The 57,671-nt window shown below is 69.5% G+C and carries 46 protein-coding genes (2 of these 46 running past the window's edge); 19 read left to right on the top strand and 27 right to left on the bottom strand.

What is annotated here, in order from left to right; all coding sequences use genetic code 11:
- The 3 genes in view from AP234_RS10580 to AP234_RS10570 are tightly spaced (at most 15 nt apart) and all read right to left on the bottom strand, a layout consistent with a single transcriptional unit that may run on beyond the window.
- Positions 1–217 carry the 5' portion of a M55 family metallopeptidase gene (locus AP234_RS10580; RefSeq protein WP_055479432.1) on the bottom strand. Its footprint begins 626 nt before the window's first position, so only the first 217 of its 843 coding nucleotides appear in the window; its start codon is at positions 215–217; the stop codon falls past the left edge of the window.
- 4 nt (positions 218–221) lie between these two features.
- Positions 222–1,451, bottom strand: coding sequence for a DUF6395 domain-containing protein (locus AP234_RS10575; RefSeq protein WP_055479431.1), 1,230 nt, complete (start codon positions 1,449–1,451; stop codon positions 222–224).
- Positions 1,452–1,466: 15 nt separating this feature from the next.
- Entirely contained in the window at positions 1,467–1,862 is a 396-nt protein-coding gene (locus tag AP234_RS10570) for a hypothetical protein (protein ID WP_235558095.1), read from the bottom strand.
- A 229-nt stretch (positions 1,863–2,091) separates the two neighbouring features.
- Here AP234_RS10570 and AP234_RS10565 point away from each other — a divergent pair, with 229 nt between their 5' ends.
- Entirely contained in the window at positions 2,092–3,531 is a 1,440-nt protein-coding gene (locus tag AP234_RS10565; protein WP_200926389.1) for an ATP-binding protein, read from the top strand.
- A gap of 41 nt (positions 3,532–3,572) precedes the next feature.
- Positions 3,573–3,710 (top strand): hypothetical protein, encoded by a 138-nt coding sequence (locus tag AP234_RS37145; protein WP_160330410.1) that lies wholly within the window; start codon positions 3,573–3,575, stop codon positions 3,708–3,710.
- Between the two features lie 190 nt (positions 3,711–3,900).
- Here AP234_RS37145 and AP234_RS10560 read toward each other — a convergent pair whose 3' ends face one another.
- Together AP234_RS10560 and glgP are read right to left on the bottom strand one after the other, a co-directional pair.
- Entirely contained in the window at positions 3,901–4,674 is a 774-nt protein-coding gene (locus AP234_RS10560; protein ID WP_055479430.1) for an enoyl-CoA hydratase-related protein, read from the bottom strand.
- An 81-nt stretch (positions 4,675–4,755) separates the two neighbouring features.
- Entirely contained in the window at positions 4,756–7,347 is a 2,592-nt protein-coding gene (gene glgP / locus AP234_RS10555) for an alpha-glucan family phosphorylase (RefSeq protein ID WP_055479429.1), read from the bottom strand.
- 734 nt (positions 7,348–8,081) lie between these two features.
- On the opposite strand from glgP, the gene AP234_RS10550 reads away from it, so the two are divergent.
- From AP234_RS10550 to sppA, 6 genes are all read left to right on the top strand, one after another.
- Positions 8,082–10,163: an alpha-1,4-glucan--maltose-1-phosphate maltosyltransferase gene (locus tag AP234_RS10550; protein ID WP_055479428.1), complete on the top strand. Its 2,082-nt coding sequence runs from the start codon at positions 8,082–8,084 to the stop codon at positions 10,161–10,163.
- A gap of 32 nt (positions 10,164–10,195) precedes the next feature.
- Positions 10,196–11,929 carry a maltose alpha-D-glucosyltransferase gene (treS, locus tag AP234_RS10545; protein ID WP_055479427.1) on the top strand — a complete coding sequence of 578 codons (1,734 nt, stop codon included), beginning with the start codon at positions 10,196–10,198 and terminating at the stop codon, positions 11,927–11,929.
- Positions 11,926–13,293 carry a maltokinase N-terminal cap-like domain-containing protein gene (locus tag AP234_RS10540; protein WP_055479426.1) on the top strand — a complete coding sequence of 456 codons (1,368 nt, stop codon included), beginning with the start codon at positions 11,926–11,928 and terminating at the stop codon, positions 13,291–13,293. Before treS ends, AP234_RS10540 begins: the two co-directional genes overlap by 4 nt.
- An 85-nt stretch (positions 13,294–13,378) precedes the next feature.
- On the top strand, positions 13,379–15,550 hold the full coding sequence (glgB, locus tag AP234_RS10535) for a 1,4-alpha-glucan branching protein GlgB (RefSeq protein WP_055479425.1): 2,172 nt from the start codon (positions 13,379–13,381) through the stop codon (positions 15,548–15,550).
- Positions 15,551–15,866: 316 nt separating this feature from the next.
- Positions 15,867–17,384 carry a glycosyl hydrolase family 18 protein gene (locus tag AP234_RS10530; protein WP_055479424.1) on the top strand — a complete coding sequence of 506 codons (1,518 nt, stop codon included), beginning with the start codon at positions 15,867–15,869 and terminating at the stop codon, positions 17,382–17,384.
- 195 nt (positions 17,385–17,579) lie between these two features.
- The gene (gene sppA, locus AP234_RS10525) at positions 17,580–19,271 is read left to right on the top strand and encodes a signal peptide peptidase SppA (protein WP_055479423.1); all 1,692 of its coding nucleotides are present in this window, start codon (positions 17,580–17,582) and stop codon (positions 19,269–19,271) included.
- Between the two features lie 63 nt (positions 19,272–19,334).
- Here sppA and AP234_RS10520 read toward each other — a convergent pair whose 3' ends face one another.
- Genes AP234_RS10520 through AP234_RS10495 form a run of 6 tightly spaced genes read right to left on the bottom strand, consistent with a single transcriptional unit; the run spans position 19,335 to position 25,112 of the window.
- Positions 19,335–21,233, bottom strand: a complete 1,899-nt coding sequence (locus AP234_RS10520) for an asparagine synthase-related protein (protein ID WP_055479422.1) — start codon at positions 21,231–21,233, stop codon at positions 19,335–19,337.
- A 31-nt stretch (positions 21,234–21,264) separates the two neighbouring features.
- Positions 21,265–21,756: a flavin reductase family protein gene (locus AP234_RS10515; RefSeq protein ID WP_055479421.1), complete on the bottom strand. Its 492-nt coding sequence runs from the start codon at positions 21,754–21,756 to the stop codon at positions 21,265–21,267.
- Between the two features lie 29 nt (positions 21,757–21,785).
- A complete protein-coding gene (locus tag AP234_RS10510) occupies positions 21,786–22,700 on the bottom strand; it encodes an ABC transporter substrate-binding protein (RefSeq protein WP_235558093.1) in 915 nt (304 codons plus the stop codon).
- A gap of 44 nt (positions 22,701–22,744) precedes the next feature.
- On the bottom strand, positions 22,745–23,407 hold the full coding sequence (locus tag AP234_RS10505) for an ABC transporter permease subunit (RefSeq protein WP_055479684.1): 663 nt from the start codon (positions 23,405–23,407) through the stop codon (positions 22,745–22,747).
- The gene (locus tag AP234_RS10500; RefSeq protein WP_055479420.1) at positions 23,404–24,081 is read right to left on the bottom strand and encodes an ABC transporter permease subunit; all 678 of its coding nucleotides are present in this window, start codon (positions 24,079–24,081) and stop codon (positions 23,404–23,406) included. The genes AP234_RS10505 and AP234_RS10500 overlap by 4 nt, the downstream gene beginning before the upstream one ends.
- Positions 24,078–25,112 (bottom strand): ABC transporter ATP-binding protein, encoded by a 1,035-nt coding sequence (locus AP234_RS10495; protein WP_055479419.1) that lies wholly within the window; start codon positions 25,110–25,112, stop codon positions 24,078–24,080. The genes AP234_RS10500 and AP234_RS10495 overlap by 4 nt, the downstream gene beginning before the upstream one ends.
- Positions 25,113–25,478: 366 nt before the next feature.
- Between AP234_RS10495 and AP234_RS10490 the strand changes: the two genes are divergently transcribed.
- Both AP234_RS10490 and AP234_RS10485 read left to right on the top strand, forming a co-directional pair.
- Entirely contained in the window at positions 25,479–26,897 is a 1,419-nt protein-coding gene (locus tag AP234_RS10490) for a hypothetical protein (protein WP_055479418.1), read from the top strand.
- 386 nt (positions 26,898–27,283) lie between these two features.
- Positions 27,284–27,979, top strand: a complete 696-nt coding sequence (locus AP234_RS10485) for a TetR family transcriptional regulator (protein ID WP_083501975.1) — start codon at positions 27,284–27,286, stop codon at positions 27,977–27,979.
- Between the two features lie 279 nt (positions 27,980–28,258).
- On the opposite strand, the gene AP234_RS10480 is transcribed toward AP234_RS10485, so the two are convergent.
- Genes AP234_RS10480 through AP234_RS37140 form a run of 3 tightly spaced genes read right to left on the bottom strand, consistent with a single transcriptional unit; the run spans position 28,259 to position 29,789 of the window.
- The gene (locus AP234_RS10480; protein ID WP_055479417.1) at positions 28,259–29,344 is read right to left on the bottom strand and encodes an alcohol dehydrogenase catalytic domain-containing protein; all 1,086 of its coding nucleotides are present in this window, start codon (positions 29,342–29,344) and stop codon (positions 28,259–28,261) included.
- A gap of 38 nt (positions 29,345–29,382) precedes the next feature.
- Complete coding sequence (locus AP234_RS10475; RefSeq protein WP_055479416.1) at positions 29,383–29,577, bottom strand: ferredoxin; 195 nt, start codon at positions 29,575–29,577, stop codon at positions 29,383–29,385.
- Between the two features lie 59 nt (positions 29,578–29,636).
- The gene (locus AP234_RS37140) at positions 29,637–29,789 is read right to left on the bottom strand and encodes a hypothetical protein (protein WP_160330409.1); all 153 of its coding nucleotides are present in this window, start codon (positions 29,787–29,789) and stop codon (positions 29,637–29,639) included.
- Positions 29,790–29,884: 95 nt separating this feature from the next.
- On the opposite strand from AP234_RS37140, the gene AP234_RS10470 reads away from it, so the two are divergent.
- Positions 29,885–30,523 (top strand): class I SAM-dependent methyltransferase, encoded by a 639-nt coding sequence (locus AP234_RS10470; RefSeq protein WP_055479415.1) that lies wholly within the window; start codon positions 29,885–29,887, stop codon positions 30,521–30,523.
- Positions 30,524–30,531: 8 nt separating this feature from the next.
- Here the strand turns inward: AP234_RS10470 and AP234_RS10465 are convergent, their stop codons facing one another.
- Genes AP234_RS10465 through AP234_RS10455 form a run of 3 tightly spaced genes read right to left on the bottom strand, consistent with a single transcriptional unit; the run spans position 30,532 to position 33,653 of the window.
- Positions 30,532–31,641: a prenyltransferase gene (locus tag AP234_RS10465; RefSeq protein ID WP_235558091.1), complete on the bottom strand. Its 1,110-nt coding sequence runs from the start codon at positions 31,639–31,641 to the stop codon at positions 30,532–30,534.
- On the bottom strand, positions 31,638–32,351 hold the full coding sequence (locus AP234_RS10460) for a class I SAM-dependent methyltransferase (protein ID WP_055479414.1): 714 nt from the start codon (positions 32,349–32,351) through the stop codon (positions 31,638–31,640). The genes AP234_RS10465 and AP234_RS10460 overlap by 4 nt, the downstream gene beginning before the upstream one ends.
- A gap of 45 nt (positions 32,352–32,396) precedes the next feature.
- The gene (locus AP234_RS10455) at positions 32,397–33,653 is read right to left on the bottom strand and encodes a glycosyltransferase family 4 protein (protein ID WP_055479413.1); all 1,257 of its coding nucleotides are present in this window, start codon (positions 33,651–33,653) and stop codon (positions 32,397–32,399) included.
- A gap of 269 nt (positions 33,654–33,922) precedes the next feature.
- Between AP234_RS10455 and AP234_RS10450 the strand changes: the two genes are divergently transcribed.
- Positions 33,923–34,948, top strand: coding sequence for a GDP-mannose 4,6-dehydratase (locus tag AP234_RS10450; protein WP_055479412.1), 1,026 nt, complete (start codon positions 33,923–33,925; stop codon positions 34,946–34,948).
- A 270-nt stretch (positions 34,949–35,218) separates the two neighbouring features.
- On the opposite strand, the gene AP234_RS10445 is transcribed toward AP234_RS10450, so the two are convergent.
- The 7 genes from AP234_RS10445 to AP234_RS10415 form a co-directional block, all read right to left on the bottom strand.
- Positions 35,219–35,401 carry a hypothetical protein gene (locus AP234_RS10445; RefSeq protein WP_055479411.1) on the bottom strand — a complete coding sequence of 61 codons (183 nt, stop codon included), beginning with the start codon at positions 35,399–35,401 and terminating at the stop codon, positions 35,219–35,221.
- 201 nt (positions 35,402–35,602) lie between these two features.
- A complete protein-coding gene (locus AP234_RS10440; protein ID WP_055479410.1) occupies positions 35,603–36,811 on the bottom strand; it encodes a cytochrome P450 in 1,209 nt (402 codons plus the stop codon).
- 179 nt (positions 36,812–36,990) lie between these two features.
- Positions 36,991–37,998, bottom strand: a complete 1,008-nt coding sequence (locus AP234_RS10435) for a sugar phosphate isomerase/epimerase family protein (RefSeq protein WP_055479409.1) — start codon at positions 37,996–37,998, stop codon at positions 36,991–36,993.
- Positions 37,999–38,019: 21 nt separating this feature from the next.
- Positions 38,020–39,195 (bottom strand): Gfo/Idh/MocA family protein, encoded by a 1,176-nt coding sequence (locus AP234_RS10430; protein WP_268778040.1) that lies wholly within the window; start codon positions 39,193–39,195, stop codon positions 38,020–38,022.
- A 16-nt stretch (positions 39,196–39,211) separates the two neighbouring features.
- The gene (locus tag AP234_RS10425) at positions 39,212–40,270 is read right to left on the bottom strand and encodes an ABC transporter substrate-binding protein (RefSeq protein WP_055479408.1); all 1,059 of its coding nucleotides are present in this window, start codon (positions 40,268–40,270) and stop codon (positions 39,212–39,214) included.
- 25 nt (positions 40,271–40,295) lie between these two features.
- Positions 40,296–41,249: an ABC transporter permease gene (locus tag AP234_RS10420; protein ID WP_200926387.1), complete on the bottom strand. Its 954-nt coding sequence runs from the start codon at positions 41,247–41,249 to the stop codon at positions 40,296–40,298.
- On the bottom strand, positions 41,246–42,772 hold the full coding sequence (locus tag AP234_RS10415; protein WP_055479407.1) for a sugar ABC transporter ATP-binding protein: 1,527 nt from the start codon (positions 42,770–42,772) through the stop codon (positions 41,246–41,248). The genes AP234_RS10420 and AP234_RS10415 overlap by 4 nt, the downstream gene beginning before the upstream one ends.
- A gap of 202 nt (positions 42,773–42,974) precedes the next feature.
- On the opposite strand from AP234_RS10415, the gene AP234_RS10410 reads away from it, so the two are divergent.
- Positions 42,975–43,715, top strand: coding sequence for an HAD family hydrolase (locus tag AP234_RS10410; protein ID WP_055479406.1), 741 nt, complete (start codon positions 42,975–42,977; stop codon positions 43,713–43,715).
- 16 nt (positions 43,716–43,731) lie between these two features.
- Positions 43,732–46,092 carry a glycosyl hydrolase family 65 protein gene (locus AP234_RS10405; RefSeq protein WP_055479405.1) on the top strand — a complete coding sequence of 787 codons (2,361 nt, stop codon included), beginning with the start codon at positions 43,732–43,734 and terminating at the stop codon, positions 46,090–46,092.
- Positions 46,093–46,355: 263 nt separating this feature from the next.
- On the opposite strand, the gene AP234_RS10400 is transcribed toward AP234_RS10405, so the two are convergent.
- The 3 genes from AP234_RS10400 to AP234_RS10390 are packed head-to-tail and all read right to left on the bottom strand — an operon-like array spanning position 46,356 to position 49,404.
- Entirely contained in the window at positions 46,356–47,447 is a 1,092-nt protein-coding gene (locus AP234_RS10400; protein ID WP_055479404.1) for an MBL fold metallo-hydrolase, read from the bottom strand.
- Positions 47,448–47,476: 29 nt separating this feature from the next.
- Positions 47,477–48,790, bottom strand: coding sequence for an MFS transporter (locus tag AP234_RS10395; protein WP_083501973.1), 1,314 nt, complete (start codon positions 48,788–48,790; stop codon positions 47,477–47,479).
- On the bottom strand, positions 48,787–49,404 hold the full coding sequence (locus tag AP234_RS10390) for a helix-turn-helix domain-containing protein (RefSeq protein WP_055479402.1): 618 nt from the start codon (positions 49,402–49,404) through the stop codon (positions 48,787–48,789). The genes AP234_RS10395 and AP234_RS10390 overlap by 4 nt, the downstream gene beginning before the upstream one ends.
- 206 nt (positions 49,405–49,610) lie before the next feature.
- On the opposite strand from AP234_RS10390, the gene AP234_RS10385 reads away from it, so the two are divergent.
- The 5 genes from AP234_RS10385 to AP234_RS10370 form a co-directional block, all read left to right on the top strand.
- Positions 49,611–52,151 carry a glycoside hydrolase family 9 protein gene (locus AP234_RS10385; RefSeq protein ID WP_055479401.1) on the top strand — a complete coding sequence of 847 codons (2,541 nt, stop codon included), beginning with the start codon at positions 49,611–49,613 and terminating at the stop codon, positions 52,149–52,151.
- Positions 52,152–52,412: 261 nt separating this feature from the next.
- The gene (locus tag AP234_RS10380) at positions 52,413–53,087 is read left to right on the top strand and encodes a phenylalanine--tRNA ligase beta subunit-related protein (protein ID WP_055479400.1); all 675 of its coding nucleotides are present in this window, start codon (positions 52,413–52,415) and stop codon (positions 53,085–53,087) included.
- Positions 53,088–53,386: 299 nt separating this feature from the next.
- Positions 53,387–57,097, top strand: coding sequence for a multifunctional oxoglutarate decarboxylase/oxoglutarate dehydrogenase thiamine pyrophosphate-binding subunit/dihydrolipoyllysine-residue succinyltransferase subunit (locus AP234_RS10375; protein ID WP_055479399.1), 3,711 nt, complete (start codon positions 53,387–53,389; stop codon positions 57,095–57,097).
- A gap of 133 nt (positions 57,098–57,230) precedes the next feature.
- A complete protein-coding gene (locus AP234_RS37645) occupies positions 57,231–57,404 on the top strand; it encodes a DUF6104 family protein (RefSeq protein ID WP_162842194.1) in 174 nt (57 codons plus the stop codon).
- 111 nt (positions 57,405–57,515) lie between these two features.
- Positions 57,516–57,671 carry the beginning of a DUF4097 family beta strand repeat-containing protein gene (locus AP234_RS10370; protein WP_055479398.1) on the top strand. It continues 663 nt past the right edge of the window, so 156 of the gene's 819 nt are visible here — the first part of the coding sequence; its start codon is at positions 57,516–57,518; the stop codon falls past the right edge of the window.

Genomic DNA, 57,671 nt, shown 5'->3' with positions numbered 1-57,671 from the left:
CGTCGAGCAGGTCGATCCTGAGGTTCTTGGTGGAGCCGTGCGCGTCGTTCACGAGCACCGACCGCGCCCCCGCGTCGAACGCCCCCTGGATCACCGCGTTGGCGTCCCCGGTCATCAGCTCGCAGCCGCGTTCGTAGCCCCGGCCGCCCGCGTGCATCTCCTCCGGATCGGTGAGCCCGGTGACGCCCTCCATATCCACTGATAGATAAATCTTCATCCTGTTATGTCCCCCATGTCTCGACCCGGTGGGCCTCATCCCCGTCCATCAGCCCCACCGAGTCCACCATGTACGTGTCGACCTGCTTGCGCCAGCGCTCGGGGATCTCCTCGATCGCCGGCGGGTAGCAGTGCTCCAGCCAGCGGGTCGACTCGACGGTCGCCTGAAGATACTCGGCCGCCCGGGCGAACGGCGTCGTCTCGATGCCGGGCACGTGCGCGCAGCCGTACTCGATCATCTCCTGTCCACCGTACGGCGGTGGCTGCTGCCACTTGCGTGCGATGCCCCGGCCGGCAGTGATCGCCGTACGCAGCGGACGCCGCTCGACGGCGGCCTGGATCAGCTCCTTGTACAGGCACTTGTCGCATTCGCCGCACGGGCCGTCCCCCGATCCGCGCAGGCACCAGCGGACCTGCTCGCGCAGGTCGGAGGCGAGCGCGATCCGCATGGTGACGGCCTCGCTGACCCCGCCGACCGGCAGCACGACCGGCAGCCCGGCCGCGGCGAACAGCCGCCCCCACGACCCGTCCGCAGCCCACATCGGGTTCTCCGGACTGTAGCGGTGAACGTAACGGTCACCGCCGAGCCAGCGTGAGCCCAGTTCGTACCCCAGGGCGATACCCCCCAGGTCCAGTTCGTCGGCGAGCAGCAGCGCGCCCACCGCCACCGCGTGATGCTCGGGGTAACCGGGCCGGGGGAAGCTCAGCACGAACTCCAGATCGGACTGGACGATCGTGAGCTCCCGGCCGGTCCGCCGCGCCAGGCGGGCGAGCACGTCGGAACGGTAGTGGGTCCACCGGTTGGGCACCCGGGGGTGGCTCACCCGCTGGAAGTGCACGAACGGCGCGTCCGGGAAGATGTCCGCCACCGCCACCGAGTCTGCGCCGCCACTGTAGGAGATCGCCAGCCGCGCCCCGTCCCGCCGGTCCTCGCCCAGCGGCCCGGCGTCCACGCCCCAGCCGGTACGCAGCGCCTCCGCCAGGCCGGCCGAGATCGGCCGGTCGAAGCTCACCCTCCGCCTGGTCCACGGCGCCACGACCGTCCAGGCCGCCACCGCGAGCAGATCGGGGTGGACGTACGGCTTTCCCGCTTCCTTGGGCAGCCTGACGTGGCACGAGTTAGTGCGCAGCTCGAGACGCTGGCCGTCGGCGCACATCCCGATGGTCTCGTCCTCCGGATGGAGCAGGAAGGCAAGCCGCCAGACGCCGTCGTCGAAGGTCCACTCCACCCGCATGAGCCGTGCCCCTCGCTATCCGACATGTTCCGCGTGCTCGATGTGGCGGACCTGCTCGGCCACCGGAACGCGCGCGGACAGGTCGTCGATGGCCTGCCAGACCCGCACCTCGTTCTGAAGCACCTTGTCCAGCGCGTCGGCGGTCTCGGTCGCCAGCCGATGCGCCTCGGCGACCCGGGGATCGCGGGCGGGGGCCGGCGCCGCCGACGCCTTGGCGGTCTTCCGCAACCGGTCGACCTCGTTACGCAGGGACACCACCTCGCGGCGGAGCATCTGGACCTCCCAGAGCGCGTCCTTGATGTCCCGCCGGTGATCGGCCTTGGTGACGTATCTCGCGTCGATCCGGGACCGCACGCGTCTGGAGATCGGGGCAGTGAGGGGGGCCAGCACTCGCCTGACGAACCGCATCATGAATCGCCACGATAGCCGCAATCCAGCCCGAGCAAGGTCAACAACCGTCAACAGACCAAATCACCCAGATGAGCCCTGCGCCGTGGATGAACCACCTAGGTGACTATATGATCAAGTATGTCCCCATCCGACCGGAACCGGTACAGCCTGTAGCCAAATGTAACCAGCAGCACGACAAATGTAACCAGGACCGCCGCAAATGTAACTCGCCTGTGGTTACATTTGGTGTGTGCAGCAAGATCTGAGTGAACTCGTCGATCGACTCCGTCACACCGGAGGCGACCACACCGAGGTCGAGGTGAAGTCCGCGGCAGGAGGGCTGCCACAGTCGCTCACGCCCACCCTGAGCGCCCTGGCGAACCATCCGGGAGGTGGGACCGTCATCCTCGGTCTCGATGAGGCGACGAGATTCCGGCCTGTGCCGCTGGCGGATCCGCAGGCACTCAAACAGGGTCTGGCGCAGAAGGCGAGATCGTTCACACCGCCTGTCCAGCTCACGATCAGCGACGGGGAGGTCGACGGAGCACCAGTGATCGTTGCTCGGGTTCACGAGTGCGACCCTTCGGCGAAACCATGCCGGATCACCGCGTCGGGCGCTGCGTACATCCGGGGCTACGATGGCGACTTCCGGTTGTCCGCTCTTGAGGAGCAGGCATTCCTGGCTGCCAGGCAGCCGCCGATGTTCGACCGCAAACCGGTAGAGGGGGCCACCCGGGCTGATCTCGACGGTGATCTCGTCGCGGCCTTCCTGCGCTCGACGCGTGACCGCGATCCGCAGGGCCTGGGTCGTTTCCGTGACGATTCCGAGTTGCTCCGGCGTGCGGGCGTGACCCTTGCCGACGGCACACCGACTGTCGCCGGCCTGCTGGCCTTGGGAGTCCATCCTCAGGAGTGGTTCCCGCGCTTCGTCATCCAGGCTTCGGCAGCACCGCTCTCTACGGATCCACCGGGCTCGCGAGCACGGAACCAGACGACGATCACTGGACCGATTCCCCGGATGCTGGATGAAGCACTCGCCTGGGCTCGGCGAAGTTTCGACATGGTGATCGTGTCGACGCCAGACGGTAGCGTGCACGATCGACCCGCATACCCATATCTCGCATTCCGCGAGATCATCGCCAACGCCCTTCTTCATCGTGATCTCGATCACTGGTCGGCCGGCATGGCGGTGGAGGTCCGCCTCCTCCATGATCGGCTGATCATCTCCAATCCGGGTGGGCTGTACGGGATCACGGTGGAGCGACTTGGTCACGATGCCGTTACCTCTGCTCGCAACGCGCGACTTGTCGCGATCTGCCAGCATGTCCGTACCCCTGAAACGGAAGCCAGGGTGGTCGAGGCTCTCGCCACCGGCATCCCGATCGTCACCAATGCTCTGGCGGACGCCGGGCTCCCGCCCGCCCATTACGTCGACGCGGCCATTCGGTTCACAGTCGTGCTGCGGCAGGGGGGCCGAGAGGCCCGGCCGGGTCATGACCTGAACGAGACCGAGCTGCGGGTTTATGACGCTCTGGCGGCCGCTGAACGCAATGTCACGGAGTTGGCGCAGGAGCTGGGCCTGTCCGCACCCAATGTTCGAAAGGTCCTGCGACACCTCAAAGCAAGGGGCCTTGTCGAGCAATCGGGGGGACGCGGTCGGCCGACAAGCTACCGGAGGATTCCGGAGTAAGCCGTTTTCGGGGATTCCTCACAGGAACCAAGGAGCCACCCGTGCCCCGCCGAGTGCCCAGCGGGACACGGCTGGCAGGCCACGCCCTGGAGCGCCTGCTGGGCGACGATCCCGCGCTGGGCTCCTCGGCCTATCGCCGGGAGCTGCGCGAGGTCCTGCAGACCAGACCCTTGCCGTGAGAGAAAACGCACATAGCTGTGCTGGATGTGTGTACGGCTTCTACCGACGGGACGCCCCACTCGCAACCGCGTTGCCGGGCGGGCCTACCTAGGCCTGCAGAATCTGGCACGCCAGCAGGGACGCCCGACTGATGAACTGACTGACTACGGCTCATCCCGCCGACTGCCGAGTCCGGCTTGGCCGGTGAACTCAGCGGCCGGTGAATTTGGGACGGCGCTTCTCGGTGAAGGCGGTCATGCCCTCACGGGCGTCCTCGGTCGCGAACAGGCCGGAGAACTGGAGCCGCTCGATCTCCAGACCGGTGTCGAGGTCGGTCTCCAGCCCCTGGTCGATCGCCTGCTTGGCGGCACGCACGGCCGCCACCGGCCCCTGCGCGAAGGTGGCGGCCAGTTCAAGGGCGGCCGTGTAGACCTCGACATCGGGCACCACCCGGTCGACCAGGCCGATGGCGAGCGCCTCGGCCGCGTCCACGTGCCGCCCCGTGAAGATCAGGTCCTTCGCCCTGGCCGGGCCCACGAGCCGGGGCAGACGCTGGGTCCCCCCGGCACCCGGGATGATCCCCAGCGTGATCTCGGGCTGCCCCAGCTTGGCGCTCTCGCCCGCGACCCGGAAGTCGGCGCAGAGGGCCAGCTCGCAGCCGCCGCCCAGGGCGTACCCGGTGATCGCCGCGATGACCGGCTTGCCGATGCGGGCGACCGCGGTGAAGCAGTCCTGCAACGAGCGCGACTGGACCGCCATCTCCGCGTACGGCATGGCGGACATCTCCTTGATGTCCGCCCCGGCCGCGAACGACCGCTCGCCTCCGTAAAGGATCACGGCGTGCACCTCGGGATCGGCGTCGACCATCCGTGCGGCCTCGGCGATCTCCTCCTGCATCTGCCGGTTCAGCGCGTTCAGCTTCGGCCGGTCCAGCCGGATGGTGGCGATATGGTCGGCGATCTCCACGCTCACGAACTCACCCATGCGCCATCACCCTTCCACCGGTTCGACCGGCCGCTTCGACTTCTTCGTCAGGCACCACCCTAGGGTGGTGATCAGGTGCGCTCAGCGCAGGGTGCCGTTGGTCATGCCGACGGGCTCCTCGGGCACGACGACGAGCCCGAGCTCGGCCGAGGACGCCATCAGCGGGTGGAACGGGACGACTCGGACGGTGTACCCGAACGCGCCGGTCCGGTCCAGCGGCACCACACCGGTGTAGTGCGCCCGTCCGTCGTCGCCGACCCCGTCGAGCTTCAGCGTCACGTGGTCGGGGTCGATCAGCTCGTCGTGCGTGCCGACCCGGCCGTAGGCCGCCTGGATCCGCAGGTCCTCCGGTGACAGCTCACCCAGCGCGATCGTCGCCCGCACCTCCAGTCGCGCCCCCAGCTCCGGGGTGTTCCCGATGCCGGTGGCCTCGACGTGCTCGACCCGCACCCCCGGCCAGGCCCGGGTGACCCGGAGCTTCCACGCGGCGAACAGCTTCGCGTTCTCGTACGCGTTGCCCGCGAGCGTCCGCGCCGAGTGCGCGGCGGGCGCGTAGAGGTCCATGACGTACCCGCGCAGCATGCGTCCGGCGAGGACCTTCGGCCCGAGCGAGCCGAGCGTGTGCTTGACCATCTCCAGCCACCGGCGCGGCAGCCCGTCGGCGGCCCGGTCGTAGAAGCGGTCGGCCACCTCGCGCTCGATCAGGTCGTACAGCCCCGCGGCCTCGAGCTCGTCCCGCCGGTCGGGGTCGTCGACGCCGTCCGCGCTGGGAATGGCCCAGCCGTTGTTGCCGTCGAACCACTCGTCCCACCAGCCGTCCCGGACGGACAGGTTGAGGCCGCCGTTGAGCGCGGCCTTCATGCCGGAGGTGCCGCACGCCTCGAGCGGGCGCAGCGGGTTGTTCATCCACACGTCGGAGCCGGTCACCAGGAACTGCGCGAGGGCCATGTCGTAGTCGGGCAGGAAGACGATGCGGTGCCGCACGTCCTCCTCGTCGGCGAACCGCACGATCTGCTGGATGAGCTTCTTGCCGCCCTCGTCGGCCGGGTGGGCCTTCCCCGCGATGACGATCTGCACCGGCTTGTCCGGGTCGAGCAGCAGCCGCCTGAGCCGCTCGGGATCGCTGAGCATGAGCGTGAGCCGCTTGTACGACGGCACCCGCCGGGCGAAGCCGATGGTCAGCACGCCGGGGTCGAGCGCCTCGTCGACCCAGCCCAGCTCCGCCTCCGCCGCACCCCGCTGCCGCCAGGAACGCCGGAGCCGCCGGCGGGCCTCGGTCACCAGGCGGGCACGCAGATCGCCGCGGATCCGCCAGATGTCGGCGTCGGAGAGCTCGCGTACCCGGTCCCAGCCCTCCATGCCCTCCCGGCCGGCCTCGGCGCCCACCAGCTCGATGATCTGGCGGCCGACCCAGGTGGGCGCGTGCACGCCGTTCGTGATCGACCCGATCGGCACCTCGTCGACGTCGAAGCCCGGCCACAGGCCGCGGAACATCTCCCGGCTGACGTGGCCGTGCAGTTCGGACACGCCGTTGACCCGCTGGGCCAGCCGCATGCCCATGACGGCCATGTTGAAGACGGCCTTGTCGGAGTCGGGGCCCTCCGGCTCTGCGCCGAGCTCCAGGATCCGCTCCACGCTCACGGTCGGCCAGGCGTTGTCGCCGCCGAACTGCCGGGCGATCATGTCCATGGGGAACCGGTCGATCCCGGCGGGCACGGGGGTGTGGGTGGTGAAGACGGTGCCGGCGCGGACCGCTTCCAGCGCCTCCTCGAAAGACAGCCGGGCCTCGGTGAGCTCGCGGATGCGCTCCAGGCCGAGGAAGCCGGCGTGACCCTCGTTGGTGTGGAACACCTCGGGCTCGGGATGACCGGTGATCCGGCAGTAGGCGCGCAGCGCGCGGACACCGCCGATGCCGAGCAGCAACTCCTGCATCAGCCGGTGATCGCCGCCGCCGCCGTAGAGCCGGTCGGTCACGTCCCGGGCGGCCGCGTCGTTCTCGGCGACGTCGGAGTCGAGCAGCAGCAGCGGCACCCGGCCGACCTGGGCCACCCAGATCTGGGCGTGCAGCATGCGGGAGCCCGGCAGGCGGATCGCCACCTTGGCCGGGGCGCCGTCCTCCTCCCTGAGCAGGGTGAGCGGCAGCCCGCCCGGGTCGAGCGAGGGGTAGTGCTCGAGCTGCCAGCCCTCGGCCGAGAGCGACTGGGTGAAGTAGCCGTGCCGGTAGAGCAGGCCGACGCCGAGGATGGGCACGCCGAGGTCGCTGGCGGCCTTCAGGTGGTCTCCGGCGAGGATGCCGAGGCCGCCGGAGTACTGCGGCAGGGCGGCGGCGATGCCGTACTCGGGCGAGAAGTAGCCGATGGCGGCCGGCGCGCCTTCGAGCGACTGGTACCACCGCGGTGCGCTCATGTACTCGCGCAGGTCGTCGGCCGCGTCCGCCAGCTTGCGAAGGAAGCGCCGGTCCTGGGCGAGCGCCTGCAGCCGATCGGCCTCGACGGCGCCGAGCAGTGCGACGGGATCGTGCTCGACCCGCTCCCAGACCTCGGGATCCACCTCGGCGAACAGGTCCATCGTCTCCGGATGCCACGACCATCGGAGGTTGCGGACCAGCTCGCCGAGCGACGCGAGCGGGGCGGGAAGAACTGTGCGAACGGTGAACCTGCGGATTGCTCTCACGGGGCCAGACCCTAGTTACTCAGCGCCACGACGCGCGACCGAAACACTCTTGTCCCTGGGTCGTCTCTGACAAATCATGTCCCGTCCGCGACGGACGGCGGGGGACGACGTTCGTCAGACACGCTCCAGCGGAGGCGCCCGCCGGTCCGGCGCCCCCGATCTTCCTAAAACTCCCTTAAGCTCCCTAACCACCAACAACCGGCACAAACCCCACCAAACTACACTCATCTGCATGATGCACGTCCCGACCACACGGCGATCTCCGTAATGATCGATCTCCTGAGAAGAGCGGCCCAAACACGGACCGGCCGGTCGTTGATGTCTTTCGTCGGCAGGGGTAACAGTGCACTATTGGGGCACCTCCTGTATGACCGAAGAACGGGCCCGGCGACGGGCCCCGACATCGTGCTGCCCGGCTCGTGCCGCTCGGCCCGCGCCACCCCGACCGGGCCCGGACAGAGCAACTTGGACAAGTGAAGGGCAAAGCTTGCCTCGGAGAGCACGGCGGCGCCCGGTGCGGCGTCCCGGGGAGTGTCTGACGAACGCCGTCCGTCGCGAGCGCGGATCCAGACGGACACATCGCAAGAAGGAGGAGGACCATAGCCGGAGTCCTTAGGGCGAACACCTCGGACCCCGCGGAAGTCCCGCGGGCGGGGCGCCGACGCGGCGAGGCGCCGTCCGGGCCGCGCGTGGCGGTACATGATTTGTCAGACACGACCGTAAGTTGAGTGACGATGATCGGAAGAATTCCCATCCAGGGCATCCAGCCCGTCGTGGACTGCGGGCGCCGGCCCGCCAAGGCGGCCGCCGGCGAGACGTTCGAGATCAGCGCGACCGTGTTCCGCGAGGGCCACGACGCGGTGGCCGCCGGCGTCGTGCTCATCGACCCCGACGGGAAACCGGGCCGTCTGCTCCCCATGCGCGAGACGGCCCCCGGCACCGACCGATGGAGCGTGGAGGTGTCGCTGCCCGCCGAAGGACTGTGGCAGTTCCGCGTGGAGGCCTGGGGCGACCCCATCGCCACCTGGCTGCACGACGCGGGCATCAAGATCCCGCGCGGCATCGACGCCGACCTCATGTGCGAGGAGGGCGCGCGGCTGTTCGAACGGGCGGCGAAGGCCGTACGGCCGGCCGACTGCCCCGCCGTACCGGAAGGCACGTCGTCGGGCTCGGCGCAGGCGGACCGGCCCGGCCAGGCGTGCGGGCATCGGGCGGCGCTGCTGGCGGTCGCGGCACGGCTGCGCGACGAGGACGTCGACCCGCGTGCCCGGTTCGCGGTGGCGCAGCTGCCGGAGACGGCCGCGCTGATCGCGGCGCATCCCCTGCGCGACCTGCTGACCAGGGCGGGCCGCCAGCGGGTGCGGGTGGACCGGCGGCGGGCGCTGTTCGGCTCCTGGTATGAGTTCTTCCCGCGCTCGGAGGGCGCGGTGGTCGAGAAGGACGCTCCCCCCACATCCGGAAATTTCCGGACTGCGCAGCAGCGGCTGCCCGCCATCGCCCAGATGGGGTTCGACGTCGTCTACCTTCCCCCGATCCACCCGATCGGCTACCAGTTCCGCAAGGGACGCAACAACACGCTCACGCCCGAGCCGTACGACCCGGGGTCGCCCTGGGCGATCGGCTCGGAAGACGGCGGACACGACGCGATCCACCCCGACCTCGGCACGATCGAGGACTTCGACGTCTTCGTGGCGCGGGCACGCGAGCTCGGCATGGAGGTCGCGCTCGACCTCGCCCTGCAGTGCTCCCCCGACCATCCCTGGGTGAAGGATCACCCGGAGTGGTTCAACATCCGGGCCGACGGAAGCATCGCCTACGCGGAGAACCCGCCGAAGAAATATCAGGACATCTACCCGCTGAACTTCGACAAGGACCCCGAGGGGATCTACACCGAGGTGCGCCGGGTGGTCCGGCACTGGATGGAGCACGGCGTACGGATCTTCCGGGTCGACAATCCGCACACCAAGCCGGTCGCCTTCTGGGAGCGGCTGCTGGCCGACATCCAGGAGACCGATCCCGACGTGCTGTTCCTGGCCGAGGCGTTCACCCGGCCGCCGATGCTGCGGACGCTCGCGATGATCGGCTTCCACCAGTCGTACACGTACTTCACCTGGCGCAACTCCAAGCCGGAGCTGGAGGACTATCTGTCGGAGCTGAGCCGGGAGACCTCGCACTACCTTCGGCCGAACCTCTTCGTGAACACGCCCGACATCCTGCACGAGTACCTGCAGCACGGGGGCATGCCGGCGTTCAAGATCCGCGCCGTGCTGGCCGCGCTCATGTCGCCGACCTGGGGCGTCTACTCTGGGTACGAGCTGGGCGAGAACGCCCCGGTACGGCCGGGCAGCGAGGAATACCTGGACAGCGAGAAATATCAGTACAAGCCGCGTGACTGGGCCGCGGCGGAGCGGGAGGGGCGGAGCCTTGCCCCGTTCATTACCCGGCTCAATTTGTTGAGAAGAGCCCACCCGGCGCTCCAGGAATTGCGTAACCTACGGTTCCACAACGTCGACCAGCCGGATCTGATCTGCTTCTCAAAGCGGCTGTCCGGCGCCTATGACACGGCCACACGAAGGCACGGGCTAGGCGATGTGGTGCTGGCCGTCGTCAACCTGGATCCGCACAACACTCGCGAGGCGACGGTCCACCTGGACATGCCCGCCCTCGGTCTCGACTGGCAAGCCGAGTTCGTCGTGGACGACCAACTGTCGGGCGAGTCGTACCGCTGGGGGCAGGCCAACTACGTGCGCCTCGACCCGCACATCAATCCCGCACACATCTTCACGCTTCGCCACGGGTCAGCGCACCGCTCGTGAGCGCGGCCCTGCACATCCCGGGGAGTCCACAGGTGAGCTCGACACCTCAGCCAAGCCACAGCCAGCCCGTCCCGAACACATTCACGCACGAGAAGCCGCGGGATCAGTACTGGTTCAAAAGAGCCGTCTTCTACGAAGTGCTGATCCGGGGTTTCGCCGACTCCAACGGGGACGGCACCGGGGACATCCGCGGGCTCATCGACAAGCTCGACTATCTCCAGTGGCTCGGCGTCGACTGCCTGTGGTTGCTGCCGCTGTACGAGTCGCCCCTCCGGGACGGCGGATACGACATTTCCGACTATATGAAGATCCTCCCGGAGTTCGGCGACCTGGGGGACTTCATCCGCCTGGTCGACGAGGCGCACAAGCGCGGCATCCGGGTGATCGCCGACCTCGTCATGAACCACACCAGCGACCAGCACCCGTGGTTCCAGGCCTCGCGCTCCGACCCCGACGGTCCGTACGGCGACTTCTACGTCTGGAGCGACACCGACGAGGAGTACCCGGACGCCCGGATCATCTTCATCGACACCGAGTCGTCCAACTGGACCTACGACCCCGTACGCGGCCAGTACTACTGGCACCGCTTCTTCCATCATCAGCCGGACCTCAACTACGAGAACCCGGACGTGCAGGACGCGATGATGGAGGTCATCAGATTCTGGCTCGACCTCGGCATCGACGGTTTCCGGCTCGACGCCATCCCCTACCTGTTCGAGCAGGAGGGCACCAACTGCGAGAACCTGCCGGAGACCCACGCCTATCTCAAGCGGGTCAGGGCCGAGGTGGACCGGCTCTACCCCGACCGGGTCCTGCTCGCGGAGGCCAACCAGTGGCCGGCCGACGTGGTGGAGTACTTCGGCGACCCGGTCACCGGCGGCGACGAGTGCCACATGGCCTTCCACTTCCCGCTGATGCCGCGCATCTTCATGGCCGTACGACGCGAGTCCCGCTATCCGATCTCGGAGATCCTGGCCCAGACGCCCAAGATTCCCGAGCACTGCCAGTGGGGCATCTTCCTGCGTAACCACGACGAGCTCACGCTCGAGATGGTGACCGACGAAGAGCGCGACTACATGTACTCCGAGTACGCCAAGGACCCCAGGATGCGGGCGAACGTCGGCATCCGCCGCCGCCTGGCGCCGCTGCTCGACAACGACCGCAACCAGATCGAGCTGTTCACGGCGCTGCTGTTCAGCCTGCCCGGCTCGCCCGTGATGTACTACGGCGACGAGATCGGCATGGGCGACAACATCTGGCTGGGCGACCGCGACGGGGTCCGTACGCCGATGCAGTGGACCCCGGACCGCAACGCCGGCTTCTCCACCTGCGATCCCGGCCGCCTCTACCTCCCCGTGATCATGGACCCGATCTACGGCTACCAGGCCATCAACGTCGAGGCACAGCAGAAGCAGGCGGGCTCGCTGCTCCACTTCACCAAGCGGATGATCGAGATCCGCAAGCGCCATCCGGTGTTCGGCCTCGGCGAGTTCACCGAGCTGAACTCCTCCAACCCCAGCGTGCTCGCGTTCGTCCGCGAGCTGGGCGACGACCGGGTGATGTGCGTCAACAACCTCTCCCGTTTCCCCCAGCCGGTGGAGCTCGACCTGCGCAGGTTCGAGGGCGCCACACCGGTCGAGTGCATGGGCGGAGTCCCCTTCCCGCCGATCGGCGAGCTCCCGTATCTTTTGACGCTTCCCGGGCATGGGTTCTACTGGTTCACCCTGCCCGCGATCAAGAGGGCGGCCGACCCGAAGGAGGAGTGACGACAGCATCGCATGGGCTTCTCGCCGGTTGGCTCACCGAGCAGCGGTGGTTCGCCGGCAAGGGCCACGCCATCGACGACCTGTCCATCGACTCCCTGACCGAGATCCGGCCGGGCGACCCGGGACTGGTCCATCTGATCGTGTCCGTACGGCAGGCCGACCGGCGGACGCGTTATCAGCTGCTGGCCGGCCTGCGCGCCGAGCTGCCCGAGCGGCTGAAGCACGTCCTGATCGGAACCTGTCAGTGGGCCGACGAGGGCGAACGCTATCTCTACGACGCAGCCCACGACGCCGCGCTCACCTCCGACCTGCCGGCGGGCATGGCCGACGAACTGCGGGTGGGAGACCTCACCTTCCATCACGTGCCCGGTACGGACATCGACACCGGCCAGCGGAGCCTGGTGCTGACCGCCGAGCAGTCCAACACCTCGCTGGTCTACGGCGACAAGTACATACTCAAGCTGTTCCGCCAGCTCACCCCGGGGGTGAACCCGGAGCTGGAGATCGTCACCGGCCTGGCCGCCGCGGGGTCCGTCCACGTGGCCAGGCCGTACGGCTGGATCGAGGCCCCCGTGGACGGCGAGCCGACGACTTTGGCGATCATGCAGGAGTTCCTGTCGAACGCGGGCGACGGCTGGACGATGGCGCTGACCAGCGTCCGCGACCTCTACGCCAGCGCTGAGGACGTGCCTGCCGAGGAGGCCGGCGGTGATTTCGCCGCCGAGTCCTTCCGGCTCGGCACCGCCACGGCCGAGGTGCACCGCCAGCTCGCGGAGGCGTTCCCCACCGGGACGATCGAGCCGGCCGACATCAAACAGATGACCGAGCTGTTCCGCCGGCGGCTGGATCGGGCGGTCGCCGAGGTGCCCGCGCTCGGCGAGCACGCCGACGTCGCGGGCCGGGCGTTCGACCGGCTGGCGGAGCTCGGGCACGGCGTGCCCGTCCAGCGGGTGCACGGCGACTACCACCTCGGCCAGGTGATGCGCACCCCGGCCGACTGGGTGGTGCTGGACTTCGAGGGCGAGCCGGGCCAGCCGCTGGCCGAGCGGCGCGCGCTCGACTCGCCGCTGCGCGACGTCGCCGGGATGCTGCGGTCGTTCGACTACGCCGCCCGGCACCTGCTGGCCGACCATCCGGAGGCCGAGTCGCTGGAGGGCCGGGCCTTGGAGTGGTCGACCCGCAACCGGGCCGCCTTCCTCGCGGGTTACACCGAGGGCGGCGGGCACATCGGCGGCGACGACGCCGTACTGCTCCGGGCGCTCGAGCTGAGCAAGGCGGTCTACGAGGTCGTCTACGAGTCGCGCAACCGTCCCGCCTGGCTCCCGATCCCGCTCGCCGCCTTCACCGGGGGCGGCCCCGCGTAAGCTGGAGGAGGAAGGCCGCCTGACGATCGCGTTCGGTCGACGGCGCCGGTGGTGATGACGGCCTCGTGTGGGGCAGGGTTAGAGCATGGATCTCGATCGTCTGGCCGGTGGCGCTCATCACGACCCCCATTCGATTCTCGGCGCCCATCTACGTGGAGCCGACGGCGTGACCATCCGTGCGCTGCGCCCCCTCGCCGAGAAGGTCGAGGCCCTGATGGACGGCACGGCGTACGAGCTGAGCCACGTCGCCCACGGGGTGTTCGAGGTGACGGTTCCGGGACTGGACAAGATCCCCGACTACCGGCTGCGGATCACCTATCCGCAGGCCCCGCCGTACGAAACGGACGATCCGTACCGGCACTGGCCGACGCTGGGCGAGCTGGACCTGCACCTGATCGGCGAGGGACGGCACGAACGGCTGTGGGAGGCGCTCGGCGCCCGTGTCATGCGCCACGAGGACGTCGACGGCACGGCCTTCACGGTGTGGGCGCCGAACGCACGGGGCGTACGCGTGATCGGCGACTTCAACCACTGGGACGGTGTCGCCCATCCGATGCGTTCACTCGGCAGATCGGGCATCTGGGAGCTGTTCCTCCCGGAGGTCGGGCCGGGCAGCCGCTACAAGTTCCAGATCCTCGGCGTGGACGGGGTCTGGCGGGAGAAGGCCGACCCCATGGCCCGCCGCACCGAGGTGCCGCCGGCCACCGCCTCCGTCGTCGAGCGGTCCGAGTACGTCTGGAACGACGAGGCCTGGCTGTCGGCCCGGCCGGACCGGGACGCGCGCGCCGAGCCGATGAGCGTGTACGAGGTGCACCTCGGCTCCTGGCGGCCCGGTCTGTCCTACCGGGATCTCGCGGCCCAGCTGGTCGAGTACGTCACGGACATGGGCTTCACGCACGTGGAGTTCCTGCCGGTGGCCGAGCACCCCTTCGGGGGGTCGTGGGGCTACCAGGTCACGTCGTACTACGCGCCGACCTCGCGGTTCGGCACCCCCGACGACTTCCGCCATCTCGTGGACGAGCTGCACCGGGCCGGCATCGGCGTGATCGTCGACTGGGTGCCCGCCCACTTCCCGACCGACGAGTGGGCGCTGGCCCGTTTCGACGGCACGCCGCTGTACGAGCACGCGGATCCGCGGCGGGGCGAGCACCCGGACTGGGGCACCTACATCTTCGACTTCGGCCGCCGCGAGGTGCGCAACTTCCTGGTGGCCAACGCGCTCTACTGGCTGACCGAGTTCCACATCGACGGTCTGCGGGTGGACGCGGTGGCCTCGATGCTCTATCTGGACTACTCACGCCGGGACGGCGAGTGGACCCCCAACATCTACGGGGGCCGGGAGAACCTCGACGCGATCGAGTTCCTGAAGGAGACGAACGCACTCTGCTACCGCGAGGTCCCCGGCATCGTCACGATCGCCGAGGAGTCGACGGCCTGGCCCGGGGTGTCACGGCCGACGCATCTCGGCGGGCTCGGCTTCGGCTTCAAATGGAACATGGGCTGGATGCACGACACGCTCGCCTACCTCGCCCACGAGCCGATCTTCCGGCAGTATCACCACCACCAGATGACGTTCTCCCTCATGTACGCCTTCTCGGAGAACTTCGTGCTGCCGCTCTCGCACGACGAGGTCGTCCACCTGAAGGGCTCTCTGCTGGGCAAGATGCCGGGCGACGAGTGGCAGCGCTTCGCCAACCTCCGGGCGCTGTACGCGTTCATGTGGGCGCATCCCGGCAAGCAGCTGCTGTTCATGGGCGGCGAGTTCGGCCAGGGCGCGGAGTGGTCGGAGGCCGCCGGCCTGGACTGGTGGGTGCTGGACTTCGACTTCCATCAGGGGGTGCGTCGGCTGGTCCGCGACCTCAACCGGATATATCGGCAGACGCCCGCGCTGTACTCACAGGACTTCACTCCCGACGGCTTCCGGTGGATCGACGCGGACGACGCGGCGGGCAACACGTTCTCCTTCCTGCGGTACGGCTCAGACGGCTCGGTGCTGGCCTGCGTGGCCAACTTCTCCGGCGCCCCGCACGAGGACTACCATCTCGGCCTTCCGCTCGGCGGCGTATGGGAGGAGGTCCTCAACACCGACGCCTACGAATACGCCGGCAGCGGCGTGGGCAACCTCGGCGCGGTGCGGACGGACGCGGTCCCTCATCATGGTCAGCCCTTCTCGGCACGACTCCGCGTGCCGCCGCTGGGCACGGTGTGGCTGCGCCCGCCGACCGTCACCGAGATCGCTCCGGAAGAGCCGACCTGATCGACCGGCCGGTCTGATGGCCCGCGGCTTCGTGTTCGGCGATCGGCACGTGGCGACGGTAGACGTGAAGGCACAGGTGAAGCGGGACGAAAGCACCCTCCGCAATCATCTCGTCACCCAACATGACCGCTCCGGAGAGTGCGTCGTACCGGAGGCCTTGATCGGGAGAGCCTTAGCGGCACCTTAAACAGAGCTTAATCGGCGGCCGGAGTGTTGACCGGCGGCCGACGCGAACGTAAGCTCCAGGATTAACTGATAGGAAACTTTCCTATGAGTTTCAGGGACACCCCCCTACCTGGAGCTACTCTTGCGAAGAATGCTGCTAGGGTCCCTGGTCGCAGGCGCTGTGTTGCTCGCGCCGCTGGCCATCGGGACCGCCTCCGCCGCCACCTCCCCCCAGAGCGCGGTCGCACTGGCCGCCTACCCGGCCTGGGCCCCGAACACCTACTACGCCGTGGGTGCGCGGGTCACGTACGCCGGCAAGGACTACGAGGCCATCCAGGCGCACACGACCCTGGTCGGCTGGGAGCCGCCGAACGTCCCGGCCCTCTGGAAGCTCCTCGTGGGCAACCCCACCCCGACGCCGACCCCCACGCCGACGCCGACCCCGACCCCCACTCCCACCCCGACACCGACGCCGACTCCCACGCCGACGCCGACCCCGACCCCCACGCCGACGCCGACCCCCACACCGACCGTGACTCCCACGCCGGGCGGCAAGAAGGTCATCGGCTACTTCACCAACTGGGGCGTCTACGGCCGTCAGTACTTCGTCAAGAACATCGTGACGAGTGGCTCGGCCGCCAAGCTCACGCACATCAACTACGCGTTCGGCAACGTCACCAACGGTCAGTGCACGATCGGTGACTCCTACGCCGACTACGACATGGCCTACACCACCGCCAACAGCGTGGACGGCAAGGCGGACACCTGGGACAACCCCAACGCGCTGCGCGGCGCCTTCAACCAGCTGCGCAAGCTGAAGGCCCAGTATCCGCACATCAAGATCCTGTACTCCTTCGGCGGCTGGACCTGGTCCGGTGGCTTCGGTCAGGCGTCGAAGAACCCCACGGCCTTCGCCAACTCCTGCTACAACCTCGTCGAGGACCCGCGCTGGGCGGACGTGTTCGATGGCATCGACATCGACTGGGAGTACCCGAACGCCTGCGGTCTGACCTGTGACACCAGCGGCCCGAACGCCATGACCGACCTGGTGCGGGCACTGCGCGCCAAGTTCGGCAAGGACTACCTCATCACCGCGGCGATCACCGCCGACGCCAGCTCCGGCGGCAAGCTGGACCTCTCCGACTACGCGGGCGCGGCGCAGTACCTCGACTGGTACAACGTGATGACGTACGACTTCTTCGGCGCCTGGGACGCGAAGGGTCCGACGGCTCCGCACTCGCCGCTCACCTCCTACAACGGCATTCCGATCGCGGACTTCAACAGCGACGCGGCGATCCAGAAGCTGAAGAACAAGGGTGTGCCGGCGAGCAAGCTCCTGCTCGGCGTCGGCTTCTACGGCCGCGGCTGGACCGGCGTCACCCAGAGCGCACCGGGTGGCACCGCGACCGGCGCAGCGCCCGGCACCTACGAGGCGGGCATCGAGGACTACAAGGTCCTCAAGAACAGCTGCCCGGCCAACGGAACCGTCGCGGGCACCGCCTACGCCCACTGCGGCAGCAACTGGTGGAGCTACGACACCCCGGCCACCCTGGCCGGCAAGATGACCTACGCCAAGAACCAGGGTCTCGGCGGGACGTTCTTCTGGGAGCTCAGCGGTGACACCACCAACGGCGAGCTGATCAACGCCCTGTCCAACGGACTGAAGTAGCAAGCCCAACGGACTGAAGTAGCACAGCCCAACGGGCTGAGGTAAACAGTCCGACGGACTCGAGTGACACGGCCATCGGAAGTGAAGTGACCGCTTCGGCCGATGCGGGCCCCCACACCTCAGAGTGTGGGGGCCCGTTTTCCGTTTCGACTCGGACCCGCATCGAAGGCCAAACCGTCGCTTAAGGTGGCATTTATGGACGCGACGAAGACGATCTTGGAGACCGTCGACAAGCTGCGGCAGCGCCGTACCGCCCCGCTCGTACTGGAACTGGATCTGACCGAGGGGCTGTCCGAGGGACCACCCGCCGATCCGCTCGGCGCGCTGCTGTCCATGCGGAAGGCGCGCCTCACCGACGTGCTGTCCGGCCTCAAGCGAGCCCGGCGCGACCACCGCGTCCAGGCCCTGATCGTCAAGATCGGCGGCGTTCCGCTCGGCCTCGGCATGGTCCAGGAGCTGCGCACGGCCGTACTGAAGCTGCGCGCCGCGGGCAAACTGACGGTCGCGTTCGCCGAGACGTTCGGCGAGTTCGGCGCCGGGACCGTCCCCTACTACCTGGCCAGCGCGTTCGAGCGGGTCTATCTGCAGCCCTCCGGCGATGTCGGGCTCACCGGCGTGGCCCTGGAGCAGCAGTTCGTACGGGACGCCCTGGCGAAGGCCGGCGTCGAGTACCAGCTCGGCCAGCGCCACGAGTACAAGACCGCGGCGAACATGTTCACCCAGAACCGCATGACGGAGGCGCACCGGGAGTCGGCCGCCCGCATCGCCGAGTCCGTGACCGAGCAGATCACGGCCGGCATCGCCGAGGGCCGGTCCCTGGACCCGGAACGGGTCCGTGAGCTGATCGACCAGGGACCGTTCATCGGCGCCGAGGCCGTCGAGGCGGGCCTGGTGGACGGGCTGAAGTACCGGGACGAGGTCTACACCGAGACCGTGGGCGAGGACGCCCGTCTGCTGTACGTGTCGCGGTACGCCAGGTCGGCGCTGCCCGGACGGCTGCCCCGCCCCACCGCCGACGTCGTCGCGCTCGTCCACGGCAGCGGCTCGATCCGGCTCGGACGCAGCGGGCGGTCCCCTCTCGGCGGCGGGGGCGCCATGGGCTCCGACACGATCTGCGCGGCGCTGCGCTCGGCCCGGCGGGACGAGAAGGTCAGGGCGATCGTGTTCCGCGTCGACAGCCCCGGCGGATCGTATGTCGCCTCCGACGCGATCTGGCGCGAGGTCGTGCTGGCCCGTGAGGCGGGCAAGCCGGTGATCGTGTCGATGGGCGATCTGGCCGCCTCCGGCGGTTACTTCGTGTCGATGGCCGCCGATCTGATCGTGGCGCAGCCCGGCACGTTGACCGGGTCGATCGGGGTCTTCGGCGGCAAGCCCGTCATCGGGGAGCTCCTCGGCAAGCTCGGCGTGGTGACCGAGACCGTGGCCGAGGGCGCGAACGCCGGGATGTTCTCGACGACGCGCGAGTTCTCCGATGGGCAGTGGGAGCGGGTCAACGCCTGGCTCGACCGGATCTACGCCGACTTCGTCGGCAAGGTGGCGGAGGGCCGGCGCCTGGACCGTGACCGTGCACACGAACTGGCCAGGGGCCGGGTCTGGACGGGCGCAGACGCCATGAGAAACGGCCTGGTCGACGAGATCGGCGGTCTGGAGGACGCGCTCATCATGGCCCGCCGTCGGGCCGATCTCCCCAGGAACGCACCGGTACGGATGTATCCGCGCATGCATCCACTGGAGCGGCTGCGTCCACCGGAGTCGAGCGAGGACCGGTCCGCCGCGCGCGCCCGCGTCCAGTTGGAGGCGTGGGGCCCGGTCGCCCGCATCGCCGCCGATCTCGGGCTGCCGGCGTACGGCCCGCTCGTGCTCCCCGGTTCGTGGACGATCCGCTGACCGGACCCGAGCCGCGGCGCTGAACCTCCGGCGCCGCGGCGGGCGACCCCCGCCCCAGGCCCGTCAGGTCGGGATGACCACCTCGATGGGGTCGAGGTCTCCGGGTGCGTCGCCGGGATAGACCCCGGACAGCATCGCGCCGACCGTGTAGAGGTTCCAGGCGAGGGCGGGCTGCCTGAGCACGGGCGCGGCGAACATCTCCTCGACGGCGTCCTTCCTGACGATCTCCCACAGCGCGCCGTCACCGGCCGCGACGCCATCGAGCACGCCGTCCCTGAGCACCGCGGTCAGGCGCTCTCCCGGGCTGGTCCGCCAGTTCCAGCTCCCGGCGCCCTTCTTCCCCTTCGGGGCCGCCGGCTTCTGCGCGCCCGGCTTCTGCGTGCCCGACTTCTGCGTGCCCGACTTCTTCTGGGCGGACGATCGTCTCCGGGCGAGCAGCGACTCCCACCGTGACGGAGTGCGCTCGGCCATGAACCGCCACTCGGAGCCTTCGAGCGGGATCCCGCGAAGCTTCGGCGCGAACATGCCGATCAGCTCGTGGACGACCTCCTCGGAGCGGCGCCACAGCGGATCGAGGGCGAGCGCCGCCCCCACGACGCGGTTGTCGAGGAACGGCTGCACGGCGTCTCCCCTGCGCAGCGAGCCGGCGCGCGCCGCCGCGTGCCATCTGCCCACCCGATAGCTGACGTACATGTGGTCGAGCGCCCCTGCGGGGTCTGACTCGGCCCGTTCCAGCCACGGCGCGGCGAGCTCGCGAGCGTGGGCGTTGGCGCCCTCGGCGAAAAGGGCCTCGTCCTTCAGGAAGAACGCCTCCACCCGGCGCCGCATCGCCGCCGGAGCGGGATTTCCCTGGCTGTAGAGGAAGCCGCCGCGCAGGATCTCCCCACTCTGCCCGGACATGGTGAGCTTCGGGCTGTAGGGCAGGTACTCCACGATGCTCTCGTACGCGGAGGTCATGCCCTCGCAGGTGCGCAGCACCTCGTGGGTACGCCGCAGCGGATGCTCCACCAGCACTGCGTCCCGCTGCTCGGTACGTTTGGGCGCGATCACGTTGTGCTCGACGCCGAGTCGGGCGGCGATCTGGCGGGCGATCACGACGTCCGGGTGATCGTCCAGGCCGTTGGTGGTCGCCCGGAACGGCACACCGGCCGCGTGCAGCAGCGCCGCCATGAGCCGGCTGTCGCGCCCTCCGGTGAGCGCCAGGTTGACCTGGTCGGTCAGCGGCCGGACCGTCTCCACCAGCGCCTCGGCCAGCCCCTCGATCGCGGCGCGCTTGCCCCGGCGCGACGTCGGGACGGATCCGTCCCCCGGATGGACCCCGGGCAGATGAACACCGGGCAGCGGCTCCGACGTGATCCGCCTCGTCCCGTCGCCCACCACCAGCGTCGACGACGGCGGCAGCGCGGAGACGCCGTCGTAGGGGGTCTCGTCGGACAGGAAGTAGCCCTGGCGCACCATCGACTGCAGGGCCCGCACGTCCCAGGCCACCGGCCCGCCGCCGCGGGCCACCAGGTGGACCAGAAGCGCGCGGTTTCCGACGATGTGCAGCTCCGGGGTCTGCGCGTAGAAGATCCCACAGGCCCGTGTCATGTCGGTGACTGCGGTCAGCCCGCCCGGCTCGATCCGGATCGCGGAGAAGCAGCCACGCGTGCCGCGCGCGACCTCGCCCAACGAGGACGCGCCGAGCAGCCTGCCCACGTCAGCCCAGTCGAGCAGCCGTCCGGTGACGCCGATGGCCCGGTCCCGCGTGGCGGTCACCAGTTCGGGCCGGGTGGGGGCCCCACCCTCGTTGCCCCAGCCGAGCAGTACGGTTCCGGCGAACCGGTGCCGAGCCGAGGTCACGGTGTCGGCCGGCACCGGGAACACCTGCTCGATCAGGCCCTCCGCCGAACGGACGACCTGATCGAGCAGCGGCTCGGCGGAAGGGCCGCCCTTGCTCGCCACGGCGAGAAACACACGCATGAAGACTCCACATCAGCGGAATTCGGGAGGTTCAGCGCACCGGACGATACCGGCTGCGGAGCCGGACGAACGGCGTTTTCCCGGCATCCACGTAGTCGACCGCGAGGACCTCACCGATGAACAGGGTGTGGTCACCCGCCGGGACGACCTGTGCCGTCTCCACCTCGATCGCGGCGACGCCGCCGTCCACGACCAGGGCGTCGCTGTACGGGCCGCGATGGTGGGCGACCCCCGACAGCAGCAGGCGTGCGCCGGGCCGGCCCGAGGCGGCGAACCGCGAGGCGATCGCCTGCTGGCCGTCGGCGAGCAGGCTGACCGCCCACCGGTCCCGGCGCAGCAGCACCTCGGCCGGATAGCTCGACGAGCCCAGCCCGACCAGCACGAGGGGAGGATCGAGCGACACCGATGTCAGGGACGTCACGGTGACGCCGAGGTCGTCGCGGCCGTCTCGTACGGTGACCACCGCCACCCCGGCCGCCATCTGAGCCATGGCCTCCGTGAACAGGCCGCTCGACGATCCCATTCCTTGTTCCCCTCGCTCCGTCCGACGGGTCAGACGAGCCCATTCTGGGTGAGCCAGTCAGCGGCCACCGCCGGCGGATCCTCCTTGTCGACGGCGATCCGCTTCATCAACGACACGAGCGTGGCGGTGTCGAGCTTGATCGAGATCGCGTCGAGGGTCGAGGTGACCGTGGCGTCGACGCCGGCCGTGTAGACCAGGGGCGCGATGTTCTCGGCGCCGAAGGCGTTCTTGGTGTCCTGCAACGGCACCAGGTCGTTCAGCACGATCTTGGGGTCGGTGGTGAACACGTTGCCGACCTGGATCGTGCCGCTCTTGATCGCATCGGCGGTGGTCGCACCCGTCGGCTTCCACTCCTTGAACTCGATGCCGTAGACGCTCTTGAGGTTCTCCTGCTGGCGCTGCTTGAACTCGGGCGGACCGCCGACGACGAAGTCCTTCGACACCTTGGCGAGGTCCTCCATCGTGGCCAGGCCGTGCTTGTCGGCGGTCTCCCTGGTCACGCTCAGCGAGTTGTTGTCCTCAGCGGCCGACAGCGCCAGGAGCTGGAGTCCCTCGGGGAGCTTGGCCTTCAGCTCGGCGACGACCTCTTCCTTCGTCCTGGCGGTGCTGTTCTTGTCGACGAACGCCAGCAGCGAGCCGATGTACTCGGGCAGGACGGTCAGCCCGCCGCTCTTGATCTGGTCGTAGACGACCTCGCGGCTGCCGATGTTGGGCTTCTCCTCGACCGTGACGCCCTTGGCGCGCAGCCCCTGCGCGTAGATCGAGGCGAGCAGGACGCTCTCGGGGAAGTCGAAGGAGCCGACCACGACCGGCCCCGCCGTCCCCTCTGAGGTGGCGGGCGCGGAGGTGGCCGGGGCGGACAGCGGGTCGCCCCCACCGCAGCCGGATAAGGCGAGCGCGGTCGCCAGGACTACGGCGGCCGCGCCGAAGATACGTCGCATCATTATGAATCCCTTCACGGATTGGGATAACAGGAAAAATCAACAGATCAGCGGAGGTTGCGCACCCCCGGCGAGACGGTCACCCGCTGGAGCAGCGTGAATCCGAACTGGACGGCCAGCGCGAGCCCGGCCACGAGGACCGCTCCCCCGATCACGTCGGCGTACGTCCTGGTGGCGATGCCGTCGATGATGAACCGTCCGAGTCCGCCCAGCCCCACGAACGCCGCGATCGTGGCCGTCGACACCACCTGGATCGCGGCGAGCCTTAGGCCGAGCAGGATCAGCGGCAGCGCGACCGGCGTCAACGCCTGGAAGAGGACCTGCCGGCCGCGCAGGCCCATGCCGTACGCCGCGTCGCGCAGGTCGGGGTCGACCCCGCGTATGCCCTCGTAGGTGTTCACAAGGATCGGCGGGACGGCCAGCACGATCAGCGGGATCAGGACCGGCAACGCGGTGCCGACACCGGCCAGCAGCACGACGAGCACGAGCAGGCCGAGCGTGGGCAGGGCGCGGGCGGCGTTCGCCGAGACGACGACGAGCAGCGCTCCCCGGCCCGTGTGCCCGATCAGCATGCCGAGCGGCACGGCGATCGACGCCGCGACCAGGAACGCGACCCCGGAGAACGCCAGGTGCTCGAGCAGCCGGGCCGGGATGCCGTACGGGCCGGACCAGTGGTCCGCGTCCCCGAAGAAGTCGATCAGCCAGTTCATCGCGCGTCCCGCCGGGCCCGGGACCACGGAGTCAGCAGCCGCTGGGCGAGCACGAGCAGACCGTCGGTGAGCACGGCGAGCACCACGATGAGCACGATCCCCACGATGATCGGCGTGTAGAACTGACGCTGCCAGCCGTCGATGAAGAGGTTGCCGAGGCCGCCCTGCCCGATCAGCGCGCCGACGCTGACCAGGCTGATGCTGGACACGGTCGCCACCCGCGTGCCCGCGAGGACCACCGGCACGGCGACCGGCAGCTCGACCTGGAGCAGCCGGCGCAGCGGCCGGAAGCCCATCGCCGTCGCGGACTGGCGCACGTGGTCGGGCACCGAGGCCAGCCCGTCCACCACCGCGGGGATCAGCACGGCCAGCGTGAAGAACGTCAGCGGCACGATGACCGTCGCCGGGGTCAGCCCGGTCAAGGACAGGAAGATCGAGAAGAGCACGAGCGACGGCAGCGCGTACGTCACGTTCACCAGGCCGGCGGTGGGCTGGTAGAGGCGGGGCCAGCGTACGCAGGCCAGGCCGAGCGGCAGGGCGACGAGCAGCCCGAGCAGCACCGGGAGGAAGGCCATCAGCATGTGGCTCTCCAGCAGCGTGCTTATCGCCGACGGGCTGCCGTTGTCCCAGTTCCGCGTGACCCAGTCCCAGCGGATCAGCGGCTCGCTCTTCATATGGGCGTCCCATCTCCGGTCTGCCCGCCGGCGTATTTTCGCAGCACGGCGTCGAGCGCCTCCCGCGTCGCCACCCCGAGCACGCGGCCGTCTCCGTCGACGGCCACGGCCGTCCCATCGGGCGACAGCAGCGCCGCGTCCAGCGCCACGCGCATCGAGTCGGTCTCCGGGTCGAAGGTTCCGTACGGCAGGGCCCGGCCGTCGGCGTGCGTGCCGAGCGGTCGGTTCTCGTCGTCGAGGGCGAGATCGGCGGGGACGGGGGCGAGCCGGACGTCCTTCGCCGAGATGAAGGACAGCCGGCGGATGCCGCGGTCACGGCCGAGGAACCCCCGGACGAAGGCGTCGACCGGCTCGCTGAGCAGCGTGGCCGGCCCTGCCATCTGGGCGAGTCTGCCTCCGGTGCGCAGGACCGCGACCGTGTCGCCCAGCTTGATCGCCTCGTCGATGTCGTGGGTGACGAACACGATCGTCTTGCGCAGTTCGGTCTGCAGGCGCAGCAGTTCGTCCTGCAGACCGGTACGCACCACGGGGTCGACGGCGCTGAACGGCTCGTCCATCAGCAGCACGGGCGGATCGGCCGCGAGCGCCCTGGCCACCCCGACGCGCTGCTGCTGGCCGCCGGAGAGCTGGAACGGATAGCGCGTCGCCAGCTTCGGGTCGAGGCCCACGAGCTCGATCAGCTCCATCGCGCGCGCCCGGGCCCTCTTCTTGTTCCAGCCCAGCAGGTACGGCACGGTCGCCACGTTGTCCACGATCCTGCGGTGCGGGAACAGACCGGCGTGCTGGATCACGTATCCGATGCCCCGGCGCAACGTGGCCGGGTCGGCGTCCCTTATGTCCCTGCCGTCCAGCAGGATCCGCCCGGAGGAGGCGTCGACCATCCGGTTGATCATCCGCAGCGAGGTGGTCTTGCCGCATCCGGACGGTCCGACGAGCACGGTGATCGCCCCGCCGGGCACCTCGATGCTCAGGTCGTCCACGGCGACCGTGCCGTCCTGATAACGCTTGGTGACGCCGTCGAATATGATCACGGATCTCGTCCCGTCGTTTCTGTCCTGCCGACGCCGCCGGGGTCGTGCTCATCCCCCGCGCCGCCGGTCCCCCCGAACCTGCCCTCGCCTCCCGGCTCTCCAGCCCGTCCGGCCCCCTGCTTTTACCTCCGGCCCCTTGCCGAATGCCCGTCGCGTTGATGACTCTTCTGTTGATGACTCTCGACCGTCAGCTTACGACCGTACCCGCCGATCCGTCCGGATGGCCATGATTCCGAACACATGAATGATGCGCGAAGAGGACCGAATGCCTATCAATAAGGCATCTGAGGTGCGCCGACCCATGATGTGTTGGCATGATTGGCCTCGGGCTTTCCATCTGCCCTACGAACCACCCAGGAGGCGGTCGTGACTACACCGCTCACCGGTCAGCCGCTCACCGGGAGGCGCTCCCGGGGTGAGCTGATCGCCGAGCTCTACGAGCGTCACGCCGCCGGGCTGTTCGCGTACTGTCACGACCAGCTCGGCGAGACCACATCGGCGGCCGACGCCGTCGTGGCGGTGTTCGCGGCGCTGCCGTTCGCCGAGCCGCCGCGTGCCGTCCTCTACGCGCTGGCCCGCCGGGAGATCTACCGCCGGGACGTCAGCTACGCCATGCCCGCCGTCGACTCGGCCGCCGACCCCGCCACCGCGCTCATCGAGCGGGTCTTCCGCGACATCCGGCCGCACCAGCGCGAGGTGCTGCTGCTGTCCGCCGTGTGCGGGCTGACGACGCCCGAGCTGGCGCTGGTGCTCGACGTCGCCCAGGACACGGCCGAGGACCTCACGGCCGGGGCCAGGCACCGCTTCACCCAGACGATGGCCACCGCGGTGTCGGCCGCCAGGTCGGCGCCTTACCTCACGTCCGAGGTGGCCGAGGTCTACGACGCGATCGGCGTCGCCCCCATCGAGGATGTGCTGGCGCGGCTGCCCTGGCGCCGCCCGGCCGGTGCCGTACGCGGCCGGGTGCTGTCGTCGCTGCCCCGCCAGGATCCGGAAGCGGCCGCCGCCGCTCCCCCGCTGCCGATCAAGCGGCTGTGGCCGACCGCGCCGTCCTGGCCGCTGCCGCTCAGCGCGCCCGACCAGGTCAGCAACACCTGCGTGTTCCCGGCCGGCGCGGTCCCGGCCGACGCCGCCCAGGACGGTACGGCCCAGGCCGAGACGTTCCCCGCCGGGTCGCTCGATCCGACCAGGCCCAGGCGGAGGGCCAAGCACGAGGCCACCACCGAGCCCATGCCCAGGCTGCGCGGCTCGCTGCTGGCCGCGCTCGCCGAGGGCCGTATGCGCAGGCGACGGGCCGCGGCGGCGACGCCCCCGGCCGCGGATGCGACGACCGACGCCGTGCAGGCCGCGCCGTCAGAACCCCCCGTGCTCGCCGCGCCCGCCGTATCGGACCCCGCCACCGAACCGTTCGACGCGTTCCGCCCGCTGGATCAGGAGAGCACGCAGAAGAGGCAGGAGACGGGCGACGGTCAGCGGACCGCCGCGAAGGCGGTCTCCGCTCCCGTGGAGAGCAAGAACTCCGTGGAGACCAAGGGCGCCGTGGAGGCCACGGCTTCCATGGAGAGCAAGGCCACCGCGAAGACCGGGACTTCCGCGAAGACCGAGGCTTCCGTCAAGTCCGGGGCTTCCGTGAAGTCCGGGGAGGGCGGGGCGCGAGCGCGGAGCAAGCGCGTCAGGAATCGCGAGCGTCACTACGACTGGGCGTGGGAGCTGGTCGGCTTCCTGATCTGCCTGGCCATCACCTTGCTCGTGTTCTTCGCACTGCCCAACATGGTCACGCCTTGATCGTTTAGCCGAGAGCGGTCGCCTCGGCGGCACGGGAAGCCCCGGGCCGGACATCGCGATGAGCTCCCGCCGCACCGCGCCGTCCCACCGCCGGAGGCGGGCACGAGCGCACCTGTGACGACACCTGAGCAGTGGTCGACCGGCCGTTCCCATCGCAGTGAACACCGTCGCCGCCGTACGCGGCGAGGCCGGACGGCGTACGCCGGAGAATCTCTCCCCCCGCATCCCTCGAACGGAAACTAGAACAGCTTCTAATATCGGCCCAAGGGCGACCCTGCCGGGGCGGCAACGGCCGCGTGATCACTACGGATAAGCGCGTAGGCGTGCGGGTATCCATGACCAACCGGTAATCCTTGCGGAGAACGGCAGTCAGATAACGTGTTCTCATGCGTACCTCGCGCGCGGCCGCCGACGGCCCGGCGCCACCCCCGAAGGGGGCCACCGGTGTTCGCGGTCGAAGCCAGCACCAGCGACGCCGACGCATCATCCAGGCGGCGGCCGCGCTCGCCTCCCGGGGAGGCGTCGAAGCCATGCAGATGCGCACGGTCGCCGAGCGAGCGGGCGTCGCCCTCGGCACGCTCTACCGCTACTTCCCCTCGAAAATGGATCTCGTCGTGGCGGTGGTGAGCGAGGAGATCGACCTGCTCGAGACGAGCATCGAGCGCCGTCCCCCCGCGTCGGCCACACCGGCGGGCCGGGCCGTGGACCTCCTGATGCGCGCCACCCGTGGCCTCATGCGCGAGCCCGAACTCGCCGACGCCCTCATCCGCTCCCTGATCGTGGCCGAGGTTCAGACGCCGTTCGGAGACCGGCTGGCACGGCTGCTGCTGCGGGCCGCCGTCGTCGAGGCCCGCGCGAACGAAGGCGCCGCGGACAGGATCATCTCGGACGGGCACGTCATGGACACGGCCGACGCCGAGACGGGCGCGGCCGATGCCGGCGGGGAGCGGCTCTCGCTCGCCGAGTCGCTGGCCGCCATCTGGGTGTACGAGCTTCTGGAGATGCTGCGCGGCCAGCGCACCTATGACGAGATCCAGGCACGCATCGAGCTCGCCGCCGAACGCCTCCTGGCCGACCTCTAACCCCCCACCCTCCCTCCCCCCCCGTGATCTTGCGAATACTCGCACGACCCCCCTCCCACCTGCAGAAACACCATTCTTGATCTTGCAGAAACTACACGAAGGAACCACAGGTCGGCGCGGTTACGTGCGAGAAACTGCAAGATCACGATAGCGATCTGCGCAGCTCAGGGCGGATCCGTGCGAGCAAGTGCAAGATCACGGGGAGGGGGTGTTGGCTTGGGCATGGGGGTGAACCCCTGGCAGCGACACCACGGCCAGACCGCCGCCCGAGTGATGGCGTCAGTCGAAGACGACGATCTGGCGGAGCACCTCGCCGCTCTTGAGCGCCGCGACGGCCTCGTTCAGGTCGGCGAGCCTGATCCGTGAGCTGATCAGACTGTCCAGGTCGAGCCTGCCCGCCTGGTAGAGGGCGGCGAAACGCGGGAAGTCCCTGCGCACGTCGGCTCCGCCGTACATCGAGCTCAGCAGGTTCTTGCCCTCGAACAGCAGGCTGAAGGCCGACAGCGGCACCTTGTCGTCCATGGCGCCGGCCCCGACGACGATCACGTCGCCGCCGCGGCGGGTCGCCTGCCAGGCCGTCATGATCGCCGCGGACCTGCCGACCACCTCGAAGCCGTAGTCGAAGCCCTGGCCGCCGGTCAGCGTGCCGATCGCGTCCCCGAGCCCCTCGGGCGTGCACGCGTGGGTCGCGCCCACCTTCTTGGCGAGCTCGTGCTTGGACTCCAGCGGATCGATCGCCAGGATCGTGGTCGCGCCGGACAACCGGGCCCCCTGGATGACCGACAGCCCGACGCCGCCGCAGCCGACGACGGCCACGGTCGTCCCCGGCCGCACCTTCGCCGTGTTGAGCACGGCCCCGACGCCGGTGGTGATCCCACAGCCGATCAACGCGGCGGCCTCGAAGGGAACCTCCGGGTCGACCTTGACGGCGCCCTGCCAGGGGACCACGATCTCCTCGGCCCAGGTGCCGCAGCCCGACATGCCGAACGCCGCTTTGTCTCCGTCGTAGCGGAACCTGGCCTCGGCGAAGCTCCTCATGATGTACGTCATGCAGAGGTTCGGCTGACCGATGACGCAGTTCGGACAGTCGCCGCAGGCGGGCGTCCAGTTGATGATGACGTGGTCGCCCGGCTCGACGGTGGTCACCTGGTCGCCCACCTCGACGACCTCGCCCGCGCCCTCGTGGCCCGGGATCACCGGCAGCGGCATGGGCAGCACGCCCGACAGCACCGAAAGGTCGGAATGGCAGACCCCGGTCGCCCTGATGCGTACGCGGACGTCGGCCGGTCCCACCGGCGTCAGCGTGAAATCATCGCGGATGTCGAGCTTGTCATCGCCTACCGCGTGCAAGAGCGCGCCGCGCATGGGGCCTCCTGGTCGTCCGATCTGGGGGTGGTCCGCGGTCAGTCGTCCACGATGGTGATGGCGGCCTTGGGGCAGGACCGCGCCGCGTGCCGGACCCGGTCGTGCAGCTCGGCGGGCGGTTCGGGCATCAGCACGTGGAGCATGTCCTGGTCGTCGACCTCGAAGACCTCCGGGGCGAGGCCCATGCAGACGGCGTTCGCCTCGCACACGTCGTAGTCGACCTGGATCTTCATGACGCCTCCTCATGTCGTGCGGCTGTCATCGCGATCTCATTCTCCGGATCGCTCCGGCCTCACGCCAGCACCCGCTCACCCGGCCTGGATCGATCTTGCGGTGTTCCCCGGGACGCGGTGCGCAGCGGCTCGATCACGGAGGCGACCGGCGCACGGCCGTTCCGGAGGAACTCGGCGATCTCATCCCAGGTCATCCGATCGCGCTGTTTCACGATGCAAAGTAGAACATGTTCCATCAGAACGAACAAGGGACATGAAAGAATCTTGTTCGGTGACCGTCCGGCCCAGCCGTACCGGGGGAGACAGCATGAGCGCGACGACGATGCCCGCCGAGCTTCGCCACCTGGCCGAGAAGGCCAGGGGGTTCATGCCGCCGGATGAGGGGCTGGCCCTGTTCGAGATCGCCTCGACGTACGGCTCCCGCGGCCCCATCTGCGAGATCGGCACATATTGCGGTAAGTCGGCCGTTTACCTCGGCGCGGGCGCCCGAATGGCGGGGTCGATCGTTTTCACCGTCGATCACCATCGCGGCTCGGAGGAGATCCAGCCGGGATGGCCGCATCACGATCCGGAGCTGGTGGATCCGAGGTCGGGCCGGATGGACTCGCTGCCGTTCTTCCGTGAGACCATCGCCGCCGCCGGCCTGGAGGACGAGGTGATCGCCGTCGTCGGCGCCTCCGCCACCGTCGCGAGGTTCTGGCACACGCCGCTGGGGATGCTGTTCATCGACGGCGGCCACTCGGAGGAGCCGGTGACTCAGGACTACGAGGGCTGGGCTCCGCACGTGATGCCGGGGGGCGCGCTGGTGTTCCACGACATCTATCCGGATCCGGCCGACGGCGGGCAGGCGCCCTACCGGGTCTACCTGCGCGCCCTCGCCTCGGGGTGGTTCACCGAGGTCCGCGCCGTCGGTTCCCTGCGCGTCCTGGAGCGCGTCTCCGCGTGATCTCGTGGTCAGGCGGGGGTGCGCTCGCAGCCGCAGTCGTCGGTGCCGCGGACCGGGTGGTCTCCGGCGTCCCTGTGGTCTCCGGAGTCCAGGTGGCCGCCGAGGTCGCGGAACACGCCGGAGCCGGGTGTGGCCTCCGACAGCGCGTCGGCCGCGAGGATCACCGCGGCCGCCGTGTAGCCCGAGCGCTCGTGCGGGAAGTGCCTGCCGTTCACGAACTGCCAGCCGGTCCAGTAGGAGCCGTCCTCGTGCCGGAGGTGCTGCATGTCGGCGAACACGCCCAGGGCCCGCTCGCGCAGGCCCGCCGCGTCGAGGGCCAGCGCCAGCTCACACGACTCGGCCCCGGTCACCCACGGCTGGTCGCTGACACAGCGCGCGCCCAGGCCGGGCACGACGAAGGTGTCCCACTCCCGGTCGAGCCGCCGCACCGCCTCGGGCCCGCGTACGGCACCGCCGAGCACGGGGTAGTACCAGTCCATCGAGAAACGGCTCTTGTCGGCGAACGCCTCCGGGTGGGCGGCGATCACGTGTCCCAGCATGTCGGCGGCGAGTTCCCAGTCGGGCCGGGGGTCGCCCAGCCGCTCGGCGAGCAGCACGCCGCAGCGCAGTCCCTGGTAGATCGACGAGCATCCGGTGAGCAGCGCGTACGCCGCCGGGACCCCGTCGGCGTCACGCTGCCACAGGATCTCGCCCCGGCTCGTCCGCAGCCCGGTCACGAAGTCGAGGGCCCTGACGATCACCGGCCACATCGCGCGGGCGAAGGCCTCGTCACCGGTCACCAGCAGGTCGTGCCAGACGCCCACCGCGATGTACGCCGCGTGGTTCGACTCCCCTGCGGCGTCGGCCGGCGCACCGCCGACCACCTTCATGGGCCAGGAGCCGTCCGGTCGCTGGTGCCGTACGAGCCATTCGTGGCCGCGGCGCGCCTCGTCGCGCAGACCGGCGACCGTCAGCGCCATCAGGCACTCGATGTGGTTCCACGCGTCGACGTGCCCGTCCGGCCACGGCACGCCGCCGTCGGGCTCCTGGATCGCCGCGATGCTCCGGGCCGTCCGCAGCACCTGGTCGGGCGTGATGATCCCGGACACCGTCGGAAGCTCGGCCGGGACCTCCGTCATGCCGGCTTCCGGACGTAGACCACGACGCTCTTGCCGATCAGCGGGTCGAGCACGGCCTCGGCGAGCCGGGTGATCAGGGGACGCTCCATGATGTCCCAGACCAGCAGCTCGTGGTACGCCTTCGCCAGCGGATGCTCGTCGTTGTGCACGCCGACCGCGCACTTGATCCACCAGTACGGCGCATGCAGGCCGTGGGCGTAATGGTGGCCGCCCACCTCGAGTCCGCAGGACTTCAGCTTCGCCTGGAGCTCCGCCAAGGTATAAATCCGGATGTGTCCGCCGGGAGCGGTGTGGTAGTCCTCTGAGAGGGCCCAGCAGATGCGTTCCGGCAGGAAGCTGGGCACCGTGACGGCGGCCAGGCCGCCGGGCTTGAGCACCCGGACGATCTCCCGCATCGCGGTCATGTCGTCGGGAATGTGCTCCAGGACCTCGGCCGCGATCACGCGGTCGAACGAGGCGTCCGGGAACGGCATGTCGAGCGCGTCGCCGACCACCGTCTCGCCGGACGCGCCGGAGGGGACCTCGCCCTCCTTGTCCATCGCGGCGAACATGGCGGCCACCCCCTCGAGCTCGGCGGCGTCCATGTCGAAGGCGACGACGTCGGCGCCCCGGCGCAGCACCTCGAAGGCGTGCCGGCCCCCGCCGGCGCCCAGGTCGAGAACGCGGTTCCCCGGCCCGACGGGCAGCCGGTTGAAGTCGACGGTCAGCACTCGCCCCACCTTTCGTGATCGCGGGAGGGTTCGGGGTCGGATCGGTCAGTGGGCCGTACGGCCGATGCGGGCCCGATGGGCCGCGATGGCCTCGCCGTACGCCTCGACGGTGCGCCGCGCGACGATCGGCCACGCGTACCGCTCCATCACACGGTCGTAGCCCTTCCGGCCGACCGCCGCCCGCTCCTGCGGGGAGTCGAGCAGCCGCCGCAGCACGGCAGCGAGCTCCTCGGCGTCGCCCGGGGCGACCTGGACGGCCGCGTCGCCGACGACCTCGGGCAGGGCGCCCGTACGGCTGGCCACCAGCGGGGTCCCGCACGCCATGTGCTCGACGGCCGGCAGCGAGAACCCTTCGTACAGCGAGGGGACGACGGACACCTCGGAGGTGGCGATCAGCTCGGCCAGTTCCTCGTCGGAGATGCCGTGCACGAACCGCACCCGGTCGTGCAAGGACAGTTCGGCGACCAGTTTCTCGGTCGGCCCGCCGGGGGTCGGTCTGCTGACCACGGTCAGGTCGACCTCCCGCTCCGTGGCGAGCTTGGCGATCGCGCGCAGCAGCGTCGCGACCCCCTTCATCGGGGAGTCGGCGCTGGCCACCGCCACGACGGAGCCCGGACGTTTGGGCAACTGCGGGCGGGGGTGGAAGAAGCGGGTGTCGACGCCGAGCGGGATAAGCCGCATGTTGGACTGCGGAACCCCGAAGTCGCGGTGGATGTCGGCGAGGGACGACTCGCTGACGGTGAGGATCGGGCTGAGCCGGGGTGCGACGAAGCGCTGCATGCGCACGAAGCCGTACCACCGGCGCATCGACAGCTTCTTCCAGCCCTTGGCGGCTTGCAGCTCGATCCGCCGGTCGACGCTGATGGGGTGATGGATGGTGCCGACCACCGGAAAGTGCCGCTGGATGCCGAGCACGCCATAGCCGAGCGTCTGGTTGTCCTGGACCACGTCGAAGTCTCCGACGCGCTTCTTGAGCTCGCGGTAGGCGCGCAGGCTGAACGTCAGCGGTTCGGGGAAGCCCGCCGTCCACATCGTGGCGACCTCGAGCGCGTCGATCCAGTCGCGGTACTCCTCGCGCTTCGGGGTGCGGAACGGGTCCTCGTCCCGGTAGAGGTCCAGGCTGGGGACCTCGTTGAGCACGACGCCCTCGTCGAGCTCCGGGTACGGCTGGCCGGAGAAGACCTCGACGTGGTGCCCGAGTGCGACGAGTTCGCGGCTGATGTGGCGCAGGTACACCCCCTGACCGCCACAGGTGGGTTTGCTGCGGTAGGACAGCAGCGCGACTCGCAGCCTCTCCGCCAAGCGGCACCCCTTTCCAGCCGTTTCTCCAGCCGTGCCCCTGTGGGGGCTGCCAGTGCACCCTACCATTGGACCCTGGTGGGGGAACGCGAGGTGGAATTGCTCCCCGCTTTGCCCACAGGCCACCGGACCTGCACGGTTAGCTTACTAGAACGTCATTCGGTGCAACGTGTTCTAGCATCGAATGGCCGGACGGATGGGGCCGTGAGCCGGGCATGGCGGTACATTCGCGTCATCACAGACCAGAGTTGGGCTCAGGCGAGGAGGATCCGTTGACCAGGCGTGCGCTGCTCACCGGCATCACCGGTCAGGACGGCTCCTATCTCGCGGAACACCTGCTGAGCGAGGGCTACGAGGTGTGGGGTCTCGTGCGCGGCCAGGCCAACCCGCGGGTGCCGCGCGTGCGCAGACTGCTCCAGGACGTACGGCTCGTCCGCGGCGATCTCCTCGACCAGGGTTCGCTGATCTCCGCGGTGGAGAAGGTGCAGCCCGACGAGGTCTACAACCTGGGCGCCATCTCGTTCGTGCCGATGTCGTGGGAGCAGGCCGAGCTCACCGCCGAGGTGACCGGGATGGGCGTGCTGCGCATGCTGGAGGCGATCCGCGTCTGCTCGGGGATCACCGCCTCGCGCGGGGCGGCCGCCGGGCGGATCCGGTTCTACCAGGCGTCGTCCTCGGAGATGTTCGGCCAGGTCAGGGAGACGCCGCAGACCGAGCGCACGCCGTTCCATCCCCGTTCGCCGTACGGCGTGGCCAAGACGTACGGGCACTTCCTCACGCAGAACTACCGTGAGTCGTACGGCATGTTCGCGGTGTCGGGCATCCTGTTCAACCACGAGTCGCCCCGGCGGGGAGCGGAGTTCGTCACCCGCAAGGTCTCACTGGGCGTCGCCCGGATCAAGCTCGGCATGGCGACCGAACTGCGCCTGGGCAACCTGGAGGCACGGCGCGACTGGGGCTACGCCGGCGACTTCGTCCGCGCGATGCACATGATGATGACGGCCGACACGCCCGAGGACTACGTGATCGGCACGGGCCGTACGCATTCGGTCCGTGAGCTGGTGGAGGCCGCGTTCGGCGCCGCCGGACTCGAGTGGGAGCGGTACGTCGTACCCGACCGGTCGCTGCACCGGCCGGCCGAGGTGGACCTGCTGTGCGCCGACCCGAAGAAGGCCAGGACGCAGCTCGGCTGGGAGCCGACCGTGTCCTTCGAGGAACTCGTCGCCATGATGGTCGAGGCCGATCTCCGTCTGCTGACCGACGGCGGAGACCCCGAGCAGTACTCCCCCTGGCCCTGACCACACCCCTCCCCCGTGATCTTGCACTTGCTCGCACGCATCCGCCCTGAGCTGCGCCGATCCCTTTTGTGATCTTGCAGTTTCTCGCACACACATGCGCTGATCTGCGACTCGCCGGCCGGTCGGTCTGGTAGGCGACGACATCGGGCCCGCGAGGCGGCGTGCGCGCACGACTGGGCACGACGACCTCCACCGGCCACTGCGCCTGGCCCTTGCCCGGCGGCGGCACGTCGAGCCCCCAGAGCCAGGCGGCAGTCCGGCGGCACGCGATCACGTCGGGCGACGTGGCACCGCCGACCGCGCGGGCACGTACGGCAAGCGCACGGGGTCGGCGCCCGCGTAGAAGCCGCCACGGGTGATCCGCTGAAGCCGTCCGGTCGCCACCATTCGGGACAGATCGGAATACGTCAGCCCGTACGCGCCGACGAGCGGTGAAGAAAGATAGTCCTCCATGGCTCAGATCTTGCGCCCTCAGGCCATCCGTCCAGGCCGATCCCCCTTCGTCTGTGGATAACCAGATGCAAGATCACGGAAACGACAGACGCAGGTCGTTGTGGTCGCCTGCGAGAAAATGCAAGATCACGACTGGTGTCGTGGCCGGTCAGCCGCCGTTCCTGCGAGAATTCGCAAGATCACGGCTTGAGAGGGGGGTGATCATGGTTTGAGGGCGACGGGGAGGGATTTGATGCCGTTGATGAAGTTGGACCTGAGCCGGGTCGCCGCGCCGATCTGGCGGATGTCGGGGAAGCGCTCGGCCAGCGTCTCGAAGAGAACCTTGAGTTCGAGCTTGGCCAGGTGATTGCCGAGGCAGAAGTGCGCCCCGCCGCCGCCGAAGCCGATGTGCGGGTTGGGGTCACGGCCGACGTCGAACACGTCGGGCAGGGCGAACACGTCCTCATCGCGGTTGGCCGAGGAGTAGAAGACCACGACCTTGTCCCCTTCGGCGATCTTCTGACCCCGGATCTCGGTGTCGGCGGTCGCCGTACGCCTGAACAGGTTCACCGGGGAGACCCAGCGGACGATCTCGTCGGCGGCCCGCGCGGCCAAGGACGGGTCGGCGACCAGCCGGGCCCACTGGGCCGGATGCTCGAACATGGCCAGCATGCCGCCCGACGCGGCGTTCCTGGTGGTCTCGTTGCCCGCGACGATGAGCAGCAGCACGAACAGGTCGAACTCGTCCTGGCCCAGCACCTCACCGCTGTCGTCGGGACGCAGGAGCCGGGTGACGATGTCGTCCCGCGGGTCCTCCCTGCGGGCCGCGGCCAGGGCGTCGGCGTAGGCGTAGACCTCCATCGCGGCCGCCTGGCCCTCCTCCGGGGTTGCGGCGTAGTCGGGGTCCTCACTGCCGATCAGCCGGTTGGACCACTCGAAGATCTTGTCCCGGTCCTCCACGGGGGCGCCGAGCAGCTCGCAGATCACGTACAACGGGAGCGGCGCGGCGAGGTCCCTGACGAAGTCCACCTCGGGCAGGCCCTCCGCCTCGTCGATGAGCCGCCGGCAGATGTCCCTGATGTGCTCCTCCATGCGGCCGATCACTCGTGGGGTGAACCCGCGGTTGACGAGCGAGCGCCGCCGGGTGTGCTCGGGCGGATCCTGGTTGAGCATCATCAGCCGCTGGAGCTCGATGTCGGCCTGCGGCATCTCGTCGAACAGCGCCAGGCGGCGGTAGGAGGAGAACAGGTCCGAGCGGCGGGAGACGTGCACGACGTCCTCGTGCCTGGTGATCGCCCAGAACCCGGGCCAGCCACGCTCGGCGTCCCCCTCGTGCCAGAAGACCGGCTCGTTCGCCCGCAGCCGACGGAACTGGTCGTACGGAGCCCCGCGCCGCGCGTAGAGGTCCTGGTCGACGAGATTGACTTCCATTTGCCCCACCCGTTCCGCCCGTCCTATTGAAACGTGTTCTATTACGGTCCCCAACAGACCGTCAAGGGCGGCCGGAGGCACAGGCCGATGTCCGGCGGGTAAGGGACGTCGGTGCGCCGCCCGAGGAGGGAGGTCGGGCGGCGCACCGCGCGGGGGTCGATCACACCTTCATCGGCGGATCACTCGGATGAGAACGCCGCGTCGAAGGCGGCGTCGGGCGGGGTGATCGAGTTGAGCGTGCGGATGTAGGCGAGCGACTCGGGGGCGCCGGCGAGCCGGTCCATGCCGGCGTCCTCCCACTCGATGGAGATCGGGCCGTCGTAGCCGATCGCGTTCAGCGCGCGGAAGCAGTCCTCCCATGGCACGTCGCCCCGTCCGGTCGAGACGAAGTCCCATCCGCGGCGCAGGTCGGCCCACGGCAGGTGTGACGAGAGCCGGCCGCGGCGGCCGTCCCCGATCCGGACCTTCGTGTCCTTGCAGTCGACGTGGTAGATCCGGTCGGCGAAGTCGAGGATGAACCCCACCGGATCGACCTGCTGCCACACCATGTGCGAGGGGTCCCAGTTGAGCCCGAAGGCCGGCCGGTGTCCGATCGCCTCGAGCGTCCGTACGGTGGTGTGGTAGTCGTAGGCGATCTCACTGGGGTGCACCTCGTGGGCGAACCGCACGCCGACCTCGTCGAACACGTCGAGGATCGGGTTCCACCGGTCGGCGAAGTCGGCGTACCCCGCCTCGATCATCGACGGCGGCACCGGCGGGAACATCGCCACGGTGTGCCAGATCGACGACCCGGTGAACCCGACGACGGTGGAGACGCCCAGTCTGGCCGCCGCCCGCGCGGTGTCCTTCATCTCCTCGGCCGCGCGCCGTCGTACGCCCTCGGGCTCCCCGTCGCCCCAGATGCGGGCGGGCAGGATGCCCCTGTGCCGCTCGTCGATGGGGTCGTCGCAGACCGCCTGCCCGACCAGGTGGTTGGAGATCGTCCAGACGCCGAGGTTGTGCTTGGCCAGGATCTCCCGTCTGCGCTCCACGTAGGAGTCGTCGGCCAGGGCCTTGTCGACCTCGAAGTGGTCGCCCCAGCAGGCGATCTCCAGGCCGTCGTACCCCCACTCCGCCGCCAGCCGGCAGACCTCCTCGAACGGCAGATCCGCCCACTGCCCGGTGAACAACGTGATCGGACGCGTCATCTCACACCTGCTCTCTGTCAGTCATACCGTCGTCCAGCGGGAGTCGCTCGCTGCGCTCTCCTCGACGGCCGCCAGCACGCGTTGCACGCGCAGGCCGTCCTCGAACGACGGCGTCGGATCGGTCCCGGCGGCGATCGCCTCCAGGAAGTCCTTCACCTCGTGGACGAACGTGTGCTCGTAGCCGAGCCCGTGCCCGGGCGGCCACCACGCCCCCGCGTACGGATGCTCCGGCTCGGTGACGAGGATCCGCCGGAAGCCGGCGTCGGCGCCGTCGGCGGCGTCGCAGAACCACAGCTCGTTCATCGCCTCGAAGTCGAAGGCGAGGCTGCCGAGCGAGCCGTTGACCTCGATGCGCAGGGCGTTCTTCCGGCCCGTGGCGAATCGGGTGGCCTCGAACGAACCGAGCGCCCCACCGTCGAACCGGCCGATGAACAGCGCCGCGTCGTCGACCGTCACCTCGCCCGTCAGATCGCCGGTGCGGCTCCCGCCGGTGAGTCCGCTCGCGCCCTCGGCGAGCGGCCGCTCCCTGATGAAGGTCTCGGTCAGGGCCGAGACCCCGACGAGCGTCTGACCGGTGATGAACTGGGCCGTGTCGATGATGTGGGCGCCGATGTCTCCGAGCGCCCCCGACCCCGCCTTGTCCTTGCGCAACCGCCACACCAGGGGGAAGTCCGGGTCCACGATCCAGTCCTGGAGGTACTGTGCCCGGACGTGCCGGATCTCCCCCAGCCTGCCCCCCTCGACGAGACGCCGGGCGAGCGCTACGGCGGGCACCCGGCGGTAGTTGAAGGCCACCATGCTGCGCACGCCCCTGGCCGCCGCCGACCGCGCGGCCGCCGTCATGGCCTCGGCCTCGGCCACGGTGTTGGCCAGGGGTTTCTCACAGATCACGTGCTTGCCCGCCGTCAGCGCGGCGATCGCGATCTCCGCGTGCGAGTCGCCCGGCGTGCAGACGTCGACGATGTCCACATCGTCACGCTCGATCAGCCGCTTCCAGTCGGTCTCCGCCGCCGCCCAGCCGAGCTTGGCCGCGGCCGCGGCCGTACGCTCGGCCGATCGGCCGGCCAGCACCGCCATCACCGGCCTGACCGGGAGGTCGAAGACGGCGCCGACGCCGCGCCACGCCTGTGAGTGCACGCGTCCCATGAACGCGTGCCCGACCATGCCGACGCCGAGCGCCGGCCTGCTCTCTGTCACGAGATCTCCCCCAGATCTAGGATTCGAAGCCGAGCGGCAGATACGCCTGCACGTTCTCCTTGGTGACGGTCTCCGACGCCAGCGTGATCGACTGCGGCACCTGGTTCTCGACCAGGTCGCTCATGCCCTTGCCCTGGGCGATCAGCCGGGCCAGCTTGACGGCCGACGAGGCCATGGTGGGGCTGTAGGTGACGGTCGCCTCCAGTACGCCGCTGCCCGACTGGATGTCCCGCATCGCGTTGGCCGAGCCGGCCCCGCCCACCATGAAGAACTCGTCGCGACCCGCCTCCTTGATCGCGGCCAGCACACCGATGCCCTGGTCGTCGTCGTGGTTCCAGATCGCGTCGATCTTCTTGTGCGCCTGCAGGAGGTTGCCCGCGACCTGCGTGCCCGACTCGACGGTGAACTTCGCGTCCTGCTGCGCCGTGACGCTGAAGCCGTACGACTTGAGCGCGTCGGCGAAGCCCTTGCTGCGGTCCTGGGTCAGCGGCAGCGTCGCGATGCCCTGGATCTCCAGGATCACCGGGTCGGCGACGCCCTTGTCCTTGAGCTTCTTGCCGATGTAGTGGCCGGCCGCCACGCCCATGCCGTAGTTGTCGCCGCCGACCCAGGTGCGGTAGGACAGCTTGTCCGGGAAGACCCGGTCGAGGTTGACCACCGGGATGCCGGCGTCCATCGCCTTGCGCGCGACCTGGTTGAGCTGCTCGCCGTCGTTGGGCAGGAGCACCAGCACGTCCACCTTGGCCTGGATGAGCGTCTCGACCGCGGAGATCTGCTGGTTGATGTCGTTGGTCGGCTCGACCGGTTTGAACTCGACATCGGCGTACTGCTTGGCCTGGGCCTCGGCGTTCTTGGCGATGGCGGCGATCCAGCCGTGGTCGGCGGCGGGCGCGGAGAAGCCCATCACCACGCGCGTGCCGGGCTGGTCGTTGTCGGTGCCGCCGACGGCCGCCGTCTGCTGTGTCGGAGCCGCGGCGGCCTCGGGCTCGTTGCTCGTGCAGGCGGTCAGCAGGGTGCCGGCGCCGACGACGGCTCCACTCACCAGGAAACCGCGCCGGCCGACGCTTCTGTTCATGGCACTTCTCCTCGTATAAGGGGATCTATGTTCGGGACTCGAGACCGCGTCGCTGCAGGAGGACGGCGATGACGATGATCAGGCCCTTGGCGATGAGCTGGTCGCTCGTGTTGAGCCCGTTGAGGATGAACAGGTTCGTGATCAGCGTGAAGATCAGCAGCCCGAGGATCGAGCCGATGATCGTGCCGCGACCGCCGGTGAGCAGGGTGCCGCCGATGATCACCGCGGCGATGGCGTCCAGCTCGTAGAGGTCGCCGTGTGTGCTCGACCCGGTGGTGGTGCGGGCCATGATGATGATCGCCGCGATCCCGCAGCACAGGCCCGACAGCGCGTACAGCATCATCGTGTGACGCCGCACGTCGATCCCGGCGAGCCGGGCCGCCTCCGGGTTGCCGCCGACCGCGTAGGTCCTGCGGCCGAAGGTCGTGCGGTTGAGCACGAGCCAGCCGACGACCACGACGAGGGCGAAGATGTAGACCAGCAGCGGTAGGCCGAGCACCCGTGTGGTCGACAGCTCCACGATGGCGCTGTTCTCCGGCTGGATGAGCTGGGTCTTGCGGTCGGACATCCGCTGGGCCAGCCCGCGCGCCGCCACCAGCATGGCCAGCGTGACGATGAACGGCACCATCCGGCCGTAGGAGATCAGGAAACCGCCGACCAGCCCGGCGCCCGTGCCGACGAGCACGGCGCAGACCGCCATCACCACCGGCCCGTACGACTGGGTGGCCAGGGTGGTCGCCCACACCGAGGCGAGCGCCATCACCGCGCCGACCGACAGGTCGATGCCGCCGCCGATGATGACGAACGTCATGCCGACCGTGATCACACCGATCGTCGAGGCCAGCGCGAGAATGCTCACGAGGTTCGACGACGTGCCGAAGGTGTCCGGACTGGTGATCAGTCCCACGGCCGCGAGCAGGAGCAGCGCCACGACCAGACCGAGGTGGCGGGCCTCCCGTACGCGGACGAGCAGGGTCACAGCGCACTCCCTTCCATGATCATGTCCAGTACGCGTGCCTCGTCGAGATCGCGGGCGTCCGACTCGTGGATGACCGTGCCGTCCCGCAGCACGAGGACCCGATCGGCGAGCCCGAGCACCTCGGGCACCTCGCTCGACACGAGCAGCACGCCGATGCCCTCGTCGGCGAGCCGCCGGATCAGCGCGTACAGCTCGGCGCGGGCGCCGACGTCGACTCCGCGGGTGGGCTCGTCGAGCAGCAGCAGCCTGCGGCTCCGCACCCCGTCGCCGTGGCGGGTGAGCCAGCGGCCCAGCACGGCCTTCTGCTGGTTGCCGCCGGACAGCGTCCGTACCGGGCGATCGGGATCGGGCGGGCGTAGCTCGAGCGCCTTGACCAGCCGGGCGGCCTCCGCCCGCTCGCGGCGTCGGTCGATCCAGCCCAGCCTGGCGAACGTGCCGAGGCCGGCGATCGTGATGTTCCGCCCGACCGTCTCGTTCATCAGCAGCGCCTGCGACTTGCGCTCCTCGGGCGCCAGCCCCATGCCGAGCCGTACGGCTCGCACGGTGCTGCCGGGCCGCACCGGCTCGCGGTCCAGGAGCACCCGGCCGGCGCTGGGCCGGCGGGCCCCGTAGATCGTCTCGACGATCTCCGAGCGGCCGGAGCCGACCAGGCCGGCGAGGCCCACGATCTCGCCCTCGCGCACGGTGAGCGTGACGTCGGCGAAGCGGCCGGGAAGCGTGAGGCCCTCGGCCCGGAGCACCTCAGGGCGGCCGTCATGCGACCCGGGCTCGGGGCGGGGCGGGAAGACGTACTCCACGTTGCGGCCGGTCATCAGCGACACGACGGTGGCGGTCGGCGTCTCACGTGCGGGCAGCCCGACGGCCGCCGTCCTGCCGTCCTTCAGCACGGTCACCCGGTCGCCGATCTCGCGGATCTCCTCCAGGCGGTGCGAGATGTACACGACCGCGACCCCCTGGCCGGTGAGCTCGCGGACGACCCGGAACAGGTTGGCGACCTCGTCGTGTGCGAGCGCGGCCGATGGCTCGTCCATGACGATCAGGCGGGCGCGGTGCGACAGCGCCCTGGCCATGCTGACGACCTGCTTGGCCGCCGCCGGCAGCCGGCCCACCTCGGTGGCCGGCCGCAGCTCGCCGTGCCCCAGCCGGCCGAGCAGCTCGGCGGCCGCCCTGTTCATCTCACCGCGCCTGATGAAGCCCAGCCTGGCGTGCTCGTGGCCGAGGAAGACGTTCTCCGCGATCGTCAGCCCGTCGACCAGGTCGAGCTCCTGGTAGATGGTGGAGATGCCGGACCGGATGGCCGCCACTGGGCCGCTGAAGCGCACCTGTTCGCCGCCCAGGGTGATGGTGCCCTCGTCCGGCTGGTGCACCCCGGCGAGGATCTTGATGAGGGTGGACTTGCCCGCTCCGTTCTGACCGAGCAGGCAGTGGACCTCACCGGCCCGGACATCGAGGTCGACGCCGTCCAGCGCGCGTACGCCCGGAAACTGTTTGACGATCCCCCGCATGACCAGCAGCTCGCTCATCTGCCTCTCCCGATCGAAGGATTGACCAGAAGGTACGCCGACTTTGGTCGTTCTGTGAAGGTCTTTCCACTCAGATTTTTATAACTTTCGCTGTTATCAACAAAAGGTGGAGGCGGTGGACACCCGTACCGATAGGAACGGCACCGGGAGGGTAAGGACGTAGGACGACCGGGAAGGGGACGCCGACCGATCGGGAGGGGCGATGCTGGGGCTGCCCGACGGGGTGCGGGGCTGCCTGTTCGACATGGACGGCGTGCTCACCCGCACCGCCAGGATCCACGCGGCGGCGTGGCGTAGGGCGTTCGACGACTTCCTGCGTGAGCACGCGGAACGGACCGGCGTGCCCTTCGTGCCGTTCGACGAGGTGACCGACTACGAACGCTACGTCGACGGCAAGAAACGGCTCGACGGGACGCGGACGTTCCTGGCGGCGCGCGGCGTCGACCTGCCGGAGGGATCGCCGGACGACCCGCCCGGCACACCCACGTTGTACGGCCTGAGCAACCGGAAGAACGACCTCGTCAGCGCCTACCTCGACGAGCGCGGTGTGGAGGTCTTCGAAGGATCGGCGCGCTATGTGCGTGCCGTACGGGACGCCGGGCTGCACCGGGCCGTCGTCTCCTCGAGCGCCAACACGGAACGGGTGCTCGCCGCCGCCGGGCTCGCCGACCTGTTCGAGGCGCGGATCGACGGCGTCGTCGCGCAGGAGCGGGGCCTGGCCGGCAAACCCGACCCCGACATGTACCTCGCGGGCGCCGAGGCGCTCGGGCTGAAGCCGGCCGAGGCGGCCGTGTTCGAGGACGCGCTGGCCGGGGTGGCGGCCGGTCGCGCGGGGGACTTCGCCTTCGTCGTCGGCGTCGACCGCCTCGGGCAGGCGGACGCGCTGCGCGAACACGGCGCGGACATAGTGATCACAGACCTCGCCCAGCTCCTCCGGCCATGACGGGCAGGGAGGCACAGTGATCAAGCATCCGGCCTTCGTCGTCGAACCCTGGTCGGTGCGGGAATGCCGGCTGCACATGGACGTGCTGGCGCAGACCGAGTCGGTGTTCGCGCTGTCCAACGGGCACATCGGGCTGCGGGGCAACCTCGACGAGGGCGAGCCGCACGGGCTGCCGGGCACCTATCTCAACTCCGTCTACGAGCTGCGGCCGATGCCGTACGCCGAGGCGGGCTACGGATATCCGGAATCCGGACAGACCGTGGTAAACGTGACGAACGGCAAGCTGATCCGGCTGCTGGTCGACGACGAGCCCTTCGACGTCCGGTACGGCACGCTGCACGAGCACGAGCGGGTCCTCGACCTCCGGGCCGGCACCCTCACCCGGAGGGTCCACTGGACCTCGCCCACCAAGAGTGAGATCCGCATCACCTCGACACGGCTGGTGTCGTTCACCCACCGCGCCGTGGCGGCCGTCCGCTACGAGGTCGAGCCGGTCGGCCATCCGCTGAAGGTGGTGGTGCAGTCGGAGCTGGTGGCCAACGAGACCCTGCCGGAATCGGGCCCCGACCCGCGCACGGCGGCCGTGCTGAAGGAACCCCTGGTCGTGGAGGAGAACCTGCCGGCGACGGGCGGGGTCTCCGTCATGGTCCACACCACCAGGACCAGCGGGCTGCGGGTGGCGGCCGGCATGTGGCACGACGTCGACGGCCCGGAGGGCACGCGGGTCGAGGCCGACGGCCGCGAGGACGTCAGCCGGGTGACCGTCGCCACCACTCTCGACCCGGGGCGGCGGCTGCGGCTCACCAAGCTCTTCGCGTACGGCTGGTCGGCGCAGCGCTCCCGGCCCGCCATGCACGACCAGGTCGTGGCCGCGCTCGCCGCCGCCCGGCTGGCCGGGTGGGACGGTCTGTGCGCCGAGCAGCGGCGGTTCCTCGACGAGTTCTGGGCCGGCGCCGACGTGGAGGTCGAGGGCGACACGGAGGTGCAGCAGGCCGTCCGCTTCGGGCTGTTCCACCTGCTGCAGGCCGGCGCCCGGGCCGAGGAGCGGCCCATCCCGGCCAAGGGGCTGACCGGCTCGGGCTACGACGGGCATACCTTCTGGGACACCGAGACCTTCGTGCTGCCCGTGCTGACCTACACCCATCCCCGGCCGGTCGCCGACGTGCTGGCCTGGCGAAAGTCGATCATGCCGATCGCGGAGGAGCGCGCGACGCAGTTCGGGCTGGAGGGCGCGGCCTTCCCCTGGCGGACGATCAACGGCGAGGCGGGCTCCGGATACTGGCCGGCCGGCACCGCGGCGTTCCACGTGAACGCCGACATCGCGGAGGCGGTCACCCGGTACGTCGACGCGACCGAGGACGTGGAGTTCGAGCGTGAGACCGGGCTGCCGCTGCTCGTCGCGACCGCCCGGCTGTGGTCCTCCCTCGGCCATCATGACGTCGAGGGGAACTTCCGGATCGACGGGGTGACCGGTCCTGACGAGTACAGCGCCGTCTCGGACAACAACGTCTACACCAACCTGATGGCCCGGCGGAACCTGCGCGCCGCGGCCGAGGCGGCCATCCGGCACCCGGACCTGGCCGAGCGGCTGGGGGTGACGCTGGAGGAGGCGGCGAGATGGCGGGACATCGCCGCCGCGATGTTCGTCCCGTACGACGAGCGGCTGGGGGTGCATCCGCAGAGCGAGGGGTTCACCCGGCACGCGGTCTGGGACTTCGCCGCCACCAAGCCCGACCGATACCCGCTGATGTTGCACTTCCCCTACTTCGATATCTATCGGAAGCAGGTGGTCAAGCAGGCCGACCTCGTGCTGGCCATGCACCTGTGCGGCGACGCGTTCACGCCCGAGCAGAAGGCACGCAACTTCGCCTATTACGAGGCGCTGACCGTCCGCGACTCGTCGCTGTCGGCCTGCACCCAGGCGGTGCTCGCCGCCGAGGTCGGGCAGTTGGAGCTCGCGTACGACTACCTCGGCGAGGCGGCACTGGTGGACCTGCGCGACCTGGCGCAGGACGCCCGTGGCGGGGTCCACATGGCCTCACTGGCCGGCGCCTGGATCGCGTTGGTCGACGGGTTCGGCGGAATGCGCGCGGGCGGCGGCCGGATCCGCTTCGCCCCGAGACTGCCCTCGGGCATCACCCGGCTGGGCTTCCGCCTGCGTTATCGGGGGCGCCGCCTGCGGGTGAAGGTCACCCGGGGCACGACGAGTTATCACCTGCTGGACGGCCCGCCGCTGCCACTGGCCCACCACGGTGAGGAGTTCGTCCTCGACGAGCATCCGGCGACCCGGCAGAACCCGCCGCCGCCCGCCCCGATCCCGCGGATCCGGCAACCACCGGGCCGTGAACCCATTCCCCGCCGCCCCCAGATCTGCTGACCCCGGCGGAAGGCACCCCCCACCCTCTCCCCGTGATCTTGCGAATACTCGCAGACACCCTCGCTCACCTGGGCGGATCCCTTTCGTGATCTTGCAGAAACTCGCACACATGGCCCTCGACCAGGGGAAACATCCTCAGTGATCTTGCAGTACAAGATCACTGAGGATGAATTCCCAGGTAGACGACGACATCTGCGAGCTTTTGCAAGATCACGAAAGGTGAACGGGCAGGTCAACGACCATCTCTGCGAGCAATTGCAAGATCACGGGGAAGGGGGGTGGGGGGAGCCGGGGGGGAACCACAGGTCGGGGTCGCCGGGCTCACCGGGCACGCGGGTGAGCAGTCCGCGTGCCTCCAGCCAGACGAGATGCGCGAGCGTCTCGTTGTTCGCGGTCCGCCGCATGTACAGCGGGATCGTCTCCCACGGCCTCGACCAGGACAGCCGGGTGGCGATGTCCCAGCAGGTCAGGCCGGGCGACTCCGCCACGGCGCGCTCGATCTCGGCCAGCCGCTCCTCATGGTGAGCGATCACGTAGTCGATCCGCGCGGCCAGATCGAGGAAGCGGAACTCATGGGCGGGCAGCACCTCGTCCACGTCCAGCCCGCCGATCTCGCGCAGCGAGCCGAGGTAGTCCGCGAGCGGGTTCGGCCCCGATTGGGGATGCGCGGCGACATGGGGTGTGATCTTCGCGAGCACGTGGTCGCCGGAGAAGAGGAGCTTCCGCTCGGGCTCCACGAAGCACAGGTGGCCCGGCGTGTGGCCGGGAGTCCACAGCGCCCGCAGATCCCAGCCGGGCAGTTCGAGCCGTTCGCCGTCCTCGATGAGCCGGTCCGGCATGACCATCGTGACGAAATCGCGGACCGACTTCGATGCCTGGGCCAGTTCGTCCGCGGTGAGGCCGGGCACCCCGCACTTGACGAGCTGCCTTCGCTGCAGGTCGATCAGGGAGACCATGGCGTCCTCGTCATAGCGGTCGTGCAGGAGGCGGGCGTCCGCCTCGTGCAGGCCGATCCACGCGCCAGATCCCTCGCGTACGCGGCCGGCGAGACCGTAGTGGTCGGGATGCATGTGCGTGACCAGCACGCTCTTGACGTCGCCGATCTCATATCCGGCGGTCCCCAGCCCGGCCACGAGCGCGGCGTACGCCTCATCGGTGTTCCAGCCGGCGTCGATGATCGCCACGCCGTCGGGGATCTCAAGGGCGTAGACCAGGACATATCGCAACGGGTTGATCGGGATCGGCACCGGGATCGACCACAGGCCGGGCCGTACCCGCTCGACCTGCGGCATCGCTCCATCGAACCATGCGGCACGCTGCTCCGCGCTCGCCGCCGTCACGACGTTCCCGGCCATCCGCCCCTACACCCCTCTCTCAGCCTCGATCACGCTCGATTGTGCCCCTCAACGGAATTTCGTTCTACAAGGGGGTCCCCGAATGCCGGGCGCGGGGCGGGCAGCCGTACGTAGAGAAGGGCCGAGCCGAGCACGATCACAGCGGCGGCCGTCCAGGCCACGCCCGTGCCCGCGGCGTTCGCGAGCGGCGCCAGGGCCACCGACGAGAGCATGGCGCCGAACTGCAACTGGAGCGAGTCGACCGACATCACGGTCGCCCGGCGGCCGGAGGCGACCCGCCGGTGGATCAACTCGCCGCGCAGCAGTTCGGCGACCGAGGCCCCGGCGAAGATCAGGACGTACGCGACGCCGGCCGCGACGATCCCCACCCGGCCGTTGAGGCCGGCCGAGGCGGCCAGCGCGGCCACCGCCCCCGCGACGACGATCGTCGCGAGCACCGCGGCCCGCACCGACCCTCCGGCGAGGCGGGCGACCGCCGGGGCGGCGAGGCTGCCCGCCGCGTTGGCGGCGAAGCCGAGGGCGGTGACCACGGCGTAGGCCGCGCTCGCCGTGTCCGCCCGGCCCGTGAGCGCGGCCAGCCGCCCGGGGGTCAGCAACTCGATCCCGTTGAGCATCACGCCTGCGGCGATGGAGACCAGCAGGAGCCGGCCGAGCCCGCGGTCGGTCAGCCCGAGGCGGATCCCGTCCACGATCGTCGCCGGCACGTCGCGCATCACCTCGGCCACGCGTCCCCGCGCCCCGCGAACGGCCCCGCCCCGGGCGGTCCTGGTCTCCGGCATCGCCCACAGCACGGTGACCAGGAGGACCACCGATGCTCCAGCCGCCGCCCAGACGGGCACGGCGAGAGCGTCGCCGCGCGCGACGAGCGGGAGGAGCCCACCGGTCAGCGCACCGATGGTGAGGGCGACCGCCCCCGCCGTCGCGCCGACGGCCAGACCCGGTTTGAGGTCGGCCTCCGGCCCCTCGGCCGCGTGCAGCGCGTCGACGTACCACGCCTGGGCCGGTCCGCTCGACAGCGCCCGGGCGACGCCCTTCAGCACCGAGGCGACGAGGAACGGCCAGACCGAGTCGGCCAGCGCCATGGTGACCAGCCCGACCACGTTGACGGCCGCTGCGACGGCCAGCACCACCCGCCGTCCGATGACGTCGGCGAGGCCTCCGGTGGGAAGCTCCATGACGACGATGACGGCCGAGTAGGCCGCGAACACGAGGCCGATCTGGGCGATGTCCAGTCCCCGGACGGACATGAGCAGCACCATCGGCGCCATCGTCAGCCCCGGGGGCAGCCACGTCAGGAACTGGATCAGCGCGTACCGCCGCCGGGCCGCCTCAGACGACATCATTCACCCGCCTCCGCATCGGCGGCCGGCCGGCGGGCAGGCTCGAGTGCGCCTTCGGCCGAGCCGGGATAGGCGGCGAAGAAGACCGAGACGACACGGGCGTCGGGATCCTCCCGGTCCCGGTCGTCCGCCTCACGCAGCAGCGCCGAGACCGTCTCGTACAGCGAGGTCAGGGTCGCCGGCGACAGCCGTACGAGCATGTCCGACATCCCGGCCGAATCGGTCCACTCCTGGCTCCAGGACTCCCGCTCCCGCTCGAACGACTCCACCCGTGCGATCAGCACCTCGAGCTGACGTCGCCGGAGGAAGGCCGCGGCCTCCCGGCCCTCGGCGGTCGCGGACATCTCGGCGTCGCTCCACGAGGTGAGCATGTGGACCGCCCGCCATCGCCGTTCCCGCCGGTCACGCTGGTCCGGGTCCTGCTCGACGAATCCATATCGGGCGAGCTGCCGCAGGTGATAGCTCGTCGACCCCGAGCTCTCCCCGAAGCGCGTGCCCAACTCGGTCGCGGTCGCCGGGCCGTCCATCCGCAGCGCCCCCAGCAGCCGTACCCGCAGCGGGTGCGCCACCGCCTTCAGCGTCCGGGGATCCCGCACCTGGAAGACCTCGTGATCCATGACACCACCTCCCAGGACGGAAGGTAACATTGCAAAGAGTATTTTGCAAAGGATGCTTTGCAGAAATGAAATTTTCAGCGGCCGAGAGGACAACAGCACGGTCAGAGCGGTCTCACCCCCGCGAGTCGTTGACGCCGGATGAAGCACAGCGGAAACATCTAGGCGCTCACCGATTTGGGAGCGCTCCCACACCCCCGAGGAACACTGTGCTCAGAAGATTCAGCATCCTCGCCGTCGCCGCGCTGGCCGCCACCTGTCTGAACGGGTCGCCGGCCACCGCTGACGCCGACGGGCCGGAACAGATCCCGAACGGCACCTTCGACACGACCACCGCCCCCTGGTGGCACACCGGCAACCTCGAGTTCGCGCTCACGGACGGGCGGCTCTGCACCGACGTGCCGGGCGGCACCGTCAACCCATGGGACGCGATCGTCGGCGTCAACGACATCCCGCTGGTGAAGGACGAGACCTACGCCTTCAGCTTCTTCGCCACGGGCACCCCGGCCAAGGTCGCCCGGGCGTACGTCCAGCTTCCGGTCGATCCGTACACGCAGTACGTCTCGGCCGCCCCCGAGGTCAGCGTCTCGGGCAACGCCTACACCTACACGTTCACCTCACCCGTCGACCTGCCGGACGCCCAGGTCGTCTTCCAGCTCGGCGGCAGCGCGGAGCCGTGGCGGTTCTGCGTGGACGACGTCTCGCTCAGGGGCGGGGCCGAGCCCGAGGTCTACGAGCCCGACACCGGTCCCCGGGTCCGCGTCAACCAGGTCGCCTACCTGCCCAAGGGGCCCAAGAACGCGACCCTGGTCACCGACGCGACCGAGGCACTGCCCTGGCAGCTCAAGAACGCCGACGGCGAGACGGTCGCGCACGGCACCACGAAACCGCGCGGGGTCGACGCCAGCTCCGGCCAGAACGTCCACTCCATCGACTTCGGCTCGTACGTCAAGGCCGGCACGGACTTCACGCTCACCGCCGACGGCGAGACCAGCCGTCCGTTCGACATCAAGGCCGACGCCTACGCCGACCTCAAGCTCGACGCGCTGAAGTTCTACTACACCCAGCGCAGCGGCATCGAGATCGACGACGCACTGCGGCCCGGGTACGGCAGGCCGGCCGGGCACATCGGGGTCGCCCCCAACCAGGGCGACACGGACGTCCCCTGCCAGCCCGGGGTGTGCGACTACCGGCTCGACGTCTCCGGCGGCTGGTACGACGCCGGCGACCACGGCAAGTACGTCGTCAACGGCGGCATCTCGGTGGCCCAGCTCATGAGCGAGTTCGAGCGGACCAAGAACGCCTCGACCGCCAAGGCCATCGGCGGCCTGAACATCCCCGAGAGCGGTGACGCGGTCCCCGACATCCTCGACGAGGCCCGCTGGGAGCAGGAGTTCCTGCTGAAGATGCAGCGGCCCGACGGCATGGTCCACCACAAGATCCACGACCAGAACTGGACCGGCCTGCCGCTGCTGCCCCACCTCGACCCGCAGAAGCGCGAGCTGCACCCGGTGTCGACGGCGGCCACCCTCAACCTCGCCGCCACCGCGGCCCAGGCCGCCCGGCTGTTCGCGCCGTACGACCCGGACTTCGCGGCCCGGAACCTGACGGCGGCGAAGAAGGCGTGGGCCGCGGCCAAGGCCAACCCCGCCATCCTCGCCGACCCGGCCGACGGCAACGGCGGCGGCGCCTACAACGACTCCAACGTCGAGGACGAGTTCTACTGGGCGGCGGCCGAGCTCTACATCACCACCGGTGAGACGGAGTTCAAGGACTTCGTGCTCGCCTCGCCGCGCCACACCGCCGACATCTGGAGCCCGGGCGGCGCCATGGACTGGGGCAACGTCGCGGCGCTCGGCCGCATCGACCTCGCCACCGTGCCCAACGACCTGCCCGGCCGCGACGACGTGCGCGAGTCCGTGGTCGCCGGCGCGGACAAGTACCTCGCCACGCTCAAGGCCCACCCGTACGGCCTGCCGTACAACCCGGCGACCTACGAATGGGGATCCAACAACCTGGTCCTCAACAACGCGATCGTGATGGCCGCGGCCTTCGACATCACCGGGGAGATCAAGTATCGCGACGGCGTGCTGGAGACCATGGACTACATCTTCGGCCGCAACGCGCTCAACCAGTCCTACGTGACCGGCTATGGCGAGGTCGCGTCGAAGAACCAGCACAGCAGGTGGTACGCCCACCAGCTGGACACCTCGCTGCCCAACCCGCCGCGCGGCACGCTCTCCGGCGGCCCCAACTCCGGCATCCAGGACCCGGTGGCCCAGGCGAAGCTGGAGGGCTGCAAGCCGCAGTTCTGCTACATCGACGACATCGAGTCGTGGTCGACCAACGAGCTGACGATCAACTGGAACTCCCCGCTGTCGTGGATCTCGGCGTTCGTCGCCGACCAGGGCGACGGCACCGTGCCGGCCGCCCCGACGTGCAAGGTGACCTACACCGTGCACGGCTCCTGGCCGCAGGGCTTCACCACCCAGGTGACGCTCGAGAACACCGGCAAGAAGGCGATCGACGGCTGGTCGCTGAAGTGGTCGTTCCTCGGCGGGCAGAAGGTCATCCTCGACTGGAACGCCTCGCTCACCCAGCAGGGCGCGACCGTCACCGCGGCCAACGCCGCGCACAACAAGAAGATCATGCCGGGTCAGTCGGTGACGTTCGGCTTCAACGGCGCCTCGGCGCCCGGGCCCAACCCCGTGCCCGACCTGTTCCTCCTGAACGGCGCCGCCTGCGCCTAAGGGCGGGTGCCGTCTGCGCCTGATCTTCGGTACGGAAATCCCGCAATTCTCCGGCCGCCACCTCAGCAGAGGTGGCGGCCGGCTCCATCTCCACCGCTCGGCCTCATCCGCCGTCCGGCTTCACAGATCGCTGCCTCCGGTGGCGTCGATGGTCGTACCGGTCGCCCAGCGTCGTCCGACGCGAGGAACGCCACCGCTCCGGCGACGTCGTCGGGCGTCCCGACCCGGCCCAGTGCAGCGCCAGGCCTTAGGGTTGGGAGCGTGATCAACGACATCTGGGTGGACGAGGCGGTCACCGCGCTGCGTCCGGACTTCGCCGTGCTGGTCGTCTGCGCGTACGGACTGCGCAACGGTCCGAGCGACGACAGGTCGCGCGAGTGGCTGAGCGCCGCCGCCGCCGATGCCGTGCCACTCGACCACGAGAAGATCGAGGCGTGGCGCGCCGCCTACCGGGCGTTCGGGGCGAAGCCGCAGCGCACCCGGCCCTCGGTCGACGCGCTGATCCGGCGGATGCCGCTGCCGGAGATCAACCTCGTGGTCGACGCCTACAACGCCGTGTCCGTACGGCACGGCCTGCCGATCGGCGGCGAGGACCTGCGGCGCTACCAGGGGACGGCGCGCCTGGTCCGGGCGGCCGGGGACGAACCGTCAGACGAGGTGCTCGGCGACCCGCAGATCGGCGAGGTCGTGTGGCGCGACGACGCGAGCGTCACCTGCCGCCGGTGGAACTGGCGGCAGTGCGTGCGGACGAGGATCACCGAGGAGACGGTCGACGCGCTGTTCCTGCTCGAACGGCTGGAGCCGCTGTCGCTCCACGAGCTGAGCGCGGCCGGGGACGAGCTCGCCGCGCTGCTGGCCGAGATCGCCCCCGGGGTGCGCATCGAATCCCGGCTCGTCGAACCCGGGCCATCCGAAACCCCGATGACCGGTGAGTGACCACTCTCACATCGGGCTGACAAGCCGGGGCCCCCGGCCATCGATGTTCTGCCCGGTGGAAAGTCCGGGCCTGCGAGGAGTCTTCATCGGGTGAAGCAGAGGAGGTGCCACCTCGGTCGACGCGACCGGGCTATGGTTGGCGGGAGAGGCATCAGGTGAGCGTGACCTCATCGATCGATCCTGGGAAGATAGGGCGGAGCCTGGAACAAGCTGCGCGCTCCTGACCGTTTTAAGGCGAGTAGCCTTGGACAGGTTCACCAAACATCAACGCCGATCTGCGGAAGAGGGCGATTTCCGCCGTGTCGTCTGAGTCGTCGCGGACAGACCCGCTGGCAAGCTTCGGGCAGAACGAATGGCTTGTCGACGAGCTTTACCAGAAATACCTCGAGGACCCCGAGTCCGTGGACAAGGCCTGGTGGCACTTCTTCGCTGACTACAGCGGGGCCGGGAAGACCGCGCCCCCCGAGGCCGTCACTCCGCCGGGGGGACCGGGCGAGACGCCGAACGGGGCGAAGGTCGCGGCCACCGGGGCGGCCGCGCAGACGGTGCCCGCGGCGCGGCCCGCTCCTGCGGCTCCCGCCGCTCCCAAGGCCAAGGCCGCCCCGGCGGCCAAGAAGGCGAAGCCGGCGGCCACCCCGGTTCCCGCCGGCGCCGCCGAGGAGCGGCTGCGCGGCGCCGCCGCCCGTACGGCGCTCAACATGGAGGCGTCGCTGGCGGTGCCGACCGCGACCAGCGTGCGCGCGGTCCCGGCGAAGCTGCTCATCGACAACCGCATCGTCATAAACAACCACCTCCAGCGCGGGCGCGGCGGCAAGATCTCCTTCACGCACCTGATCGGCTACGCCATCGTCAAGGCGCTCGAGACGATGCCGGAGATGAACCACTCCTACGCCGAGGTCGACGGCAAGCCGGTCCTGGTCAAGCCGGAGCACGTCGGTCTGGGCCTGGCGATCGACGTGCAGAAGGAGGACGGCAGCCGCCAGCTCCTCGTCCCGTCGATCAAGGAGGCGGAGACCCTCGACTTCCGCGAGTTCTGGGTGGCGTACGAGGAGATCGTGCGCAAGGCACGCGGCGGCAAGCTCGGCGTGGAGGACTTCCAGGGCACCACGATCTCGCTGACCAACCCGGGCACGATCGGCACGGTCCACTCGGTGCCGCGACTCATGCCCGGCCAGGGCACGATCGTCGGTGTCGGCGCGATGGAGTACCCGGCGGAGTACCAGGGCGCTTCGGCCGACACGCTGTCCCGCCTCGCGATCAGCAAGGTGATGACGCTCACCTCCACGTACGACCACCGGATCATCCAGGGCGCCCAGTCGGGCGACTTCCTGCGCCGGATCCACCAGCTACTGCTGGGCGCGGACGGCTTCTACGACGAGATCTTCCAGTCGCTGCGGATTCCGTACGAGCCGATCCGCTGGGTCCCCGACATCTCCGCCACGCACGACGACGACGTGGCCAAGTCCGCCCGCGTGCTCGAGCTGATCCACGCCTACCGGGTACGCGGCCACCTGATGGCCGACACCGACCCGCTGGAGTACAAGCAGCGCAAGCACCCGGACCTGGACATCAAGTCGCACGGCCTGACGCTGTGGGACCTGGAGCGCGAGTTCGCCACGGGCGGTTTCGGCGGCCGTCCGCTGATGAAGCTGCGCGACATCCTCGGCGTGCTGCGCGACTCGTACTGCCGCACCGTCGGCATCGAGTACATGCACATCCAGGAGCCCGAGGAGCGTGCCTGGATCCAGGCGCGGGTGGAGAAGCCGCACGCCAAGCCCGACCGCGAGGAGCAGCTGAACATCCTGCGGCGGCTCAACACGGCCGAGGCGTTCGAGACCTTCCTGCAGACCAAGTACGTCGGGCAGAAGCGGTTCTCGCTGGAGGGCGGCGAGTCGCTCATCCCGCTGCTCGACTCGGTGATCAGCGCGGCGGCCGACGACGAGCTCGACGAGGTCGTCATCGGCATGGCCCACCGCGGCCGGCTGAACGTCCTGGCGAACATCGTCGGCAAGTCCTACGCCCAGGTGTTCGGGGAGTTCGAGGGCAACCTCGATCCGCGCAGCGCGCACGGCTCCGGCGACGTGAAGTACCACCTGGGCGCGAGCGGCGACTTCGTCGGCGTGAACGGCGCCAAGATCAAGGCGTCGGTCGTGGCGAACCCCTCCCACCTGGAGGCCGTCGACCCCGTCCTCGAGGGTGTCGTCCGGGCCAAGCAGGACCTGCTGGAGCGGGGCGAGGAGGGCTTCACCGTCCTGCCCGTGCTCATCCACGGCGACGCGGCGTTCGCCGGTCAGGGCGTGGTGGCCGAGACCCTGCACCTGTCGCAGCTTCGCGGCTACCGCACCGGCGGCACCGTGCACATCGTGGTGAACAACCAGGTCGGCTTCACGACCAGCCCGGCGAGCTCCCGCTCCTCCGTCTACGCGACGGACGTGGCCCGGATGATCCAGGCGCCGATCTTCCACGTGAACGGCGACGACCCCGAGGCGGTCGTACGCGTCGGCAGGCTGGCCTTCGAGTACCGCCAGGCGTTCCGCAAGGACGTCGTGATCGACATGATCTGCTACCGGCGGCGCGGCCACAACGAGACCGACAACCCGGCGTTCACCCAGCCGCTGATGTACGACCTGATCGACGCCAAGCGGTCCACCAGGAAGCTCTACACCGAGGCCCTGATCGGCCGCGGCGACATAACGGTCGAGGAGGCCGAGCAGGCGCTGCGCGACTACCAGGAGCAGCTCGAACGGGCCTTCACCGAGACCCGGGAGGCCTCGAAGAAGCCGCTCGAGCCGGGGTCCGTCGTGGTGCCCGAGCCGGACGAGGTGATCCCGTGGTCGCACGAGGACACCAAGACCGCGATCTCGGAGGAGACGGTCAAGCGGGTCATCGAGACCCAGCTCAACCTGCCCGATGGCTTCACCGTGCACCCGCGTCTCGCGCCGGTGCTGCAGCGCCGCGGCACCATGATCACCGATGACACCATCGACTGGGCGACCGGTGAGACCCTGGCCTTCGGCTCGCTGCTCATCGACGGGCACCCGGTGCGGCTGGTCGGCCAGGACTCCCGGCGCGGCACGTTCGGCCAGCGGCACGCCGTGCTCGTCGACCGGATGACCGGCGAGGAGCACACCCCGCTCAAGGCCTTCAACCGCGACACGACGAAGTTCTATGTGTACGACTCGCTGCTCAGCGAGTTCGCCGCCATGGGCTTCGAGTACGGCTACAGCCTGGTCAGGCCGGACGCCCTGGTCTGCTGGGAGGCCCAGTTCGGCGACTTCGCCAACGGCGCCCAGTCGATCATCGATGAGTTCGTCTCGTCCGGTGAGCAGAAGTGGGGTCAGCGCTCCTCGGTCGTGCTGCTGCTGCCGCACGGCTACGAGGGTCAGGGGCCGGACCACTCCTCCGGCCGCATCGAGCGTTTCCTGCAGCTGTGCGCCCTGGACAACATGACCGTGGCCCAGCCGAGCACCCCGGCGAACTACTTCCACCTGCTGCGCTGGCAGGTGCTGTCCAACCGGCATCGGCCGCTGATCGTGTTCACGCCCAAGTCGCTGCTGCGGCTGAAGGCGGCCGCGTCCGCGACGGCGGACTTCACCTCGGGCTCGTTCCGGCCGGTCATCGGAGACTCGACCGTGGATCCGGCGGCGGTCACCCGGGTCGTCGTCTGCTCGGGCAGGATCTACTACGACCTGCTCGCGCAGCGGGAGAAGACCGGCAGGCACGATGTCGCGCTGGTCCGCCTGGAGCGCATCTACCCGTTCCCGGAGAACCCGCTGGGCGCCGAGCTCGACCGCTACGGCGCGAACGTCGATCTGATCTGGGCACAGGACGAGCCGGTCAACATGGGGCCCTGGCCGTACCTGAGCCTGAAGATGATGGAGAAGCCGGAACTGCTGGGCGGGCGCAGGATGCGCCGGGTGTCGCGGACGCCGAACTCGTCGCCGGCGACCGGTTCGCACGCCAAGCACGACGCGGAGCTGGCCGCCATGCTGGGGGAGATCTTCGGATAGCGACCCCGATTCGCGACCCGGCGAGCCGTACGAGAAAGATGGAAGTCCCCCGCGATCTCGATCGTGGGGGACTTCCCCATGAAGAGGCACATTTCGCGCGAGCGTGGATTCCACCGACTGGAGAAAAGAGGATATGTACTTCACCGACAGGGGCATCGAGGAACTCGTCGACCGGCGCGGCGAGGAGGAGGTCAGCATGAGCTGGCTGGCCGAGCGGCTGCGGGAGTTCGTCGACCTCAACCCGGAGTTCGAGACCCCCATGGATCGGCTGGCCACCTGGCTGGCCCGGCTGGACGAGGAGGACTGAGGCGGCCGGCCCGGCCCCCTCCCCTTCCTCGAACGCGATACATCTTGACTTCCCGGAAACGCGATATATCGTGTTAATGGAAGCTTCGATCGCACGGGAAGGGCCGAGCCGATGCCCCAATGGACCGTCCACGAGCCAGGACGGCTGACCTTCGACACCGTCACCGATCTGAGCGTGCGGATCGTGGCCGGACGTCTGGCCGTGCTGGCCAGCGACGGACCCCCCACGCTGGAGGTGACCGATGTCCAGAAATCACCGCTCATCGTG

Source organism: Sphaerimonospora mesophila (assembly GCF_001417795.1).
GTDB lineage: Bacteria > Actinomycetota > Actinomycetes > Streptosporangiales > Streptosporangiaceae > Sphaerimonospora > Sphaerimonospora mesophila.
Note: the sequence above shows the minus strand (reverse complement) of the source record. Positions and strands in the feature narration are given on the sequence as shown.

Bases quoted from the DNA above. Each gene is read 5' to 3' on its own strand.
- AP234_RS10575 (WP_055479431.1), bottom strand. From the start codon at position 1,451: ATGCGGGTGGAGTGGACCTTCGACGACGGCGTCTGGCGGCTTGCCTTC.
- AP234_RS10570 (WP_235558095.1), bottom strand. From the start codon at position 1,862: ATGATGCGGTTCGTCAGGCGAGTGCTGGCCCCCCTCACTGCCCCGATC.
- AP234_RS10560 (WP_055479430.1), bottom strand. From the start codon at position 4,674: ATGGGTGAGTTCGTGAGCGTGGAGATCGCCGACCATATCGCCACCATC.
- AP234_RS10550 (WP_055479428.1), top strand. From the start codon at position 8,082: ATGATCGGAAGAATTCCCATCCAGGGCATCCAGCCCGTCGTGGACTGC.
- glgB (WP_055479425.1), top strand. From the start codon at position 13,379: ATGGATCTCGATCGTCTGGCCGGTGGCGCTCATCACGACCCCCATTCG.
- AP234_RS10530 (WP_055479424.1), top strand. From the start codon at position 15,867: ATGCTGCTAGGGTCCCTGGTCGCAGGCGCTGTGTTGCTCGCGCCGCTG.
- sppA (WP_055479423.1), top strand. From the start codon at position 17,580: ATGGACGCGACGAAGACGATCTTGGAGACCGTCGACAAGCTGCGGCAG.
- AP234_RS10520 (WP_055479422.1), bottom strand. From the start codon at position 21,233: ATGCGTGTGTTTCTCGCCGTGGCGAGCAAGGGCGGCCCTTCCGCCGAG.
- AP234_RS10515 (WP_055479421.1), bottom strand. From the start codon at position 21,756: ATGGGATCGTCGAGCGGCCTGTTCACGGAGGCCATGGCTCAGATGGCG.
- AP234_RS10510 (WP_235558093.1), bottom strand. From the start codon at position 22,700: ATGATGCGACGTATCTTCGGCGCGGCCGCCGTAGTCCTGGCGACCGCG.
- AP234_RS10505 (WP_055479684.1), bottom strand. From the start codon at position 23,407: ATGAACTGGCTGATCGACTTCTTCGGGGACGCGGACCACTGGTCCGGC.
- AP234_RS10500 (WP_055479420.1), bottom strand. From the start codon at position 24,081: ATGAAGAGCGAGCCGCTGATCCGCTGGGACTGGGTCACGCGGAACTGG.
- AP234_RS10485 (WP_083501975.1), top strand. From the start codon at position 27,284: ATGCGTACCTCGCGCGCGGCCGCCGACGGCCCGGCGCCACCCCCGAAG.
- AP234_RS10480 (WP_055479417.1), bottom strand. From the start codon at position 29,344: ATGCGCGGCGCGCTCTTGCACGCGGTAGGCGATGACAAGCTCGACATC.
- AP234_RS10475 (WP_055479416.1), bottom strand. From the start codon at position 29,577: ATGAAGATCCAGGTCGACTACGACGTGTGCGAGGCGAACGCCGTCTGC.
- AP234_RS10470 (WP_055479415.1), top strand. From the start codon at position 29,885: ATGAGCGCGACGACGATGCCCGCCGAGCTTCGCCACCTGGCCGAGAAG.
- AP234_RS10465 (WP_235558091.1), bottom strand. From the start codon at position 31,641: ATGACGGAGGTCCCGGCCGAGCTTCCGACGGTGTCCGGGATCATCACG.
- AP234_RS10445 (WP_055479411.1), bottom strand. From the start codon at position 35,401: ATGGAGGACTATCTTTCTTCACCGCTCGTCGGCGCGTACGGGCTGACG.
- AP234_RS10440 (WP_055479410.1), bottom strand. From the start codon at position 36,811: ATGGAAGTCAATCTCGTCGACCAGGACCTCTACGCGCGGCGCGGGGCT.
- AP234_RS10435 (WP_055479409.1), bottom strand. From the start codon at position 37,998: ATGACGCGTCCGATCACGTTGTTCACCGGGCAGTGGGCGGATCTGCCG.
- AP234_RS10425 (WP_055479408.1), bottom strand. From the start codon at position 40,270: ATGAACAGAAGCGTCGGCCGGCGCGGTTTCCTGGTGAGTGGAGCCGTC.
- AP234_RS10415 (WP_055479407.1), bottom strand. From the start codon at position 42,772: ATGAGCGAGCTGCTGGTCATGCGGGGGATCGTCAAACAGTTTCCGGGC.
- AP234_RS10410 (WP_055479406.1), top strand. From the start codon at position 42,975: ATGCTGGGGCTGCCCGACGGGGTGCGGGGCTGCCTGTTCGACATGGAC.
- AP234_RS10400 (WP_055479404.1), bottom strand. From the start codon at position 47,447: ATGGCCGGGAACGTCGTGACGGCGGCGAGCGCGGAGCAGCGTGCCGCA.
- AP234_RS10395 (WP_083501973.1), bottom strand. From the start codon at position 48,790: ATGATGTCGTCTGAGGCGGCCCGGCGGCGGTACGCGCTGATCCAGTTC.
- AP234_RS10390 (WP_055479402.1), bottom strand. From the start codon at position 49,404: ATGGATCACGAGGTCTTCCAGGTGCGGGATCCCCGGACGCTGAAGGCG.
- AP234_RS37645 (WP_162842194.1), top strand. From the start codon at position 57,231: ATGTACTTCACCGACAGGGGCATCGAGGAACTCGTCGACCGGCGCGGC.